At 73.7% G+C, this 57,513-nt stretch carries 50 protein-coding genes and 1 riboswitch (2 of these 51 running past the window's edge); of the genes, 22 read left to right on the top strand and 28 right to left on the bottom strand.

Annotation, left to right across the window (positions count from 1 at the left end):
* The 4 genes in view from ACGFZ2_RS11540 to ACGFZ2_RS11525 are tightly spaced (at most 8 nt apart) and all read right to left on the bottom strand, a layout consistent with a single transcriptional unit that may run on beyond the window.
* Positions 1-557 carry the start of a glycosyltransferase gene (locus ACGFZ2_RS11540; protein ID WP_393452479.1) on the bottom strand. 646 nt of this gene lie to the left of the window's left edge, so the window shows 557 of its 1,203 coding nt (coding positions 1-557); the start codon lies at positions 555-557; its stop codon lies beyond the left edge, outside the window.
* A complete protein-coding gene (locus ACGFZ2_RS11535) occupies positions 550-1,902 on the bottom strand; it encodes a glycosyltransferase (protein ID WP_393267510.1) in 1,353 nt (450 codons plus the stop codon). The genes ACGFZ2_RS11540 and ACGFZ2_RS11535 overlap by 8 nt, the downstream gene beginning before the upstream one ends.
* The gene (locus ACGFZ2_RS11530; protein WP_393267513.1) at positions 1,889-3,313 is read right to left on the bottom strand and encodes a lipopolysaccharide biosynthesis protein; all 1,425 of its coding nucleotides are present in this window, start codon (positions 3,311-3,313) and stop codon (positions 1,889-1,891) included. Before ACGFZ2_RS11530 ends, ACGFZ2_RS11535 begins: the two co-directional genes overlap by 14 nt.
* An 8-nt stretch (positions 3,314-3,321) precedes the next feature.
* Entirely contained in the window at positions 3,322-4,266 is a 945-nt protein-coding gene (locus ACGFZ2_RS11525) for an NAD-dependent epimerase/dehydratase family protein (RefSeq protein WP_393267516.1), read from the bottom strand.
* Positions 4,267-4,448: 182 nt separating this feature from the next.
* Here ACGFZ2_RS11525 and ACGFZ2_RS11520 point away from each other — a divergent pair, with 182 nt between their 5' ends.
* Positions 4,449-5,378: an NAD(+)/NADH kinase gene (locus ACGFZ2_RS11520; RefSeq protein ID WP_393452476.1), complete on the top strand. Its 930-nt coding sequence runs from the start codon at positions 4,449-4,451 to the stop codon at positions 5,376-5,378.
* A 17-nt stretch (positions 5,379-5,395) separates the two neighbouring features.
* Here ACGFZ2_RS11520 and ACGFZ2_RS11515 read toward each other — a convergent pair whose 3' ends face one another.
* From ACGFZ2_RS11515 to glgC, 3 genes are all read right to left on the bottom strand, one after another.
* Complete coding sequence (locus ACGFZ2_RS11515) at positions 5,396-5,905, bottom strand: DapH/DapD/GlmU-related protein (RefSeq protein ID WP_393452473.1); 510 nt, start codon at positions 5,903-5,905, stop codon at positions 5,396-5,398.
* A gap of 109 nt (positions 5,906-6,014) precedes the next feature.
* Positions 6,015-7,661: a phosphoglucomutase (alpha-D-glucose-1,6-bisphosphate-dependent) gene (gene pgm / locus ACGFZ2_RS11510; RefSeq protein ID WP_393452470.1), complete on the bottom strand. Its 1,647-nt coding sequence runs from the start codon at positions 7,659-7,661 to the stop codon at positions 6,015-6,017.
* Complete coding sequence (gene glgC / locus ACGFZ2_RS11505; RefSeq protein ID WP_350706479.1) at positions 7,658-8,890, bottom strand: glucose-1-phosphate adenylyltransferase; 1,233 nt, start codon at positions 8,888-8,890, stop codon at positions 7,658-7,660. Before glgC ends, pgm begins: the two co-directional genes overlap by 4 nt.
* Positions 8,891-8,961: 71 nt before the next feature.
* Here glgC and glgA point away from each other — a divergent pair, with 71 nt between their 5' ends.
* From glgA to glgB, 3 genes are read left to right on the top strand one after another with little or no spacing between them, the layout of a single operon-like run.
* Complete coding sequence (glgA, locus tag ACGFZ2_RS11500) at positions 8,962-10,170, top strand: glycogen synthase (RefSeq protein ID WP_393267525.1); 1,209 nt, start codon at positions 8,962-8,964, stop codon at positions 10,168-10,170.
* 39 nt (positions 10,171-10,209) lie between these two features.
* Positions 10,210-12,291 (top strand): maltotransferase domain-containing protein, encoded by a 2,082-nt coding sequence (locus ACGFZ2_RS11495; RefSeq protein ID WP_393452467.1) that lies wholly within the window; start codon positions 10,210-10,212, stop codon positions 12,289-12,291.
* The gene (glgB, locus tag ACGFZ2_RS11490) at positions 12,279-14,381 is read left to right on the top strand and encodes a 1,4-alpha-glucan branching protein GlgB (RefSeq protein ID WP_393452464.1); all 2,103 of its coding nucleotides are present in this window, start codon (positions 12,279-12,281) and stop codon (positions 14,379-14,381) included. The genes ACGFZ2_RS11495 and glgB overlap by 13 nt, the downstream gene beginning before the upstream one ends.
* A 33-nt stretch (positions 14,382-14,414) precedes the next feature.
* On the opposite strand, the gene ACGFZ2_RS11485 is transcribed toward glgB, so the two are convergent.
* Entirely contained in the window at positions 14,415-15,455 is a 1,041-nt protein-coding gene (locus ACGFZ2_RS11485) for an App1 family protein (RefSeq protein ID WP_393452461.1), read from the bottom strand.
* 136 nt (positions 15,456-15,591) lie between these two features.
* Here ACGFZ2_RS11485 and ACGFZ2_RS11480 point away from each other — a divergent pair, with 136 nt between their 5' ends.
* From ACGFZ2_RS11480 to ACGFZ2_RS11465, 4 genes are all read left to right on the top strand, one after another.
* A complete protein-coding gene (locus ACGFZ2_RS11480; protein ID WP_393452458.1) occupies positions 15,592-17,211 on the top strand; it encodes a hypothetical protein in 1,620 nt (539 codons plus the stop codon).
* A gap of 61 nt (positions 17,212-17,272) precedes the next feature.
* Positions 17,273-18,070, top strand: a complete 798-nt coding sequence (gene yaaA, locus ACGFZ2_RS11475) for a peroxide stress protein YaaA (RefSeq protein WP_393452455.1) — start codon at positions 17,273-17,275, stop codon at positions 18,068-18,070.
* Positions 18,071-18,171: 101 nt separating this feature from the next.
* The gene (locus tag ACGFZ2_RS11470) at positions 18,172-18,846 is read left to right on the top strand and encodes a hypothetical protein (RefSeq protein ID WP_393452452.1); all 675 of its coding nucleotides are present in this window, start codon (positions 18,172-18,174) and stop codon (positions 18,844-18,846) included.
* A gap of 191 nt (positions 18,847-19,037) precedes the next feature.
* Entirely contained in the window at positions 19,038-20,039 is a 1,002-nt protein-coding gene (locus ACGFZ2_RS11465) for a TAXI family TRAP transporter solute-binding subunit (RefSeq protein ID WP_393452449.1), read from the top strand.
* Positions 20,040-20,126: 87 nt separating this feature from the next.
* On the opposite strand, the gene ACGFZ2_RS11460 is transcribed toward ACGFZ2_RS11465, so the two are convergent.
* Positions 20,127-21,641, bottom strand: coding sequence for an ATP-binding protein (locus ACGFZ2_RS11460; protein ID WP_393452446.1), 1,515 nt, complete (start codon positions 21,639-21,641; stop codon positions 20,127-20,129).
* Between the two features lie 9 nt (positions 21,642-21,650).
* Positions 21,651-22,307, bottom strand: coding sequence for a response regulator transcription factor (locus ACGFZ2_RS11455; RefSeq protein ID WP_393267546.1), 657 nt, complete (start codon positions 22,305-22,307; stop codon positions 21,651-21,653).
* A 224-nt stretch (positions 22,308-22,531) separates the two neighbouring features.
* On the opposite strand from ACGFZ2_RS11455, the gene ACGFZ2_RS11450 reads away from it, so the two are divergent.
* Both ACGFZ2_RS11450 and ACGFZ2_RS11445 read left to right on the top strand, forming a co-directional pair.
* Complete coding sequence (locus ACGFZ2_RS11450) at positions 22,532-22,870, top strand: DUF952 domain-containing protein (protein ID WP_393452443.1); 339 nt, start codon at positions 22,532-22,534, stop codon at positions 22,868-22,870.
* Positions 22,871-23,034: 164 nt separating this feature from the next.
* The gene (locus tag ACGFZ2_RS11445; protein WP_357694777.1) at positions 23,035-23,580 is read left to right on the top strand and encodes an acyltransferase; all 546 of its coding nucleotides are present in this window, start codon (positions 23,035-23,037) and stop codon (positions 23,578-23,580) included.
* Positions 23,581-23,646: 66 nt separating this feature from the next.
* Here ACGFZ2_RS11445 and ACGFZ2_RS11440 read toward each other — a convergent pair whose 3' ends face one another.
* Positions 23,647-25,404 carry a CDP-glycerol glycerophosphotransferase family protein gene (locus ACGFZ2_RS11440; protein ID WP_393452440.1) on the bottom strand — a complete coding sequence of 586 codons (1,758 nt, stop codon included), beginning with the start codon at positions 25,402-25,404 and terminating at the stop codon, positions 23,647-23,649.
* A 508-nt stretch (positions 25,405-25,912) separates the two neighbouring features.
* On the opposite strand from ACGFZ2_RS11440, the gene ACGFZ2_RS11435 reads away from it, so the two are divergent.
* On the top strand, positions 25,913-27,991 hold the full coding sequence (locus ACGFZ2_RS11435; protein ID WP_393452437.1) for a DUF6541 family protein: 2,079 nt from the start codon (positions 25,913-25,915) through the stop codon (positions 27,989-27,991).
* A 67-nt stretch (positions 27,992-28,058) separates the two neighbouring features.
* Here ACGFZ2_RS11435 and ACGFZ2_RS11430 read toward each other — a convergent pair whose 3' ends face one another.
* Together ACGFZ2_RS11430 and ACGFZ2_RS11425 are read right to left on the bottom strand one after the other, a co-directional pair.
* A complete protein-coding gene (locus ACGFZ2_RS11430) occupies positions 28,059-29,024 on the bottom strand; it encodes a Gfo/Idh/MocA family protein (protein WP_393267557.1) in 966 nt (321 codons plus the stop codon).
* The gene (locus ACGFZ2_RS11425; protein WP_393452435.1) at positions 29,021-30,121 is read right to left on the bottom strand and encodes a DegT/DnrJ/EryC1/StrS family aminotransferase; all 1,101 of its coding nucleotides are present in this window, start codon (positions 30,119-30,121) and stop codon (positions 29,021-29,023) included. The genes ACGFZ2_RS11430 and ACGFZ2_RS11425 overlap by 4 nt, the downstream gene beginning before the upstream one ends.
* Positions 30,122-30,337: 216 nt before the next feature.
* Between ACGFZ2_RS11425 and ACGFZ2_RS11420 the strand changes: the two genes are divergently transcribed.
* A complete protein-coding gene (locus ACGFZ2_RS11420) occupies positions 30,338-31,456 on the top strand; it encodes a lysylphosphatidylglycerol synthase domain-containing protein (RefSeq protein WP_393452432.1) in 1,119 nt (372 codons plus the stop codon).
* Between the two features lie 96 nt (positions 31,457-31,552).
* Here ACGFZ2_RS11420 and ACGFZ2_RS11415 read toward each other — a convergent pair whose 3' ends face one another.
* Genes ACGFZ2_RS11415 through ACGFZ2_RS11400 form a run of 4 tightly spaced genes read right to left on the bottom strand, consistent with a single transcriptional unit; the run spans position 31,553 to position 35,316 of the window.
* Positions 31,553-32,740, bottom strand: coding sequence for a glycosyltransferase family 4 protein (locus ACGFZ2_RS11415; RefSeq protein WP_350706511.1), 1,188 nt, complete (start codon positions 32,738-32,740; stop codon positions 31,553-31,555).
* A gap of 13 nt (positions 32,741-32,753) precedes the next feature.
* Entirely contained in the window at positions 32,754-33,221 is a 468-nt protein-coding gene (locus ACGFZ2_RS11410; protein ID WP_393267568.1) for an acyltransferase, read from the bottom strand.
* Positions 33,218-34,150: an NAD-dependent epimerase/dehydratase family protein gene (locus ACGFZ2_RS11405; protein WP_350677830.1), complete on the bottom strand. Its 933-nt coding sequence runs from the start codon at positions 34,148-34,150 to the stop codon at positions 33,218-33,220. The genes ACGFZ2_RS11410 and ACGFZ2_RS11405 overlap by 4 nt, the downstream gene beginning before the upstream one ends.
* Positions 34,151-34,176: 26 nt before the next feature.
* Complete coding sequence (locus tag ACGFZ2_RS11400) at positions 34,177-35,316, bottom strand: DegT/DnrJ/EryC1/StrS family aminotransferase (protein WP_393452429.1); 1,140 nt, start codon at positions 35,314-35,316, stop codon at positions 34,177-34,179.
* Between the two features lie 117 nt (positions 35,317-35,433).
* Here ACGFZ2_RS11400 and lhgO point away from each other — a divergent pair, with 117 nt between their 5' ends.
* Positions 35,434-36,630 (top strand): L-2-hydroxyglutarate oxidase, encoded by a 1,197-nt coding sequence (gene lhgO / locus ACGFZ2_RS11395; protein ID WP_393452426.1) that lies wholly within the window; start codon positions 35,434-35,436, stop codon positions 36,628-36,630.
* 145 nt (positions 36,631-36,775) lie between these two features.
* Here the strand turns inward: lhgO and ACGFZ2_RS11390 are convergent, their stop codons facing one another.
* Positions 36,776-37,384 carry a TetR/AcrR family transcriptional regulator gene (locus ACGFZ2_RS11390; protein ID WP_393452596.1) on the bottom strand — a complete coding sequence of 203 codons (609 nt, stop codon included), beginning with the start codon at positions 37,382-37,384 and terminating at the stop codon, positions 36,776-36,778.
* 205 nt (positions 37,385-37,589) lie between these two features.
* Here ACGFZ2_RS11390 and ACGFZ2_RS11385 point away from each other — a divergent pair, with 205 nt between their 5' ends.
* The 4 genes from ACGFZ2_RS11385 (at position 37,590) to ACGFZ2_RS11370 (ending at position 42,700) form a co-directional block, all read left to right on the top strand.
* The gene (locus ACGFZ2_RS11385; protein WP_393267575.1) at positions 37,590-38,486 is read left to right on the top strand and encodes an ABC transporter permease; all 897 of its coding nucleotides are present in this window, start codon (positions 37,590-37,592) and stop codon (positions 38,484-38,486) included.
* On the top strand, positions 38,479-39,297 hold the full coding sequence (locus tag ACGFZ2_RS11380) for an ABC transporter ATP-binding protein (RefSeq protein WP_393452423.1): 819 nt from the start codon (positions 38,479-38,481) through the stop codon (positions 39,295-39,297). The genes ACGFZ2_RS11385 and ACGFZ2_RS11380 overlap by 8 nt, the downstream gene beginning before the upstream one ends.
* A gap of 139 nt (positions 39,298-39,436) precedes the next feature.
* Complete coding sequence (locus ACGFZ2_RS11375; protein ID WP_393452420.1) at positions 39,437-40,939, top strand: D-ribitol-5-phosphate cytidylyltransferase; 1,503 nt, start codon at positions 39,437-39,439, stop codon at positions 40,937-40,939.
* A gap of 36 nt (positions 40,940-40,975) precedes the next feature.
* Positions 40,976-42,700, top strand: a complete 1,725-nt coding sequence (locus tag ACGFZ2_RS11370) for a CDP-glycerol glycerophosphotransferase family protein (protein WP_393452417.1) — start codon at positions 40,976-40,978, stop codon at positions 42,698-42,700.
* Between the two features lie 19 nt (positions 42,701-42,719).
* Here the strand turns inward: ACGFZ2_RS11370 and ACGFZ2_RS11365 are convergent, their stop codons facing one another.
* The 5 genes from ACGFZ2_RS11365 to ACGFZ2_RS11345 all read right to left on the bottom strand — a co-directional run bounded on the left by ACGFZ2_RS11365 (position 42,720) and on the right by ACGFZ2_RS11345 (position 47,992).
* Positions 42,720-43,463, bottom strand: a complete 744-nt coding sequence (locus ACGFZ2_RS11365) for an alpha/beta fold hydrolase (protein WP_393267583.1) — start codon at positions 43,461-43,463, stop codon at positions 42,720-42,722.
* Between the two features lie 108 nt (positions 43,464-43,571).
* The gene (locus tag ACGFZ2_RS11360; protein WP_393267586.1) at positions 43,572-44,417 is read right to left on the bottom strand and encodes a C39 family peptidase; all 846 of its coding nucleotides are present in this window, start codon (positions 44,415-44,417) and stop codon (positions 43,572-43,574) included.
* A gap of 220 nt (positions 44,418-44,637) precedes the next feature.
* A riboswitch (cyclic di-AMP (ydaO/yuaA leader) is annotated at positions 44,638-44,779 on the bottom strand.
* A gap of 288 nt (positions 44,780-45,067) precedes the next feature.
* Positions 45,068-45,826, bottom strand: a complete 759-nt coding sequence (locus tag ACGFZ2_RS11355) for a hypothetical protein (RefSeq protein WP_393452414.1) — start codon at positions 45,824-45,826, stop codon at positions 45,068-45,070.
* 216 nt (positions 45,827-46,042) lie between these two features.
* Positions 46,043-46,522, bottom strand: coding sequence for a hypothetical protein (locus ACGFZ2_RS11350; protein WP_393452411.1), 480 nt, complete (start codon positions 46,520-46,522; stop codon positions 46,043-46,045).
* A gap of 189 nt (positions 46,523-46,711) precedes the next feature.
* Complete coding sequence (locus ACGFZ2_RS11345; protein WP_393267594.1) at positions 46,712-47,992, bottom strand: acyltransferase family protein; 1,281 nt, start codon at positions 47,990-47,992, stop codon at positions 46,712-46,714.
* Positions 47,993-48,253: 261 nt separating this feature from the next.
* On the opposite strand from ACGFZ2_RS11345, the gene ACGFZ2_RS11340 reads away from it, so the two are divergent.
* The 4 genes from ACGFZ2_RS11340 to pseI all read left to right on the top strand — a co-directional run bounded on the left by ACGFZ2_RS11340 (position 48,254) and on the right by pseI (position 52,387).
* The gene (locus tag ACGFZ2_RS11340; RefSeq protein WP_393452408.1) at positions 48,254-49,579 is read left to right on the top strand and encodes a polysaccharide pyruvyl transferase family protein; all 1,326 of its coding nucleotides are present in this window, start codon (positions 48,254-48,256) and stop codon (positions 49,577-49,579) included.
* A gap of 89 nt (positions 49,580-49,668) precedes the next feature.
* Complete coding sequence (locus ACGFZ2_RS11335) at positions 49,669-50,808, top strand: glycosyltransferase family 2 protein (RefSeq protein WP_393452405.1); 1,140 nt, start codon at positions 49,669-49,671, stop codon at positions 50,806-50,808.
* A 26-nt stretch (positions 50,809-50,834) separates the two neighbouring features.
* Positions 50,835-51,338 carry a GNAT family N-acetyltransferase gene (locus ACGFZ2_RS11330; protein WP_393452593.1) on the top strand — a complete coding sequence of 168 codons (504 nt, stop codon included), beginning with the start codon at positions 50,835-50,837 and terminating at the stop codon, positions 51,336-51,338.
* Positions 51,335-52,387: a pseudaminic acid synthase gene (gene pseI / locus ACGFZ2_RS11325; protein ID WP_393452402.1), complete on the top strand. Its 1,053-nt coding sequence runs from the start codon at positions 51,335-51,337 to the stop codon at positions 52,385-52,387. Before ACGFZ2_RS11330 ends, pseI begins: the two co-directional genes overlap by 4 nt.
* Positions 52,388-52,495: 108 nt before the next feature.
* On the opposite strand, the gene ACGFZ2_RS11320 is transcribed toward pseI, so the two are convergent.
* The 5 genes from ACGFZ2_RS11320 to ACGFZ2_RS11300 are packed head-to-tail and all read right to left on the bottom strand — an operon-like array spanning position 52,496 to position 57,215.
* Complete coding sequence (locus tag ACGFZ2_RS11320) at positions 52,496-53,719, bottom strand: acyl-CoA reductase (protein ID WP_393452399.1); 1,224 nt, start codon at positions 53,717-53,719, stop codon at positions 52,496-52,498.
* Positions 53,716-54,768 (bottom strand): acyl-protein synthetase, encoded by a 1,053-nt coding sequence (locus tag ACGFZ2_RS11315; protein ID WP_393452396.1) that lies wholly within the window; start codon positions 54,766-54,768, stop codon positions 53,716-53,718. Before ACGFZ2_RS11315 ends, ACGFZ2_RS11320 begins: the two co-directional genes overlap by 4 nt.
* The gene (locus ACGFZ2_RS11310; protein ID WP_393452590.1) at positions 54,762-56,195 is read right to left on the bottom strand and encodes an AMP-binding protein; all 1,434 of its coding nucleotides are present in this window, start codon (positions 56,193-56,195) and stop codon (positions 54,762-54,764) included. Before ACGFZ2_RS11310 ends, ACGFZ2_RS11315 begins: the two co-directional genes overlap by 7 nt.
* Positions 56,196-56,200: 5 nt before the next feature.
* Positions 56,201-56,992, bottom strand: coding sequence for an SDR family NAD(P)-dependent oxidoreductase (locus tag ACGFZ2_RS11305; protein WP_393452393.1), 792 nt, complete (start codon positions 56,990-56,992; stop codon positions 56,201-56,203).
* Positions 56,973-57,215, bottom strand: a complete 243-nt coding sequence (locus ACGFZ2_RS11300; RefSeq protein WP_393452390.1) for an acyl carrier protein — start codon at positions 57,213-57,215, stop codon at positions 56,973-56,975. The genes ACGFZ2_RS11305 and ACGFZ2_RS11300 overlap by 20 nt, the downstream gene beginning before the upstream one ends.
* Before the next feature lie 246 nt (positions 57,216-57,461).
* On the opposite strand from ACGFZ2_RS11300, the gene pseB reads away from it, so the two are divergent.
* Positions 57,462-57,513, top strand: the beginning of a protein-coding gene (gene pseB / locus ACGFZ2_RS11295) for a UDP-N-acetylglucosamine 4,6-dehydratase (inverting) (RefSeq protein WP_350706545.1). 932 nt of this gene lie beyond the right edge of the window; the window shows 52 of its 984 coding nt (coding positions 1-52); its start codon is at positions 57,462-57,464; its stop codon lies beyond the right edge, outside the window.

Here is a 57,513-nt window from a genome sequence, read left to right as displayed (position 1 = left end):
TAGTAGTCCTCGAGATAGGAGCTGATCGCGATGATCCCGGCGCAGCGCGGGTAGAAGTACCGCATGGCCGTTTCTGAACTGAGGTGCAGCGGGCCGAGGAAGCCGCCCCGCAGGTGCCGGGGGTCGTACCACTCGACCACGTCGGCCAGCAGCGGGACCGCGTGCCGCCGGCACCAGCGGCGCAGGTGAAGCATGTACTGCGCCGCGCCGCCATAGACGACCACGTGCGAGGGAGGCGTCGGCTGGGTGTCCAGCCAGTCCACGGTACGCCGGCCGAGCCGCACGGCGAAGTGCACGGTCCGGGCCAGGAGCGAGCCGCCAGGCGAGGTCGTCTCCCCGAGCCCGAGGTACGAGACGGAGCCAGGCCCGTCAACGCCCTCCAGCGTGGTGACCACTCGAGGGCTCTCCTCACCGCTCGCGACCACCACGTGGTATCCCGCGCTGGCGAGGGAGCCGGCGATGCCGAAGACACGCCGGGATCCGGGCTGTCCCCAGGGAAACTGGAACGGGCCGACGTACGCCACCCAGTCCCGCCGGCGAACCGTGGACTCACCCATCGTGGCCCTCCCGGTCGGTCGGATCCTTGCCGGCGCCCGCGCCCGTACCGCTGGCCTCGCCCAGGAACTCGGCGAACCGTCTGCTCAGCGTCTCCCGGCGGTGGTGCCGGCGGGCGTGATCCAGGCCGTTACGTCCCCAGGTGTGGCGCAGGCCGGCGTCCCTGAGTTGGCGCAGGGCCCGCGACAACGGCTCCGGGTCGTCCTTCCCCACCACGACACCGGCCTGCGCGTCGGCGATGTGCCGCATGGAGGCGACCTCGGCGGGCCCGAAGCCGAGGATCGGCCGCCCCGCAGCCAGGTACTGCGGGATCTTCGTGGACAGCGAAAGCCGCGTGTACCGCCGGTGGGCGGGCGCGAAAGACTCGACGTGCACGAGCACGTCCGCCGTGTGCAGGACCTTGGGCACCTCGTCGCTGTGCAGCCATCGGTCGAGGCGCACCGACCGACGTCCGCCGAACGCCTCCCTGAACTGCGACAGGTCGTGCTCCGGCGCGTACACGGTAAGCCGGAGCACGGGCGGCTCCTCTTGGGCCGACCGGTCCAGCACCTCGGCGATCCGCGCCAGCGTCTGCCAGCGGCCCAGATGCAGTCCGCCGACGTAGACCAACTCCACCGGCCAGGACGACGGCCGCCCGGTGTCGTCCGGCGGGCCGTCCGCGAAAGCGGTGTCGTCGACGCAGTTGGCGAAGGCGCCAAAGGGAATGCCGTACTGGCGTTGGTATTCATCTGCCATCGGCTGGCTGATGCACATGCCGCGGGGCGCCATCCGCATCGCGGCGCGCAGCGTGCGCAGCAGCGACGCCCGGGCCAGCCCGAACAACTCACCGGAGCCGTAGTTGGTGCTCGGCCAGTCGTCCATGAAGTGTGGTACGAGGGGAACCCCGAGATCACGGGCGATCCGCACGGCCAGCCTGTTCACACGGACGCTGCCCAACAGCGAGTAGACCAGGTCGGGCCGATGCCGGCGCAGCCACGGTGCCAGGTCGTCGGGGAACCGGCTCGGGGTCAGGTCCGCCGCGGCCCGCAGCTGAGTCATGAGCCGAGAGGTGCTGCCTCGACGCGCGGCTGCCGTCCCGCCTGACGCCGCGACGGCGCCGGTCGGCCCGCCGACCGCGCCGAGCACCCTGCGCAACGCGTGGTCGACGGGGAAGTTCCGCAGCCCGAAGTGGTAGAACGACGCGCATACGTCCGCGGAGCGGACTCCCTCGACGGTGTGCACCTGAGCGAGCCGGTCGACGGGCCATCCCTGGAAGAGGTTCGACAGGGTGATCCCCTCGTTCGTCGATCGACTGAACGGTTTTGCTCCCACCACCAGCACTCGTGGGTAGTCGTCATCGAGCCGCACGCGCCACCTCCAGGTCTGCCATCGGCGAGCTGGACATTCTCAGTGCCTTTCGGTAGCCGTAGATGGCGGCGGGCAGCACCGTGACCAGATAGGTGGCCACGGCAACGTACGGCAGCGCCGTGATCCCCCACCGGGTCGCGGCCCACCACTTCCCGACCAGGGAGACGACCAGATACGCCACCCAGCCGAGCAGTTGCGGTCGGACCAGGCCCATCGCGTTCTGCACCATGAATCGGGGCGAAATGCCGGCAAGCAGCACCCACCACAGCGCCAGACCACCGAGGAGCCACCGGTCCCCGCCCAGAGGAACGGAGAGCCAGGCGGAGAAGAACGGGCCGCCGACGATCACCAGACCGACCGAGGGCACCAGCGTGACGGCCGTGGAGATCAACGTCATCCGACGTACGGTCCGGTAGACCCAGGCCAGGTCGCGCCGGGCGAGGGCTTCGCCGTTGGCCGGCCACAGCGGCACGTTCACCAGCCCGACCAGCATTCCGGCCTGCGCCAGAACCTTGGCGGGCACGGCGTACGCCGTGACCTGCTCCAGCCCCAGTGTCCGCGCGATGATCAGGGTGTCCGCGTTGTTGGCCGCCGACATCACGACAGTCAGCACGAAGAACATCCCACTGAGTCCGAGCAGGCCCCGGGCGAGACGCCGGTCCACGAGGCTGAACCGGGGGCGGATCTCCGGCATCCGGTATCCGTACACCCACACGGAGTTGGCGAGGTTCGTCAGGAGCGGACCGATGACTGCCGCCCCGACCACCACGACGGGCGGCTGCCCGGACCACACCGCGAGCAACACAAGCGGCAGGGCCAGCACGCTGCCCGCCGCCTGCCACATGTTGCTCGCCGACACCTGCTGAAAGGCGTACTGGACGCGGGTTATCAGCGACAAGGGGATGTTCAGCAGGATGGCGGTCAGGCCCACCAGGACCATGCCGCGAACCTCTCCAGGACTCATGTTCCCCGGCAGCCCGAGCAGGGACGACCACGGCAGGGCCGGAGCCGTCAGCCAGAGCAACGCACACAGCGCAGCCGCCACCGCCAGGATGAGGAGGTACGCGCTGGAGAGGTAGCGGCGCGCACCTTCGCTGTCGCCGGTGCCGTGGCACAGGGTCAGCTTCGTCATCAGGCCGTTGCCGAGGCCCAAGTCCGCGAAGGCGGCCATGCCAGCCAGCGCCAGCACGGCGGACCACAGGCCGTAACGCTCCGATCCCAGGTAGGAGAGGGTGACGGGGATCAGCAGCAACGGGACGACGACCCCGATGGCCCGGCCGAGAACGGCGGTGGCGATTCCGGAGGCGAGACGGCGACTCCGGGCCGCGCCGTCCCGGTCCGCAGAGGACGGGTTCGGTGGCTCGCCGGTCGGGACGTCGCGGTCGAGGGTCCTGGGGGGTGTGGGGAGCATGGCCAAGTTCAGTGACGGACCAGAACGCGGTCGGACATCCAGTCGACCGTCGCCTGGAGTCCTTCCCGCATGGTGTACCGACGGGGGGAAGGGAAGAGCTCACGCAGGCGGGTCGAGTCGGCCTGGGAGTCACGCACGTCTCCCGAACGCGGTGGCTCGTGCACCCGGTCGAGCGGGCGCCCCAGCACGGACTCCAGTTCCGCAACCAGGTCGAGTAGTGAGACCCGCTCCCCGAAGGCCAGGTTCACCACGTCGGGCGCCGAGACCCGCCGGACAATCGCATCCGCGATAACCGAGGTGACGCTGCCGACATAGGTGAAGTCGCGGGTCTGCCGGCCATCGCCGTGAATCCGCACCGGTTCGCCGACCAGCGCCGCCGACACGAATCTCGGCACCACTGCGGCATACGCATGGTACGCGGCCTGCCGGGGGCCGAAGACATTGAAGAAGCGGAACGCCAGTACCGCTTGGTCGTAGCAGGAGGCGTGGGCGAGGGCGTAGGCCTCTGTCGCCAGCTTCGACACGGCGTACGGGCTCACCGGCATCGGCCGGAGCGCTTCCTGCCGGGGCAGAACGGGGTTGGCGCCGTAGACGGACGACGACGAGGCGACGATGACGTGCGGAACATCGTGCCGCCGCACCGCCTCCAACACCATCAGGGTGCCGGTCGCGTTGGCATGGTGACTGGCCAGCGGATTGTCGATCGACCGCGGCACTGACCCCAACGCGCCCAGGTGCACGACGCAGTCCGCGCCGGCCAGCGCTGCGTCCAGCACCTTCGCGTCCAGAACGGTGCCACGCAGCAACCGGACCGGCAGGTCGGTGAGGTTGTCCAGCGACCCGGTCGAGAGGTCGTCGACGGCCACCAACTCGTCCATCAGCGGGTTGTCGACCAGCGTATGGAGCAGATTGGCGCCGATGAAGCCAGCGCCCCCCGTCACGACTACCTTCAACGATGTTCTCCTCGCCTACCCGCGTCGTGTCGACCCGGAGCGCCGGGTCCGTCTCCTGGAGACAACGAACAGGGTCTGCGCAGGTCACGGCGGGGACGCTGGGCAACCGGGCAGCTCCTGAAAGGCGCGGTCACCTCCCGGTACACCCACCGACCGGCGCACCGGTGTGATGAGCTGTACGCATGGACCGCACCCTGCTCGGGCTGGTGCTCCACCCCACGCGGGACGCCTCCGATATCGTCGAGATCATCGCCGACTGGGCGGCTCGGCACCGCACCGACGTCGCCGTGCGTCTCGAGGACCAGCACCGGGTGCCGCCGACGGTGCAGGCGGTTCCCGCCGCCGAACTGGCTGCGCGCGTGAGCGCGCTGATCAGCGTCGGCGGGGACGGCACCATGCTCGGCGCGCTCCGGTCGCTGGTTCGCGATCCGAAACCGGTGCTCGGGGTGCACCTGGGCCGGCTCGGGTTCTTGGTCGAGGTCGAGCCGCACGAGCTGCCGGAGGCGCTCGACCGGCTGGCCAACCGCGACTTCACGGTGGAGGCACACAGCTGCCTGGTCTGCGATGTCTGCGGGGACGACGCCGTGGCGTTCAACGACGTCGCGCTCGTCCGCCAACCCGGCTCCGGCTTCGTCACGGCCTCCCTCGCCGTGGACGGCCAGCAGTACGGCTACTACCGCTGCGACGCGCTCGTGGTCAGCACTCCGACCGGATCGACCGCATACAGCTACGCCGCTGGCGGCCCGCTGGTGTCCCCGGCCACCCAGGCCGTGGTGGTCACCCCGTCGGCGCCGATGGCCGGCATCTCCCGTTCGCTGGTGCTGTCCCCGGAGGAACGGATCCGGCTGGAGCTGACGCCCGACTCCGCTCCCGTGGCGGTGGAGATGGACGGCCTGGTGATCCGGGAGGCGGCCACTGAGGGTGCGATCGACGTCAGCTACCGCCGGGAGGCGGGGCTGGTGGTCCGCCTGGACCCGCGCCGGTACCAGGAGCGCAATCAGCTCAAGCTCAGTCTGCTGGACCTGCCGCTGCTGCCCGACCAGCTGCGCGAGCTGCTCCCCGAAGGGATGCGCGAGCAGCTCAACCGCCGGGAGCTTCCCCCGCCTCGCTGACCGCGCCGTCAGATCCGTCAGCCGGTCACGATGCCGTAGATCTTCTTGATCGCCTCGGCCTTCGCCTGCGCCGGCAGATGACCGACCCGCAGGGACTTCGCCTTGAGCCGATCGAGGTACTCGTCGGTGGTACGGATCGGCCGGGCTGGGACGCCCACCGCCACGGTGTTGTCGGGTATGTCGGTGGTGACGACGGAGCCCGCGCCAATCACACACCGGTCGCCGATACCGACCCCCGGGAGGATGAGCGACCGCATCCCGATGTAGACGTCGTCGCCAACGGTGATCGGGGCGGTCCACTCCAGGTCGGGATGTTCCTTACGAAGGATGAGCGTCCCGCCGTCATGGGTGACGAACTGCACGCCGGCCGTGATGTGGACGTTGTCGCCGAGCGTTATCAGCCAGGGTTCGGAGCCGAACATGCCCAGGCTCATGCCGTAGAACGTCACCCGGCCCTTGAGGTTGACGCCGATCATCCGGGCATAGGCCTGCGGATCTCGGGCGGCGACCCACCGGCGCCGGATCATCCGGGCAGCGGTGCGAAGAGGTATGGACACTGCTCTCCCTCGGCTCGGAGCCCGGTGTGAACACCAGAGCTAACGACCCGCGCGGAGTTGGGTGATGTGAGCCGCCCGGTCAGGCCTTCGCGAGGACCTCGGAGACCAGGTCCTTCGCCTCCTGCTGGATGCGTTCCAGGTGCTTCGGCCCCTGGAACGACTCGGCGTAGATCTTGTAGACGTCCTCGGTGCCCGACGGCCGGGCGGCGAACCAGCCGGAGTCGGTGGTGACCTTGAGCCCGCCGATCGGCGCGCCGTTGCCCGGTGCGGCGGTGAGGGTCGCGGTGATCGGCTCGCCGGCCAGCTCGGTGGCGGTCACCTGCTCCGGCGAGAGCTTGCCGAGCACGGCCTTCTGCTCCCGGGTCGCCGGCGCGTCGATCCGGGCGTACGCGGGCGCGCCGAAGCGCTCGGCCAGCTCCGCCCAGTGCTGGCTCGGCGTGCGGCCGGTGGTGGCGATGATCTCGGCGGCGAGGAGGCAGAGCAGGATGCCGTCCTTGTCGGTGGTCCAGGTGCCCCCGTCGCGGCGCAGGAATGACGCGCCGGCGCTCTCCTCGCCGCCGAAGCCGACCGCGCCGTCGAGCAGCCCGGGGACGAACCACTTGAAGCCGACCGGCACCTCCAGCAGCGGGCGGCCCAGGTCGGCGGCGACCCGGTCGATCATCGAGGAGGAGACCAGGGTCTTGCCGACCGCGGCGGCCGGGCCCCAGTTCGTCCGGGTGCGGAACAGGTGGGCGATCGCCACCGCGAGGTAGTGGTTGGGGTTCATCAGGCCGCCGTCGGGGGTGACGATGCCGTGCCGGTCGGCGTCGGCGTCGTTGCCGGTGGAGACCTGGTAGTCGGCGCGGGCCGCGATCAGCGAGGCCATCGCGTTCGGCGACGAGCAGTCCATCCGGATCTTGCCGTCGCCGTCGAGGGTCATGAACCGCCAGGTGGGGTCGACGGTCGGGTTGACCACGGTCAGATCCAGCCGGTGCCGCTCGGCGATCTCGCCCCAGTAGGCGACGCTCGCCCCGCCGAGCGGGTCCGCGCCGATGCGCACCCCGGCGTCGCGGATCGCGTCGACGTCGATCGCCGCCGGCAGGTCGTCGACGTAGCCGGCGAGGAAGTCGTACGACCCGGTGGTGTCGGCGGCGCGGGCCCGCGCGTAGGGGATCCGGCGGACCTCCTTCAGCCCGTCGGCCAGGATGGCGTTGGCCCGGTCCTGGATCCACTTCGTGACGTCGGTGTCCGCCGGCCCGCCGTGGGTGGGGTTGTACTTGAAGCCGCCGTCGTCGGGCGGGTTGTGCGACGGGGTGATCACGATGCCGTCGGCCAGCCCGCTGGTGCGCCCCCGGTTGTGGGTGAGGATGGCGTGCGACACCGCCGGGGTGGGCGTGTAGCCGTCCCGGCTGTCCAGCAGCACGGTGACCTCGTTGGCGGCGAGCACCTCCAGCGCGTCCACCGCGGCCGGGGCGGAGAGGGCGTGGGTGTCGCGGCCGACGAACAGCGGGCCGTCCAGGCCCCGCTCCCGCCGGTAGTCGCAGAGCGCCTGGGTGACCGCGAGGATGTGGTCGGAGTTGAACGCGTTGCGCAGGCTCGACCCGCGGTGCCCGGACGTGCCGAAGGAGACCTGCTGCGCCGGGTCCTGCGAGTCGGGGTGCTCGGCGTAGTAGGCGGTCACCAGCCGCGGCACGTCGACCAGGTCGGCGGGCTGGGCGGGCTTGCCGGCCCGGGGATGACTGCTCACGGTTCCACCTTCTGTCCCTTGCCGATCACCACGATGCCGTTGTCGGAGACGGTATAGCGCTGCCGGTCCTTCTCCAGGTCGACGCCGATCTCGGCCCCCTCGGGCACGACCACGTTCTTGTCGAGGATGGCCCGGCGGACCACCGCGTGCCGGCCGATGTCCACCCCCTCCATCAGCACCGCGCCGTCCACGTGGGCCCAGGAGTGCACCTTCACCTTCGGCGACACGACCGAGTTCTCCACGAGCGAGCCGGAGATCACCGCGCCGGGCGAGACCATCGAGCCGACCGCCCGGCCGACCCGCTCGCCCCACTGGTGCACGAACTTCGCCGGCGGGTACGGCGGCTGCTCGGTGTAGATCGGCCACTCGAAGTTGTAGAGGTTGAACACCGGGTGCACGTTGATCAGATCCATGTGGGCGTCGTAGAAGGAGTCGAGCGTCCCCACGTCGCGCCAGTAGCCGCGGTCCCGGTCGGTGCTGCCCGGCACCTCGTTGTCGCGGAAGTCGTAGACGTTGGCCTCGCCCCGCTCGACCAGCATCGGGATGATGCTGCCGCCCATGTCGTGCTTGCTGGTCTTGTCCTCCGCGTCGCGCTCGACCGCCTCGCACAGCGCCTTCGTGCTGAACACGTAGTTGCCCATCGAGGCGTAGATCTGGTCGGGGGCGTCGGGCAGGCCGACCGCGTCGGTGGGCTTCTCGCGGAACGCCCGGATCCGCCGGCCGTCCTCGCCGACCTCGATCACGCCGAACTGGTCGGCCGTCGACAGCGGCTGCCGGATGCCGGCCACGGTGACCCCGGCGCCGGAGGCGATGTGGTCCTCCACCATCTGCCGCGGGTCCATCCGGTAGATGTGGTCGGCGCCGAAGACGATCACGTGGTCCGGCTGCTCGTCGTTGATCAGGTTGAAGCTCTGGTAGATCGCGTCGGCGGAGCCGGCGAACCACCACGGGCCGCGCCGCTGCTGCGCCGGCACGGGGGTGACGTAGTTGCCGAGCAGCGTCGACATCCGCCACGTCTTGGTGATGTGCCGGTCCAGCGAGTGCGACTTGTACTGGGTCAGCACGACGATCTTCAGATAGCCGGCGTTCGCCAGGTTGGAGAGGACGAAGTCGACCATGCGGTACATCCCGCCGAACGGGACGGCCGGCTTGGCCCGGTCCGTGGTGAGCGGCATCAGGCGCTTGCCCTCTCCGCCGGCCAGGACGATCGCGAGCACCTTGGCAGCCATGTTCCGACGCTAACCATCCGCCGGGGACTTCACCACTCGTACGGGCACACTTCTGCACTAGGGTGCCGGGAATGACGGACTCCGCACAGCTTCGCGTCGACCTGTTGACCCGGGAGTACCCGCCCGAGGTGTATGGCGGCGCCGGGGTGCACGTGGAGTACCTGGCCCGTGAGCTGCGCCGGCTCGCCGACGTGCGGGTGCACTGCTTCGGCGCGCCGCGCACCGAGCCGGGCGTCACCGCGTACGCCGAACCGGCGGGCCTGGGCGGCGCGAACGCCGCGCTGCGGACGATGGGCGTGGATCTGGAGATGGCGGCGGCGTGCGCCGGCACCGACGTGGTGCACAGCCACACCTGGTACGCCAACCTGGCCGGGCACACCGCGAAGCTGCTGCACGGCGTGCCGCACGTGGTGACCGCGCACAGCCTGGAGCCGCTGCGGCCGTGGAAGGCCGAGCAGCTCGGCGGCGGCTACGCGCTCTCGTCCTGGTGCGAGCGCACGGCCTTCGAAGCCGCCGACGCGGTCATCGCGGTCAGCGAGGGGATGCGGCGCGACGTGCTGACCGCCTACCCGGCGGTGGACCCGGACCGGGTCCGGGTGGTCTACAACGGCATCGACACCGACGAGTACTCCCCGGACCACGGCACCGACGTGGTGGACCGGCTCGGCATCGACCCGGCCCGCCCGAGCGTGGTGTACGTCGGGCGGATCACCCGGCAGAAGGGGCTGCCCTACCTGCTGCGCGCGGCGCGCGACCTGCCCGCCGACGCCCAGCTGGTGCTGCTGGCCGGAGCGCCGGACACCCCGGAGATCGCCGCCGAGGTGGAGGGCCTGGTGGCCGAGCTGCGGGCGGGCCGCTCAGGCGTCGTCTGGGTGGCCGAGATGCTGCCCAAGCACGAGGTGATCCAGGTGCTCACGCACGCCACGGTCTTCGTCTGCCCGTCGGTCTACGAGCCGATGGGCATCGTGAACCTGGAGGCGATGGCCTGCGAGACGGCGGTGGTGGCCACCGCGACCGGCGGTATCCCGGAGGTGGTCGTCGACGGCGGGACCGGGCTGCTGGTGCCGATCGAGCAGGCCGCCGACGGCTCCGGCCGGCCGCTGGACCCGGACCGGTTCGTCGCCGACCTCGCGGCCAGGGTCAACGAGGCGCTGGCCGACCCGGGGCGCGCCACGGAGTTCGGGCTCGCCGGCCGGCGCCGGGCCGTCGAGCAGTTCTCCTGGGACGCCGTGGCGCGGCGGACGCTGGAGGTGTACCGGTCGGTGGGCGCCGCCGGCTGACGCCGCGCGGGAATCGATCTCGCGCAGTAGGTTGGCGGGGTGACTGGACGGTTTCCGATCGAAGACGTCTCCCCCGTCGTCTCCTGCGGTCGCTACCCGGCCAAGGCGGTGGTGGGCGAGCCCGTGCCGGTGTCGGCCCGCGCCTACCGCGAGGGGCACGACGCGCTCGGCTGCAACGTGGTGTGGCTGGGCCCCGACGGACGGGCCCGGCCCTTCACCCGGATGCGCCCCGGCGAGCCCGGCCAGGACCGCTGGCACGCGGTCATCCGCCCGGACGCGGTCGGCGAGTGGGTGTTCACCGTCGAGGCGTTCCAGGATCCCTACCTGACCTGGCAGAACGCGGTCACCAAGAAGCTCGCCGCCGGCCAGGGGCCGGCGGAACTGGCCAACGACCTCGCCGAGGGCGCCCGGGTGCTGACGGCCGCCGCCGCGCTGGTGCCGGCGGGCGACGTCGACCGGGTGTCGGCTGCGGTGGCGGCGCTGCGCGACGACCGGCTGCCGTTGCCCCGGCGGGTCGCCCCGGCGCTGGAGCTGGCCGGCCTGCTCTGGGCACACCCGGTCCGGGAGCTGGTCACCACCGGCGCGGAGCACCGGCTCTGGGTGGACCGCCCCCGCGCGCTCTTCTCGGCCTGGTACGAGTTCTTCCCCCGCTCGGAGGGGGCCGTTCCGGCCACCGTCGACGCGCCGGCCCGCTCCGGCACGTTCGCCACCGCCACCGAGCGCCTGCCGGGCGTCGCCGCGATGGGCTTCGACGTGCTCTACCTGCCGCCGATCCACCCGATCGGCCGGGTCAACCGCAAGGGCCGCAACAACTCGCTCACCGCGGGGCCGGACGACGTCGGCTCGCCGTGGGCGATCGGCGCCGCCGAGGGCGGCCACGACGCCATCCACCCCGACCTGGGTACGCCGGAGGACTTCCGGGACTTCGTCGCCGCCGCCGCCGAGCAGGGCCTGGAGGTGGCGATGGACCTGGCGTTGCAGTGCGCGCCGGACCACCCGTGGGTGACGGAGCACCCGGAGTGGTTCACCACCCGGGCCGACGGCAGCATCGCGTACGCGGAGAACCCGCCGAAGAAGTACCAGGACATCTACCCGCTGAACTTCGACAACGACCCGGAGGGCATCCGGGCGGAGATCCTGCGGGTGGTGCTGCACTGGGTGGGCGAGGGCATCCGGATCTTCCGGGTGGACAACCCGCACACGAAGCCGTTCGACTTCTGGAACTGGCTGATCGGCGAGGTGAAGAAGGTCGAGCCGGACGTGCTCTTCCTCGCCGAGGCGTTCACCCGACCGGCGATCATGCACGGCCTGGGCAAGATCGGCTTCACCCAGTCGTACACGTACTTCACGTGGCGCACCTCGGCGGCCGAGATGCGGGCGTACTGCGAGGAGCTGGTCGCGGCGGCCGACCACATGCGACCCAACTTCTGGCCGAACACGCCGGACATCCTGCACTCCTCGTTGCAGCACGGCGGCCCGCCCATGTTCAAGATCCGGGCCGTGCTGGCCGCGCTACTCTCCCCCTCCTGGGGCATGTACGCCGGCTACGAACTGTTCGAGCACGTGGCCCGCCCCGGCGCCGAGGAGTACCTCGACAACGAGAAGTACGAGCTGCGCCCGAGGGACTGGGCGGGCGCGCAGGCGCAGGGCCGCTCCCTGGCGCCGTTCATCGCCACCCTCAACCGGGTACGCCGGGAGAACCCGGCCCTGCACCAGCTCCGCAACCTCGTCTTCCACGAGATCGACAACCCGGCGCTGCTCTGCTGGTCCAAACACGACCCGGACACCGGCAACACGGTCGTCGTGGTCTGCTCGTTCGACGCGCAGGGCGTGCAGTGGGGCAACACCACGCTGGACATGCCGGCGCTCGGCTTCGACTGGCACGACCGGTTCACGGTGCACGACGAGCTGACCGGCGCCAGTTACGACTGGGGGCAGCACAACGCGGTGCGTCTCGACCCGTACCTGCAACCCGCGCACGTGCTGACCGTGCGGCGGCCCGCTCCCCCGGCCGGGCCGGCGGCGCAGGGCCTGACCGTCGAGAACGTTCCCGACGACCTCTCGGGCGGCACCGCCCCCACCGCTTTCGCGCAGGAGGACGACCCCCGATGGACGAGTTGATCGCCGGCGCGACGCACGACCCGCACGCCGTCCTCGGCGCCCACCCGGCCGGCGGGCGGACGGTCGTCCGCACGCTGCGCCGGGGCGCCGCCGACGTCGCCGTCCTCGTCGACGGCCGGCGGCACCCGATGCGTCGGGTGCACGACGTCGGCGTGTTCGAGACCACGGTGCCGGGCGAGGTGCTCGACTACCGGATCGAGGTCGACGGCCGGGTGCACGACGACCCGTACCGCCACCCGCCCACCGTCGGCGAGCTGGACCTGCACCTGATCGGCGAGGGCCGGCACGAGCGGCTCTGGGAGGCCCTCGGCGCCCGGGTCCTCGACGGGGGCGTCGCGTTCGCCGTCTGGGCGCCGAACGCGCGCGGCGTCCGGGTCGTCGGCGACTTCACCGGCTGGGCCCCGGACGACGGCTGGCCGATGCGCTCGCTCGGCGCCAGCGGGGTGTGGGAGGTCTTCGTCCCGGGTGCCTCGGCCGGCGCCCGCTACAAGTACCGGATCCTCGGCGCCGACGGGCACTGGCGGGACAAGGCCGACCCCCTGGCGGCGTACGCCGAGGTGCCGCCGGCCACCGCGTCGGTGGCGCACCGGTCCACGTACGAGTGGGGCGACGCCGCCTGGCTGGAGCGGCGGGCCCGACGGCAGCCGCACCAGGAGCCGATGAGCGTCTACGAGGTGCACCTGGGCTCCTGGCGGCCCGGGCTGGGCTACCGGGAGCTGGCCGAGGAGCTGACCGCGTACGTCACCGGGCTGGGCTTCACGCACGTGGAGTTCCTGCCCGTGATGGAGCACCCGTTCGGCGGCTCCTGGGGCTACCAGGTCACCGGCTACTTCGCGCCGACGTCCCGGTTCGGCGACCCGGACGACTTCCGCCACCTGGTCGACACCCTGCACCGGGCCGGGATCGGCGTGCTCCTGGACTGGGTGCCGGCGCACTTCCCCAAGGACGAGTGGGCCCTCGCCCGCTTCGACGGCACCCCCCTCTACGAGCACCCCGACCCGCGCCGGGGCGAGCACCCCGACTGGGGCACGTACGTCTTCGACTTCGGCCGCCGCGAGGTGCGCAACTTCCTGGTCGCCAACGCGCTCTACTGGTGCGAGCAGTTCCACGTCGACGGGCTGCGGGTGGATGCCGTGGCCTCGATGCTCTACCTGGACTACTCCCGCCCCGAGGGGCAGTGGGTCCCGAACCGGTACGGCGGGCGGGAGAACCTGGAGGCGATCGCGTTCATGCAGGAGGTGAACGCGACGGTCTACAAGCACCACGCCGGGGTGGTGATGATCGCCGAGGAGTCCACCGCCTGGCCGGGGGTCACCCGCTCCACCGACGCCGGCGGGCTCGGCTTCGGTTTCAAGTGGAACATGGGCTGGATGCACGACACCCTGCTCTACACCTCGAAGGACCCGATCTACCGGCAGCACCACCACCACCAGCTCACGTTCTCCCTGGCGTACGCCTGGAGCGAGAACTACGTGCTGCCGATCAGCCACGACGAGGTGGTGCACGGCAAGGGTTCCCTCGCGGGCAAGATGCCCGGCGACACCTGGCAGCGGCTGGCCACCGTCCGCGCCCTGCTGGCGTACATGTGGGCGCACCCGGGCAAGCAGCTGCTCTTCATGGGCTGCGAGCTGGCCGACGACCGGGAGTGGAGCGAGGAGCGGGGGCTCGACTGGCACCTGCTGCACGACCCGGCCCGCGCCGGCGTGCAGCGCCTCGTCGGCGACCTGAACGCGGTCTACCGGGACACCCCCGCGCTGTGGGCGCAGGACACGGAGCCGGCCGGCTTCCGCTGGATCGCGGGCGACGACGTCGCCAACAACACCGTCTCGTTCGTGCGGATCGCCCCCGACGGCGCGACCCTGGTCTGCGTGGCGAACTTCTCCGCCCGGCCGCTGACGGACTACCGCGTCGGGCTGCCCGCCGGCGGCACCTGGGCGGAGGTGCTCAACACCGACTCCCTCCACTACGGCGGGTCGGGGGTGGGCAACCTGGGCGAGGTGCACGCCGAGGACGTGCCGTGGCACGGCCTGCCGGCGTCCGCCGCGCTCCAGGTGCCGCCGCTCGGCGTGCTCTGGCTCCGCCACGACTGAGCGCCCGGCCCGGCCCGGGTCGCCGTCAGGGAATCAGACCAGGCCGGCGTCGCGCAGCAGCTTCCACAGGCCGGCGCCGTCGGGCGCGGAGAGCCACTTCTGCCCCACCGGCCCCGCGGAGGAGCTGCCGGCCGGGGCGGGCAGGCTACCGGCCAGCACCGCCTGGGTGGGCGAGAGCCGGCGGATCGCCACCCCCGCCACGTTCTGCGGGTGGGCGGCCGCGAACTCGCGGTAGATCTCCGGGTCGTGCTGCCCGTCGTCGCCGACCAGCAGCCACTTCACGTCGGGGAACTCCTTGGCCAGCCGGGCCAGGGTGGCCCGCTTGTGCTCCCGGCCGCTGCGGAACCAGCGGTCCGCGGTCGGCCCCCAGTCGGTCAGCAGCAGCGGCCCGGCCGGGTAGAGGTGCCGGGACAGGAACCGGGTCAGCGTCGGCGCGACGTTCCAGGCGCCGGTCGACAGGTAGAAGACCGGCGCGCCGGGGTGCGCGGTGGCCAGCCGCTCGTAGAGCACCGCCATGCCGGGCACCGCCGTCCGGGCGTGCTCGTCGAGGACGAAGGTGTTCCAGGCCGCGAGCAGCGGGCGGGGCAGCGCGGTCACCATGACCGTGTCGTCGATGTCGGAGACGATGCCGAAACGCACCTCCGGGTCGAGGATGCGCACCGGCGCCTCGACCGGCTCGGCGTCCGGCAGGCTGATCCGCACCGCGCCCCACCCCGGCGACAGCTCCGCCTCGACCACGGTGTCGACGAAGCCGCTGCGGTCGGCCTGCGCCTCGTGGCACACCCCGCCGGCCTCGACGGTCACCGTCACGTGCTTGGCCGGCAGCGTGGTGAAGCTGCGCCAGCCGCGGACCTTCTCCAGCCGGCCCCGCTGGCGGATGTCCGGCCGCCCCAGCAGCACCCGGCACATCACCCGCACCCAACCGGGCGCGCCGTAACCGGCGTACGCGATGATGTTGGTCCGCCAGCCGGTGCGCCGCAGCCGACGCTCGACCAACGCGTGCACGGCGTCCTCGATCCGCGCGGCCCGGTGCAGGTTCGGTACGGCCAACTGGCCAGCGGGAGTGGGTGGCACGTCAGCAACCCTGCCACAACCCGGCGGCCTCGGCCACGCGCGGCGATCTTCGCCGGCCGCCGGCTGCGCCGATCCGCCCCGCCCGGCCCCGGCGGCGTGTAACACTCCGGTCGGGACGACGACGGGGGCGTTGGTCGTGTCGCAACCAGTACGCAAGCGTGGGCGGTGGCGCCCGCAGCTCGACCGGCCGGCGCTCGTCGCGCTGCTGTTGGGGCTCGCCGGGGTCGGCTACCGGCTGGTGCTGACCCTGCACACGGTGCCCGTCTCCAACAGCGACGAGGCCACCTTCGGGCTGGCCGCGATGCACATCGCGCAGGGCCGCGAGCTGCCCGTCTTCCTCTACGGCCAGCGCTACATGGGCGTGTTGGAGTCCTATCTGGCGGCGCCGCTGATCGCGGTCGCCGGGCCGAGCTGGCCGCTGCTGCGCCTGCCGCTGCTGGTGCTCTACGCCGTCTTCCTCTGGCTGATTCACCGGCTGACCCGGCGGATCTGCTCGCCCTGGTTCGCCACCTTCGTCGTCGGGCTGCTCGCCCTCGGCGGGGAGCGGGTGGTCCGGGACCAGTTGACGGTGGTCGGCGGCCGGCCGGAGGTCAAGGTCGCCGTGCTGCTGATGCTGCTGGTCGTGGTGGGACTCGCCCGGGGCACCGTGCGGCACCGCCGGCTGGCCGTCGGGCTCTTCGGCCTGCTCGCCGGGGTGGCCGCCTGGTCGGACTGGCTGATCCTGCCCTACCTGGGGGCGGTCGCGCTGGCGCTGCTCTGGGTGGCCCGCCGGGAGCTGCTCGGCTGGGCCGGGGTGCTGCTGCTGGCCGGGTTCGCCGTCGGGATCGCGCCGATGGTCCGGGACAACCTGGTCGCCCCGCCCGGCGAGGACTCGCTGTCGGTGTTGCGCGAGGTCAGCACCCGGGCCGGGCCGACGCCGCCGTGGAGCCGGCGGCTCGACGGCGGGCTGCTGGAGGGGGTGCCGCTCGCCGGCGGCCTCTGCCCGGTGGACGGCTGTTCCCGCTGGCAGGGGTGGTTCGGTCTGCTCTACCCGCTGCTGCTGGTGGTCGCCGCCGCGCTCGCCGTGGTCGCGTATCGCCGGGCCGCGGGCACCTCACCCGGCCGCCGGGTCGGCCCGGTGGTGCACCTCGCGCTGGTCGTGGGCGCGGCGCTGACCCTGCTGTCGTACGTGCGTAGCCCGCTGGCCGCCACCAGCCCGCTGGACAACGCCCGGTACCTGTCGGTCCTCCAGCTCTCCCTGCCGGCGGTGCTGTGGCCGCTCTGGCTGGCGGCGGTCGCCTGCTGGCGGGGCACGGTCGGGGCGCTCGGCCGGCTGGCCGGGGCACTCGCCACCGCCGTGCTCGCCGCGCTGACCGCGACCGTGCTGGTGGTCACCGTGCAGTTCGCCGCCACCGGCACCGAGGCGTCCCGGGTCGAGGAGCGGCAGGCCCGCGAGTTGGCCGACCGGCTCCGCGCGGGCGGCCCGCACGAGGTGTACGGGGACTACTGGACCTGCAACCGGCTGATCTTCAACACCGACGAGTCGGTGGTGTGCGCGGTGCTCGACGGCGAACTCACCCCCGGGCAGAACCGCTATTCCGCGTACTGGCGGCAGGTGGGGCGGGCCGACCGGCCCGGGTACGTGCTGGCGGCCGACTCGGCGGCGGAGAGGCGGCTGCGCCGGCTGCTCGGCGACCGGGCCGACGCGGCGCTGCTCGCCGAGGTGGGCGGGTATCGCGTGTACCACCCGGAGACGCCGGTGCGGCCGTGGCGGTAGGGACGGGCCGTACGCTGGCCGGGCCGGCGCGCGGGCGCCGCGTCGAGGCGAGGAGTCACCGATGCTCATCCTGCTGCCGCCCTCCGAGGGGAAGGCCGACGCCGGCACCGGCCGGCGGCTGGACCTCGCCCGGCTCTCCCTGCCGGAGCTGACCGGCGCCCGGGAGGAGGTGCTGGCCGCGCTGGTGGCGCTCAGCGACGGCGGCGACGAGGAGGCGGCCCGGGCGGCGCTGGGGCTCAGCGAGGGCCAGCGCGGCGAGCTGCGGCGCAACGCCCGGCTGCGGGTGGCGGCCACCGCCCCCGCCGAGCGGCTCTACACCGGCGTGCTCTACGAGGCGCTCGACCTCGCCTCGCTCCCGCCGGCCGCGCAGCGGGCGGCTCGCCGGTCGGTGCTGATCAGCTCGGGCCTCTGGGGCGCGGTACGCCTCACCGACCGGATCCCGCCCTACCGCTGCCCGGTCGGGGCGCGGCTGCCGGGAGTGGGCGCGCTGTCGGCGTACTGGCGGCGGGCCCTCGCGTCGGCGATGGACGCCGCGGCCAACGCCGGGCCGGTGCTCGACCTGCGCTCCGGCGCGTACGCGGCCACCTGGGCGCCCCGCGGCGAGGTGGCCGCCCGCACCGTGACGGTGCGGGTGCTGCACGAGCGGGAGGTCGACGGAGTGCCCGTCCGGTCGGTGGTGAGCCACTTCAACAAGGCGACCAAGGGTCGGCTGGTGCGGGACCTGCTGACCGCGGGCGCCCGGCCGCGCTCGGCCGACGGGCTGGTGGCCGCGCTGCGCGACCTGAAGTACACGGTGCTGGAGCAGCCCGTGCCGTCCCACCGGCCACGCCAGGTCGACCTGGTCGTCACCGAGCTGTAGGGCTGCCGCAAGATTTCCTCAAGGCTGGGGCGGATCGGTTTCCCCGTCGGCGTCTTCGGGCCACCGTAGGGGGACCCCGACGCCGACAAGGAGTGCCTGAGTTGGCTCCCGAACCGATCCTGCTCGACCGGCCGCGCCTCCCGTCGACCCCGCCGCCGCTGGACTGGCTGACCCTGGCCGACGCGTTCGAGGCCGCCTGCCTGCTGCGCTGCATGCCCCCGCCGGCCGTCGCCGGCGCCCGCCGCCCGGTGCCGCACCACCGCCCGGCGACCGTCGAGTTCAACCGGGAGGAGGCCGCCCTGCGGTTCCGGCAACTGCTCGGCCGGTTGGACGTCCCGATCGAGCACGAGGTGACCGTCGGCGGGCTGCGCCGCCGGTACGAGCTGCACCGGCTCTCGGTGCCCCCGGCGGACCGGCCGGCGTACGCGCGGACGCTGGAGGCCGGCTGGCGGCAGGGCCGGCGCGAGCTGCTGGGCGGCCCGGTCCCCGGCGCGTCGACGGCGCGGCGGGTGTGGCGGCCCCGGCTGGCCGCGGCGGCCTGGCGGGCCGCCCTGCTCGCCGGGGGGCGGCACGTGCGCCGGCACATCCTCGGCGTCCGGCTCACCGACCGGGAACTGGCCGCCGTCCTGGTGCGCGGGGCCGCTCTGCTGGACGTGCCGGCGCTGCTGCGCCCCGGCACCGGGTGCTTCCTGGTCTGCGTCGCCGACGGCCCGGACCGCGAGCGGATCCTGCACAGCGCCGCGCTGGAACCCGCCCGGGCGGCCGTGCCGGCATGACGGCCGGATGACCGCGACCACCGCGCGGTCCGCGTCTGGCGGGGCACCGGCGGGCCGCCCGGGGCCACCGTTCCGACCTCGGTCGCGGACCGCAGCGAACTGATCCCCACCGTCGACCCGGCGCCGGGGCCGTAGTCCGACCGGTGGGCCCCGGGTTGCGGTGACGGCCCGCGCGGCGCAGAGTGCAGCCCGTGAGTCGAACCCGGTCCTGCCGCGCCCGCGCCGCGCGCCCGTCGTCCTGGTTCCGACCTGGCCGCCCGCGCGCCGGCCGCCCGGCGGCGCTGCTGTCGCTGCTGCTGGTGGTGACGCTGCCCGGCCTCGCCGGCTGCCAGGACTCCCCCGAGCCGCCGGTGCGGATCCGGATCGCGACCGGCAGCCCGACGGCGGTCTACCACGCCTTCGGCCGGTCGCTGGCCGACATCCTCAACCGGGAGATGCCGAACGTCGAGGCCAGCGTGGTGGTCACCGCCGCCTCGGCGGAGAACGTCCGGCTGGTCGGCTCGGGCGAGGCCGAGCTGGGATTCACCCAGGCCGACGTGCTGCCGGCCGCGCCGGCGACGCACCCGTCGGTCGTCGCGGTCGCCCGGGTCTACGACGACCTGCTGCACCTGGTCACCACCGCCGGCGGGCCGGTCCGCACGCTGGCCGACCTGCGTGGGCGGCGGGTCTCCGTGGGCGCCCCCGGCTCCGGCACCGAGATCACCGCCTCCCGGCTGCTGGAGGTGGCACGCCTGGGCGGCGACCGGGTGCACCGGGAGCGGCTCGGCCTCGACGACTCGGTGGCGGCGCTGCGGGCCGGCACGATCGACGCGTTCTTCTTCTCAGGTGGGCTGCCGGTCAGCGCGGTGAAGCAGCTCGCCGACGACAGCGCGACCCGGATCGTCGACCTCGGCGAGTGGACCGAGCTGCTGCGCGGCAGCAACCCCCAGGTCTACGTCTCCCGGGACGTCCCCCGCTCGGTGTACGGCACGGACCCGGTCACCACCGTGGCCAACCCGAACTTCCTGATCGTCCGGGCCGACCTGCCGGAAGCGCTGGTCCGGGAGGTGACCCGGTTGCTGATGGAACGCCGGCAGGAGCTGGCCGCGGCGCATCCGGCCGCCGGCCGGATGAGCCCGCGCTCGGCCATCGCCACCTCCCCGCTGCCGCTGCACCCCGGCGCCGCCGGCTGGTACCGCGCCGCCAAGCCCTGACCCTGGCGGCCGACCGCCGGCCGGCGGCGGTCACGGGCGATCAGGAGGACCTCGGTCGGACGGCGGCGACGTCACCCGGGCGGGGCGTCACCCGGTCGCGGCGTGCCCCGGTGCGGCGGGGACCGGTGCGGCGGGGACCGGTGCGGCGGGCGCGTCGACGGGCGGTGCGGGAGCGCCGGCGGGGACCGGCTCGGCCGGATCCGTCGGGTCCCTCGGGTCTGCCGGATCCGCCGGGGTCGAGGCCGGGAACCAGAGGCCGGCGACCAGGCCGCGCGGCTCGCCCCGGCGCATGGTGAGCCGCCCGTCCGAGGCGTCGACCAGCACGGCGACGATGGTGAGGCCCAGCCCGGCGCCGTCGACGTTCTGCACCTCCGGCGCCCGCCAGAACCGCTCGGTCGCCTGGCCGAGCTGGCTCTCCGTCATGCCCGGGCCGGTGTCCCGGACCTCCAGCGCCGTCCCGCCCTCGTGGTGCCGCACGGTCACCGTCACCGCCCCGCCGGCGCCGCTGAACTTCACGGCGTTGTCGATCAGTGCGTCCAGGGCCTGGTCGATGGCAGTCGGCACGGTCCGCGCGTACGCCGGGGAGTCCTCCGCCGCGAGCCGGAGGGTGACCGACCGGTGCCGGGCGAGCGGCTCCCACGCGGCGACCCGGGACGCGGCCACGGCCGCCGCGTCGACGGTGACCCGCTGGTTCTCCCGCCGCTCGGCGCGGGCCAGGGTCAGCAGCGCGTCCAGCACCAGGGCCAGCCGGTCGGTCTCCTCCAGGGCCAGCCGGTGCTCGGCCTGGCCGTCCGGGTCGGTCAGGCCCAGCCCCAGCTCCTCCACCCGCAGGCGCAGCGCGGTCAGCGGGTTGCGCAGCTGGTGGCTGGCGTGCGCCACGAAGGCGCGCTGCCGGTCCATCACGTCGGAGACGACGTCGGCCATGTGGTTGAAGCTGGTCGCCAGCCGGCGCAGCTCCGGCGGGCCGAGCCGGTGCTGCACCCGGGCGCCGCGGTCCCCCTCGGCGATCTCGTGGGTGACCGCGTCCAGCTCGGTGACCGGGCGCAGCACCCAGCCGGCCAGCCCGAACGCCGTGAGCACGCAGGCCAGGACGGCGAGCAGCCCCGTCCCGGCCAGCACCAGCCACCAGACGGTGACCGCGCGCCGGACCGAGTCGGTCGGGGTGGCGGTGACCACCGCCCCGAGCACCTCACCGCCGTCGTTGATGGGCACCGCCACCACGATCGGCCGGTCGACCCACGGCCAGACCGACTCCGGCCCACTGGCCTGCTGGCCCGAGAGCGCGGTGTCCAGCGCCTCGCGGGTCCCCGCGGCCGGCCGCCAACTGTCGGAGGCCGCCACCGTCCGGCGGTCCCGATCGACCACCGCCGCGCCGATCCCGTACAGGTCGTCGTAGCTGCGCAGCTCGTTGTCGAGCGGGCCGGGGGTCCCGCCGCGCAGCGCCGGACCGGCCAGCGAGGCGAACCGGGTGGCGTCGGCGAGCCGGTCGGCGCGTACCCGGTCGGTCTCCCGGGTCGCCAGGGTTATCGCCAGCGGGGTCTCCAGCGCGATCAGCACCAGCACCATCAGCAGCAGGTAGCTGATCACCAGTCGACGTCGCACGGCGTCACCTCACTCGCCGCGCAGCCGGTAGCCGACCCCGCGTACGGTCTCCACCAGGCCGGGGTCGCCCAGCTTGCCGCGCAGCGACCCGACGTGCACCTCGACGGTGTGCCCGTCGCCCCAGGTGGTGCCCCAGGCGTCGAGCAGGATCCGGTCCCGGGCGACCGCGACCCCGGGCTGCCGGGCCAGGGAGAGCAGGACGTCGAACTCCTTGCGGGTCAGCGCTACCGGCCGGCCGGCCACGGCGACCGTCCGCGCGGCCACGTCGATGCGGACGGGCCCGGCCTCGATCAGGTTGCGCTCGGGCACCGTGTGCGCCGCGCGGCGCAGCACCGCCTCGATGCGGGCCTGGAGCTCGGTCATGGAGAAGGGCTTGACCACGTAGTCGTCCGCGCCAAGCCGCAGGCCGAGCACCCGGTCCCGCTCCTCGCCCCGGGCGGTCACCGCGATGATGCCGAGCTGGCTGCTGCGCCGGCGCAGCTCGCGGCACAGGTCGGTGCCGTCCCCGTCCGGCAGGGTCAGGTCGAGCAGCACCAGGTCGCAGGGGGCGGCGGAGAGGGCGGCGGCGACGGTCGCCGCGTGCTCCACCTCGTACCCCCGGCGGGTGAGGGCGGAGGAGAGCGCGGCGGCCACCCGACGGTCGTCCTCGACCAGCAGGATGCGCACCCGGGGCCCCCATTCGTCGGCGTGTCGACCCCGAATGGTGACAGAAGCCGGCCGGGAGCGGGAGGGTAGGCCCCGCGTCGACCGCCGTGCGGACGGCGGCCCGGACCCCTCCGGCCCCCGCCGGAAGCGGGCGGCAGGCCGCGGGCCGGAGCCCGGAGACCCCCGTCGAGAGCGGCGGCGGGCGTACCGCGGAGAACCGGGCCGGTTCTGCGTAGGCTGCCGGGGTGATCTACAAGCTGCTGACCACCGTCGAGTGGGACGACGCCCTGGCCGCGGGGCACTTCGTCGGCACCGCCACGGACGCGCAGTCCGGGTTCATCCACCTCTCCGGGCCCGACCAGGTGGTCGAGACGGCCCGCCGGCACTTCACCGGCGCCACCGGGCTGACCCTGCTCACCGTGGACCCGGCCCGGCTGGGCGACGCGCTGCGTTGGGAACCGTCGCGCGGCGGTGCCCTCTTCCCCCACCTCTACGGGCCGCTGCCGGTGCCGGCGGTGGTGGCCGCCGACGCCCTGCCGGCGGACATGCCGGTCGCCGAAGCCGTGGCGGCGTTGCTGGGCTGAGGGGTCGATATGCTACGCCGAGTCCGCGCGCCCCGGCCTCACTCTCCGTGCCCGGGGCCGGCGCGGCAGCCCGGACCCGCGCGGGCGGCCGCCCCTCCCGGCGTACGCCGAACGCGGGTCACCGACGGCGCCCGGCGCGCCCTGCGACCCATGCGAGTTGAAGGATGACTGACAGCAGTTCCCCGTCCCCCTCGGTCTTCGTCCACCCGACGGCCGACGTCGAGGAGGGTGCCCGGGTCGGCGACGGCACCAAGGTCTGGCACCTGGCCCACATCCGGTCCTCCGCCCAGGTGGGCGCCGGCTGCGTCATCGGCCGCAACGTGTACGTCGACGCTGGTGTGACGGTCGGCGACCTGGTCAAGATCCAGAACAACGTCTCCGTCTACCAGGGGGTGACCCTGGAGGACGAGGTGTTCGTCGGGCCGTGCGCCGTCTTCACCAACGACTTCCGGCCCCGCGCGCAGAACCCGGACTGGAAGATCACCCCGACGGTGGTCCGCCGGGGCGCCTCGATCGGCGCGAACGCGACCCTCGTCTGCGGCATCGAGGTCGGCGAGTACGCGATGATCGCGGCGGGTTCCGTGGTGACCAAGGACGTGGCGCCGTACCAGCTCGTGGCGGGCAACCCGGCGCGGCCGAAGGGCTGGGTCGACGAGCGGGGCGAGGTCGTCTCCCGGGACGTGGACACCCCGCCGCAGCGGCAGGGCTGACCCTCCGACGAGAAACGGCGGTGGACGGGCGCTCCCGTCCACCGCCGTCGTCGTACGCGCCGGTGCTCAGCGGCAGAGCCGCGCGATCTCCTCCCGGAACCGCTCCATGGGGTTCGCCTCGGCCGGGCCGAGCAGGTAGGTCTTCAGTTCCCGCCGGGCGTCGGTCATCGGGTCGTCGCCGGCCCGGGTGACGGACACGATCTTCTCCAGCTCGCCGCAGTCCCGGGAGAGCAGGTACGCCGCCCGCGACGTCGGGTATTCCCGACGGAACTCGTCCTCCGGCAGGCCGCCCGGGTTCGCCACCACGTACGGCCGCTGGCTCTGGACGAAGTCCGAGACCACACTGGACACGTCGCTGATCAGCAGGTCGGTCTGGTTGAAGCAGTCGAACAGCGCCGGCGTCCGGCCGGTGACCACGAGGTGCCGCGTGCCGTCCAGGGAGGTCGCGTCCGGGTTGCCGCCCGCCGCGCGGATCCGCTCCACGATCCGCTCGTGCACCGTCTTCGCCTCCTTGGCGCGGGAGCCGGTCAGCGGGTGCGGCTTGTAGATGAGCCGGACCGCCGGCGCGGTGGCGAGCAGCCCCTTGACGATCCGCTCCCCCATCAGCACCAGCGAGGTGTGGTACGGGTCGTCGTCCAGCCACCCCTCCCAGGTCGGGGCGTAGAGCACCGTGAACGGCCGGTCGACGGACTCCGCGCCGAACGTGTGCACCCCGGCGAGCTGCGGCCGTCCGATCTCGACGATGTCGGAGTCGAGCACGCCCACCCCGGCCCGGGCGTACCGCTCGCGCCCGGCGAGGCCGGCGACCCACACCTCGTCGTACACCTTGCTGTACGGGTTGACGCTGGCCTGCTTGTCGCTGTCGCCGTGCCCGACGAAGACGTGCTTCATGCCGGGCTCGCGGAGCATGTGAATGTTCGCGCCGACGTTCGCGGCGTAGAGCGCGGCGCGCACGCTGCCCAGTTCGAGGTTCATGAAGTCCACGCCGGCCGGCACGCAGATCACCGGCAGCCGGGTGTCGGCCAGCTCGAGGAACGCCTCCTTGTTGCGCAGCAGCACCACGCCGCGCTGGTCGAGCGCCTCGGTCGGGGCGAGCCACATGTTGGCCTGGTAGACGTCCTTCGCCGGCCCCGCGAAGTAGAGGGCCACCTCCGGCCGGTAGCTGTCCAGCCAGCGCTGGACGGCGGGCAGCAGCGGGCTCTGGCCCGTCCCGCGCCCGCGCAGCCAGGTCAGCGCGACGATCCCGCCCACCAGCGCGGCGGCGAACACGGCCACCACTCCCGCGCCGATCACCGGGGCGGCGTTGTCGAGCACCGCCGCGAACACGGCGGCCGGCGCCAGCACCACGTTGACCAGGGCCAGCCGGTCGCCGGCGAGCCAGGCCGCCCAGTCCGGCGGGCGGGGCGCGGCCCGCATCGGGCCGAGGTCGATGTTGCGCACCAACGCCGACAGGGGGTTGCGCCGGTCGATCATCGTGGCGAGCGCGCCGGCGAAGACCGAGATCAGCCAGACGGTCGACGGCAGCACCAGGACCAGGCTGAGTTCCCACGCGCTCGGCCGGACCTCGGCGACCACCAGCAGGACGACCGAGAGGTCGCGGGCGAGCTGCCGGTAGTCGCCCCGCAGGCCGACCTTCTCGAGCAGTGTGAGTGTGGCGGGCGACCAGCGGGCGAGCGCGTACTCGCCGGCGAGCGCGGCCAGCCCGGCGACGGCGAAGACGCCGATCCAACCGAGCGCGCCGGCGGCGAGCATCACCAGGTAGGCCAGCAGCAGCAGCGCGCCGCGGGCGGCGACTCCCGCCGGTCCCATCAACTTGCCGAACAAGGACTAGCTCCCTACGAGATCGACGACTGGCTCACCGACCGTCACTGGCGCCGTGACGGCAGCGTTCCCCGCTTCGGCGACCGTCGGCGCCCGGACGCCACCGGCGCCCCGACGGAACGCGACGGGACGGGACAACGGTCGCGGCGACCCGCCTGTCCGTCCATCGTCGCTGACCAGCGACGGCACCGGCGCCCGCGGCCACCCCGCCACCACGCCGGTGTGACCTTAACGCGAAGGAACGCGCCGGTATCGCTCGGGTACCGCCACACCGGGACGATTTGGTCCCTCCGGGCCACAGTCGCCACCTCGGGGGGATGATCCACCGCAAAAACGACGCCGGTGACGACGCGTCGCCGATGGCCGGTTCGCCGGGTCAGCGCGGCCGGCTCCCGTTCCTATACTGGTCCGGCCGCTCGCCGACCGGGTGGCCGCACGGGCGGCCGCACCTCGGCTCCGCGCACCAGCCGCCGCGGGGCAACCGCGAGTTCCGTTGGAAAGGATCCACGGTTTGACCAGCCTCATCGCGCTCGCCGTCGCCATCGTGCCCGGCGCGCTGCTCGGATTCGCGCTGCCCCCGGGCCGCTACCGGTGGGCCACCTGGGCCGCCGCCCCGGCGTTGACCCTGGGCCTGGTCACCCTCGCCATGACATGGCTGCCGAAACTCGGGCTGCCGAACGGTCCGCTGGCGGTGCTCGCCGCCGAGGTGCTGCTCGCCGGCCTCGCGGTGCTCGCGTCCCGGCTGGTGACCCGCGGCCTGGTCGACCCGGACGCGACCGACCGCACCGCCACCGCCGACGGCGACGCCGCCAGGCGGCCGACCGACGCCGGGTGGCGGGGGCGGATCACCCGGCTGCGGCTGCCGGCGGTACGCCCCGGCCGCGCCGACGTCCTCGGGATCGCCGTGCCCGCCGTGGTCAGCGTCGCCTTCGGCTGGCTGATGCTGGGTCGGCTCGTCGCCCCGCCCGGGTGGGACGCCATGAACCACGGCTTCCTCACCCGGCGGATCATGGAAACCGACAGCGTGCTGATCTCCTCGGCCTGCACCAGCGGTTCCACCGATCCGGCGCTGTCCTGCTCCTTCTACCCGCTCGCGGCCAACGTGGCCTGGGCCCAGGCGGCGGAGATCTCCGGCGGGCGGATCAGCACGGTGCTGAGCGCCTGGTCGATCCTCGTCGGGCCGCTCGCGCTGGTGGCGGCCGTCTACGCCTGCGTCCGGGCCCTCGGCGGCAGGCCGGTGGTGGCCGCCAGCGCCGCCGCCGCGCCGGCCGTGCTCGGCCCGATGTGGATGTCGGTGATCACGGGTCGGATCACCGAGCAGACCGCCCCCTGCATGGCCGGGGCGATCGCGCTGCTGATCGCGCTCGCCGCGCGCGGCGCCCACCCGGTCCGGCTGGGCCTGCTCGCCGGCCTGTGCGGCGCCGGGATCGTCATGACGCACACGTACGACGTGCTGTTCATCGCCGTCCTGGCGATCGGCATGCTGCTGGCCGTACGCGGCCGGTGGGTGCTGCGCCGGGTCGCCGCGGCGGCCGGCGCGATGGTGGTGGCCGGGCTGGTGCCGCTGCTGCCCCTGCTCGGGGTGCTGGCCGGCGCCAACGGCGAGCGGCTGTCGAACCCGCCCGCCCTGCTCGGCAGGTACGGCGAATCGTTCGAGTACTGGGTCACCGACCCGCAGCGGTACGTCCTGTTCGCCTACCCGGGCGTCGGCGGTCAGGACTTCCAGCTCAGCGAGCCGACGATCCAGGTCGGCCTCTGGCTGGTCATCCCGTGCCTGCTGCTCTCCCCGCTCTGCCTGGTGCTGCCGCGGCTGCGGTGGGCCCGGCCGTGGTTCGCCGCCGGCGTGGTCTGGACGGCGATCGGGGTGTGGACCACCGCGTCCGACTCGACGGCCGCGATGACGCTCTCCAGCCTGTGGTACGGCGTCCGGGAGCGGGTCCGCTCGATGATCTTCCCGGTGTACGGGCTGCTGGCGGTCGCCGGCGCGGTGGTGCTGGGGCTGGCCGTGCAGTGGCTGCTGACCCGCGTCGCCGCGAAGGCCGGGGCGCTGCGCGGGTCGGAGGCGCCGACGGCGGTCGCCGCCGGGGTACTGGTGGCGGTGCTGCTCGGCCTCGCCGCGGTACCGGCGAGCTGGCAGCCGCTGCGCGGCGCGCTCAAGGGCCGGGCGCCGGTCGGCGCCTCCTTCGAGAAGACGTTCGAGTGGCTGGCGGAGAACAACCCGCCCGGCGCCACCGTCGCCTACGACCGGCACCACGAGTTCATCACCTGGGCCTACGCCGACTACGAGGTGCCGCTGCTGTTCGGCATCCCGCCGCTGCCCGGCCTGCCGGCGGAGAACTACGAGCGGCGGTGGGACGCGTGGAACTGGCTGGTGAACAACGCCGACGCCCGGCCCGCCGGGTGCGAGGTGCGCCAGTTCAACATCTCGTACGTGGTGGTCGGAAAGCGGAACATGCCCGGCGCCTGGGACAAGCACTACGAGCGCGAGCGGCTGGAGACCAGCGACCGGCTGGAGCTGGCCCACACGATCGGCCGGATCAACATCTACCGGGTCACCGAGGCCGGCCGGAGCTGCGCCACCGGGGGCTGAGCGCGACGGCCGGGAGACGACGAAGGGGCGGGGCGACCACGGTCGCCCCGCCCCTTTTGTCGGTCCGTCAGCGCCCGTTGTCGGCGAAGAGCCGGCCGACCACCCGGTGCGCGGGCAGGATGCGCTGCCGCTCCACGTCGGCGTCGGCCGTGCCGGCGACGATGTCCAGGAAGTGGTCGAGCTGGGCGGCGAGCGGCTCCCGGTTGGTGAGCAGCTCCGGGACCTCTATGATGCTCTGCTGCCGGTAGCCGCGCCCGTCCGGCGTGGCCGCGTCCGACGAGACGTGCCGATAGATGGTCACGTCCTTGCGGATCAGGTCCGCCTCGATCAGCCGGTCGACCTCGCTGATCACCAACGTCCGGACCTTGCGCTGCCCGATCCGGCTGGCCGAGACGTTGGCCAGGGCACCGCTGCCGAAGTTCAGCACCGTCTCCGCCACGTCTTCCGCCTCGGCGAGCGAGTCCGGGTGGAAGTGGCCGAAGGTGCCCCGGACCCCCACCGGCTCCTCGCCGCCGAACGCCTGGATCGCCAGGTCGACGTCGTGGATGAGCAGGTCCCAGGCGACCCCGGTGCGGATCCGCGGCGCGTACGGCGAGTGCCGGGTGGCGGTCAGGTGCACCGGGCGGTCGACCAGGGCGAGGGCCGTCAGCACCGCCGGGTTGAACCGCTCCAGCAGGCCGCACAGCAGCGGCACGCCGCGCTTGCCGGCGGTGGCCACGATCTCCTCGGTCTCGGCGAGGCTGCCGCAGACCGGCTTCTCGATCAGCAGCGGCTTGTCGGCGGCGAGCACCTGGTCGGCGAGGCCGTGGTGGAACTCGGTCGGCGCGGCGATCACCACGGCGTCGACGTCGGAGAGGTCGTCGGCGTTCGGGGCCCAGCCGGCCCCGTACCGCTCGGCGATCTGCTGGCCGACGGAGCGCCGGGGCTCGATCACCCGGGCCAGCTCCGCCCGGTCGGACTGGGCGATCACCCGGGCGTGCAGCGAGCCCATCATCCCGGTGCCGACCAGGGCGAAACGCACCTTGGCGGTCATGCGCCCACCGCCGCGCGGACGGCCTCGACCACCTGGTCGACGTCGCTGTCGGAGAGGTGGTGGTGCACCGGCAGCGAGACGCACTGGCGGACGACCCGGTCGGCCACCGGCGCCGGGTCGGCGACCACGCGGGGGTGGTCCCGGTAGCAGTCGTAGTCGTAGACGGTCTTCGGGTAGTAGATGCCGCAGCCGACGCCGCGCTCGGTCAGCCGGGTGATCACCTCGTCGCGGCTCACCGGGGCCTCGTCGGTGACCAGCACCGTGTACTGGTGCCAGACGTGCGAGCGGCCGGGCAGCTCGGTCGGCAGGCGCAGCCCGGGGACGTCGGCCAGGCCGGCGGAGAGCCGGGCGGCGTTGTCCTTGCGGCGCTTGACGTTCTCGCCGTACGTGGCGATCTGCGGGATGCCCAGCGCGGCCTGCAGGTCGGTGAGGCGGTAGTTGTGCCCGGCCACCTCGTACTGGTAGCGCTGCCGCATGCCCTGGTTGCGCAGCACCCGCAGCCGGTCGGCGAGGCCGGCGTCGTCGGTGGTGATCATGCCGCCCTCACCCGTGGTGAGGTTCTTGGTGGCGTACAGCGAGAAGGTGCCGAGCCCGAAGCTGCCGGCGCCGCGCCCGGAGATCGTGGCACCGAGCGACTGGGCGGTGTCCTCGACGAGCCCGAGGCCGTGCTGCCGCGCCAGCGGGGCGATCGCGTCCATGTCGGCGGGCTGGCCGTACAGGTGGACCGGCATGAGCACCTTGGTGCGCGGGCCGACGGCGGCGGCGAGGGCCTCCGGGTCGACGCAGAAGTCGTCCTCGCGGATGTCGGCGAACCGGGCGGTGGCGCCCGCCTCGAGGATCGCGTTGAGGGTCGCGACGAAGGTGAAGGGGCTGGTGACGACCTCGTCGCCAGGCTGGAGGTCGAGCACCTGGAGCGCGGCCACGAGCGCGGTGGTGCCGTTGTTGACGGCCACCGCGTGCTCGACGCCGACCAGGTCGGCGAACTCGCGCTCCAGACGGGCCACCATCGGTCCCTGCGCGATGACGCCCGAACGGATCACCTCGACCGCCAACCGTTCGGCCGCCTCGTCCAGCTTGACGACGGAAATCGGGATCACAAGCGCTCTCCTTGGGGTGTGGGGCAGCGTGCAGACGGTAGCAGCGCGGGAGGACCCCGGCACATCTGGACCGCCCCGGCGAGAATCCGCGCACGCCCGGGGGAGGGCCCGACTCGCCGACCGGGCTGGGTTCGTGGTACGCCCCGCGCTGCGCTAGTCTCGGCGAATTGTGCAGGCGACCCCAACGGGTCAGGGCGACGCGGAGGCAGGACGGCCGTGGCAGAGACCGCGACGCAGGTCGAAACGGTGACCGCACCGGCCGAGGGGGCCGGCGCGGCGAAGGGCCCGTCCCGCTGGCTCTCGTTGGGCGTACGGGTCGTGGTGATCGCGGCGATCGCGGCGGGCATGACCTGGAGCGTCGTCAGCCAGTGGCCGGACGTCCGGCAGACCTGGCTCGACCTGGCGTGGCCCTCGGTGGTGCTCGCCGTGCTGGCGGTGCTCGCCGGGATGTTCGCCAACTCGATGGCGTGGCGGGCCGCGGCGGAGGACCTGGAGCACCGGGTGTCCGTTCCCGCCGCCCTGCGGATCTGCATGGTCGGGCAGCTCGGCAAGTACATCCCGGGCAGCGTGTGGGCGTACGTCCTGCAGATGGAGTTGGGCCGGCGGGCCGGGCTGCCGCGCGCGCGGGCCTTCCTGGCCACGCTGGTCGCGCTGGGGCTCGGCGTGGTCGCCGCGCTCGGCGTCGGCCTGCTGAGCCTGCCCTCGCTGCTGGACGCGACCGCCGAGACCGGGGCCGAGTACGCCGAGCCGGTCCGGGTGGCGCTCTACATCGTCGCCGTGCTGTTCCCGATCGCCCTGATCTGCGCGATTCCGGCGGTGCTCACCCGGCTGATCCAGATCGTCCTCAAGGTGCTGCGCCGACCGCCGCTACAGCACCGGCTGACGCTGCCCGGTGTGCTGCGGGTGGTCGGCTGGAGCGCCCTGGGCTACACGCTGTTCGGCGTGCACCTGTGGCTGCTGGCCAACGCCCAGGCCGCTCCCGGCGTCGGCGGCCTGCTGCGCAGCATCGGCTCGTTCGCCATCGCGATGACCGTCGGGATGTTCGCCTTCCTCTCCCCCTCCGGGCTCGGCGTCCGGGAGGCCGTGCTGGTCGCCACCATGGCGCCCTTCCTCGCCGGCGCCGGGGGCATCGGGGCGGCGACGGGCATCGCCCTCGCCTCCCGGCTGATCTTCACGGTGGCGGACCTCCTCGCCGCCGGCATCGCCGCCCTGTCCGGGGTGCGGCAGCTCCGTCGGGGGACGCCCGACGAGGCCGACGAGGCGGTCGCCGTCGAGCAGGTTCCGACGCCCCGCTCCGCCGCCGACCAGGCCGCCGCGCCGGTCACCACCCGCTGACGCCACCCCGCCGGCCCGTGCCCGGCGGAGACCGTCCCGCGAAACGCCGGTGCCCCCGACCACGCTCGTGGCCGGGGGCACCGTCTCGTCGTACGGTCAGCGGCGGCGGGCGGCCGCCATCTCGCCGAGCACCTCCAGGTGCCGGTGCAGCACCCGGTCGAGGCTGAAGCGCTCCCGGATGAGCGACTGGCCGTTGACGCCGATCTGCTTGGCCAGGGCCGGGTCGGTCAGCGCGGCGATCAGCCGCTCGGCCAGGCCCGACACGTCGCCGGGCCGGCAGAGCAGGACGTTCTCGCCGTCGCGCAGCGAGATGCCGGGGAAGTTGTCCGCCCGTGCGGGCGCCACCACGGGCACGCCCGCAGCCATCGCCTCCAGGGTCGCCGTGCCGAGGCCGAGCCCCTGCTCGTGCGACTCCACCGTCGCGGCGGCCAGGTAGTCGGGGATCTCGCTCTTGGCCACCTTGCCGGCCGCGATGACGGCGTGCTCGACGCCGAGCGCCCGGGCCCGCTCCGCGAACACCCCGTAGTAGACCTGGCCGCAGATGAGCAGTTTCGCGTCCGGCACCTTGGCCAGCACCTCGGGCAGCGCCTCGACCAGCGCGATGCGGTCGCGCAGCGGGATCACGTGCCCCACCGACAGGATCACCGGCGAGGTGCCCAGGTCGTGCCGCTCGCGGACCCGCTGGGCGTTGCCGCCGACCACCCAGTCCGGGTCCACCCCGACCGGGATCGGCACCAGGCCGGAGTGCGCGCCCCGGTAGCGGGCCTCGATGTACTCCTGCATGAGCACGTCCATCACCACGAGCCGCGGCTTGGACCGCCACATGAACGGCTTGACCATGGTCGCGTCCAGCCCGCGGAACACCTTCGCGTAGCGGGCCTGCGGGTTCTCCAGCCGGGTGTGGATGGACAGCAGCGCCGGCACCCCGCGCTTGCGCGCGTAGAGCGCGGTCGCCCAGGTCAGGTCGAAGAACTGGCCGTGCTGGTGGATGACGTCCGGCCGGAACTCGTCGAGCAGCTTGCGGACCCGGCGCAGCAGGCTGGGCCGGGTGGTGAACGAGATGTCGAAGCTCACCGCCAGCCGGGTCTGCGGCAGCATCCACGCCGGCAGCCGGACGATCCGCAGCCCGTCGCGCTCCTCGACCGCCGGGGCGTCCTGGTAGGCGGCCGTGAGCACCAGCACGTCGTGCCCCTCGGCGGCGTAGCCCTTGGCGAGCGACTCGGACAGGTGCGAGCTTCCGCCCGCGCGCGGCGGGAAGAAGTTGTTGACCACTGCGATACGCACGGGAGGGGTGCTCCTAGCTCTCCGCTACAGGGACGAACCGGACATCGCCGCCGTCCAACTCGACTGTGGAGACCACCCGGGCGGGGACCCCCGTCACGACCGCCCCCGGTGGCACGTCTCTGGTGACCACGGCCCCCGCGCCGACGACCGCACCGTCACCGATGGTGACGCCCATCATCACGGTCGCGTTCGCCCCGATGAACACCCGGTCGCCGATCGCCACCGGCGCCCGGTCCACGGAAGCATGGGCACGCCCCGACACGCAACGCCGGGCGGTGGAGTGGGTGTAGATCTGCGCGCCGCAGCTGATGTCGCAGCCGGCTCCGATGGTCAGCCCACCGGAGCCGTCGATGACGGTGAACGCGCCGATCCACGTGCCCGCGCCGATCACCGGCTCGCCGATCACCCACGCGTGCGGGTTGTACGGGTTCGCCGGGAGCCCGTGCGACGACGGACCCCCGGCGGACGGCGACTGGGTCACGCGACCTCGGTCTTGATGAGGTCGGTCATCCCGTCCTCGACGGCGATGGTGGGCTCCCAGCCGAGCACCTCGCGGGCCCGGGTGATGTCGGCGGCGCGCCGGCTGACCAGCACCTCGCGCGGGTTGAACTGCGGCTGCACGTCGACGCCGACAGCCTTGATCAGGATCTCGGCGAGGGTCGCGATCGAGGTGTCGATGCCGGTGCCGATGTTGACCGGCACGTTGCCCTGCTCGGCCTCCATCGCCGCGACCACCGAGCGGGCGATGTCGTGGACGTGGATGAAGTCCATCGACTGCTCGCCCTTGCCGTCGATGACCGGCGGCTCGCCGTTCTTGAGCCGCTTCACGAAGTGGTTGATCACCGAGGTGTAGTAGGCGGTCGGCTTCTGACCCGGGCCGTAGACGTTGAAGAACCGCAGGGCGATCCAGTTCAGGCCCTTGCTGCGCTGGTAGAAGCCGAGCAGGTCCTCGCCGGCCCGCTTGGAGATGCAGTACGGGGTGAGCGGGTCGAGCCGGTCGTCCTCGTGCATCGGCAGCTTCTTCGGGTCGCCGTAGACCGACGCCGACGACGCGAAGACCAGCCGCTTGACACCGTGGTCGGCGGCGGCGGCGAACACGTTGTGGTTGCCGACCATGTTGATGTCGATCGACTCGTACGGGTCGGCCTGGCTCTTGTTGATCGAGACCGCGGCCAGGTGGATCACGTAGTCGCAGCCCTTCATGGCCGCGTGCACGGCGCCGCCGTAGCGGACGTCCTGGTCGATCAGCTCGACGTCGCCGGTGGCCACCAGCTCCGCGACCCGGTCCCGGTCACCGCGGAACATGTTGTCGAAGATGCGGACCTTGTAGCCCTTCTCCAACAGCATCGGCACCACGTGCAGGCCGATGAAACCCGCGCCTCCGGTGATGAAGACGGTCTGCTTCGACATGGCGGAGCGTGTCCTTCCTTGGGGAGTCAGCGGCTGGTGGCCGCGGTGTTGACGACGTCCACCAGCGTGGCCGCGACGGTCTCGACCTGGGCGTCGGTGAGGTTGGCGTGCATCGGGATGGCCAGGTGCCGGGCGAACAGGTCCGCCGAGACCGGGCAGGGCGTGGTCTGGCCGTAGAGCGGCTGGACGTGCGAGGCGTACGTGCCGAAGGTGCACTGCACGCCGCGCTGCCGCAGCGCCAGCGCCACCGCGCCCCGGTCGACGGAGGGCGCCAGCGTGACGACGTACGACTGCCAGGGGTGCTCGCGGTCGGGCGCCTCGTACGGGGTGGTGATCAGCTCGTGGTCCTTGAGCAGCTCGCCGTAGCGGGCCGCGGTGCGGCGCTTCGCGGCCAGCAGGTCCGGCAGCCGGTCGAGCTGGGCGAGCATGATCGCCGCGGAGATGTCCGAGAGCCGGTAGTTGTAGCCCAGCTCGGTGAAGGTCGGGATCGGCAGGTGCGACAGCTCGGCGCGGGTGAGCGCCCCCTCCACCCCGTACGTGTGCAACTTGCGGGCGTGGGCGGCGAGGTCCTCCCGGTCGGTGACGTAGGCCCCGCCCTCGCCGGCGGTGATGCCCTTGCGGCCGTGGAAGCTGAAGGTGGCGACGTCGGCCAGGCTGCCGGCCGGCCGGCCCTTGTAGGTGGCGCCGGCGGAGCAGGCGGCGTCCTCGACCAGGAACAGGCCGTGCTTGTCGGCGATGGCGCGCAGCTCGTCGTAGTCGGCGGGCTGCCCGAACGCGTCGACGGCGATGATGCCGACGGTGCGCGGGGTGATCGCGGCCTCGACGGCGGCCGGGTCGACCGTCCAGGTGTCCGGCCGCACGTCGGCGAAGACCGGCGTGGCGCCGGCCCACATCACCGAGTGCCCGGTGGCCGGGAAGGTGTAGTCGCCGACGATCACCTCGTCGCCCGGCTTGACACCGAGAGTGAGCAGCGCCAGGTGCAGCGCCGAGCCGCAGTTGCTGGTGGCGAGGGCGTGCCGGGTGCCGGCGGTGGCGGCGAAGCGCTCCTCGAAGCGGCGGCAGGTGGGCCCGGAGCCGGCGAGCCAGCCGGAGGCGAAGACCTCGGCGATGGCCGCGAGCTCCGCCTCGCCGACCGTGGGCTGGCCGAGCGCGATGACCTCAGACATGTGACCCCCAGAGTGATGGACCCGGAGCAGTCTAGGCCAACCGGGCGGGTCGTCCGCGAGTCGGGCACGCGGGACGGCTTGGTTACCATCGGTCGCGGCGTCGGCAGGGGAGATGAGATGACCAGGTTCGTGGTGGTGGGTGGCGGCATCGTCGGGCTCGCCGTGGCACACCGGCTGATGACCGACCGGCCCGGGGACCAGGTCACCGTGCTGGAGAAGGAGGCCGGCTGGGCGGCCCACCAGACGGGGCACAACTCGGGCGTCATCCACGCCGGCGTCTACTACAAGCCGGGCAGCCTGAAGGCCACCCTGTGCAAGGCCGGCAGCGCGTCGATGGTCGAGTTCTGCGAGCGGCACGGGCTCGCGTACGACATCTGCGGGAAGCTGATCGTCGCCACCGACCCGGAGGAGCTGCCCCGGCTGCACGCCCTGCACGAGCGGGCCACGGCCAACGGCCTGCCGGCGCGGCTGATCGAGGCCGCCGAGGCGGCCGAGTACGAGCCGCACGTCGCGGCCGTCGCCGCGCTGCACGTCGCCTCGACCGGCATCGTCGACTTCGGGGCGGTCTGCCGCAAGCTCGCCGAGCTGCTCGCGGCGGGCGGGGCGGAGCTGCGCACCGAGACCGAGGTCACGGGCGTGGCCACCCGGCCCGAGGGCGTGGTGGTCAGCACCACCAGAGGCGAGGTCGTCGCGGACGTCCTGGTCAACTGCGCCGGTCTGCACGCCGACCGCATCTCCCGGCTGGCCGGGGTGCCCACGCCGGTGCGGATCGTGCCGTTCCGCGGCGAGTACTACGAGTTGGTGCCGCAGCGGCAGGGCCTGGTGCGGGGGCTGATCTACCCGGTGCCGGACCCGCAGTTCCCGTTCCTCGGGGTGCACCTGACCAAGATGATCGACGGCAGCGTGCACGCCGGCCCGAACGCCGTGCTGGCGACCGCCCGGGAGGGCTACTCCTGGGGCCGGATCAGCCCGCGCGACATCTGGGACGAGCTGACCTACCGGGGCCTGTGGGCGCTGGGCCGCCGGCACTACCGCTACGGGCTGACCGAGGTGGCCCGGTCGCTGTCGAAGAAGCGGTTCGCGGCGAGCCTGGCCCGGCTGGTGCCGGAGCTGACCCCGGCGGACATCGTCCGGGCCGGCGCCGGCGTCCGCGCCCAGGCGATCCTGCCCGACGGCGGGCTGGTGGACGACTTCCTCATCGTCGAGGCGGACCGGCAGGTGCACGTGCTCAACGCGCCCTCCCCCGCCGCGACCAGCTCGTTGGAGATCGCCCGGCACATCGTCTCCCGGCTGCCGGTCGACGCGCCGCGCTGACCCGACGGGCCCGGGGCGGGCGGCCCCGGCCCCGGGCCCGTCGGGCGGGCGGCGAGTTCCGGGACCGCACGGGTTCGGGGCGGCGAGTTCCCGGGGCCCGCACGGGGCGGGCGGCGCCGGTCCGGGACGGGCGCTGGGCGGCCGGTCAGGCGGGCGTGGCGTCGGTGGCCGCCGCGCGGGGCCGGGGCACGGCGGTGCCGGCGCCGAGCCCGGTGGCCACCGCCTCGACCAGCGTGTCCAGGTACGCGTCGGTGAGCGGGGTCCGCGCGATCGCCAGCCGCCAGTAGAGCGGGCCGACGATCAGGTCGACGGCCGCCTCGGGGTCGGTGTCGGGCGGCAGCTCGCCGCGCTGCACGGCGCGGCCGATCAGCCGGCCGCCGATCTCCTGCTGCCGCGCCCGCAGCAGCTGCTGGAGGGTCTGGTCGATGGTCGGGTTGCGGGCCGCCTCGGCGAGCAGGTCGGGGATGATCTGCGAGGCCAGCGGGTGCCGCAGCGCGTGCGCCACGACCTGGAAGAGCAGTTGGAGGTCGCCGCGCAGGGTGCCGGTGTCCAGCGCCGGCAGCTTGCCGGTGGCCGCCGCGGCGACGATCTCCAGCACCAGTTCGAGCTTCGAGCTCCAGCGCCGGTAGATCGCGGTCTTGCTCACCCCGGCCCGCCGGGCCACCGCCTCGATGGAGAGCCGGCCGTAGCCGACCGCGGCGAGCTCCTGCATCAGCGCGCGGCGGATCGCCGTGGTGATGTCGTCCCGCAGCACCGCCGCGCCGGCCGGCACCCGCCTCTTCCCGGTCGTCACCTGGAGCTCGTCTCGGCTGTCACGAGGAACAATGTAGCGCAACGACGGTACGGTTGCGTCCCGACGTGTTTCGGACTACTGTCCACGCAGCGGCGAGGCGGCGCTCCCCGCTTGGTTCCATCGTCGCGCCTCATCCGTCGTCACGAAAGATCGGAGCGCCCATCCCATGGCCAACACCGCGCTGGCCGACCCCGACTCCGGCCTCACCCAGGCGCAGCTGGCCGCCCGCCACGGGCTCCGGGTCGCCGGCGAGCGGCCACCCCTGGCCGAGTACGCCCGGCGGCTCTGGCGCTACCGGCACTTCATCGCCGCGTACGCCAACGCGAAGCTCGTCGCGTCGTTCAGCAACGCCCGGCTCGGGCAGCTGTGGCAGGTGCTCACCCCGCTGACCAACGCGGCGGTCTACTACCTGATCTTCGGCGTGGTGCTGAAGCAGGACAGCATCCCGAACTTCATCGCCTACCTCTGCACCGGTCTGTTCATCTTCAACTTCACCCAGACCGCCGTGCAGAGCGGCACCCAGTCGATCACCGGCAACCTGGGCCTGATCCGGGCGCTGCACTTCCCCCGGGCCTGCCTGCCGCTGGCCGTCACGGTCACCCAGTTCCAGCAGCTCCTCGGCTCGATGGTGGTGCTCATCGCCATCGTGCTGGTGACCGGCGAGCCGATCACCTTCGCCTGGCTGCTGCTGGTCCCGGCGATCATCCTCCAGGCGGTCTTCAACGCCGGGCTCACCATGACCGTGGCCCGGATGGGCGCGAAGCTGGCCGACCTCAAGCAGGTCATGCCCTTCGTCCTGCGCACCTGGATGTACGGCTCCGGCGTGCTCTACAGCGTGGCGCTCTTCGAGGAGCAGCTGCCCGGCTGGGCCTCCCGGCTGGTCGAGTTCAACCCGGCGCTGGTCTACATCGAGCTGGCCCGCGTCGCGCTGCTGGAGCAGGCGCCGCTGCTCAGCTCCTCCGTGCTCCAGCTCTGGCTGGCCGCGGTGGGCTGGGCGATCGTGATGGGCGTCGGGGGTTTCATCTACTTCTGGCGGGGCGAACAGGAGTACGGCCGTGGTTGAGCAGTTCGAGTCGTCCAACGACGTGACGGTGACGCTGCCCCGGGTCCAGGACCGGGTGCCGACCGTGGTGGTCGACGACGCGCACGTGATCTACCGGGTACACAAGGGCGGCGGCGGGGGCGGCGGCCCGGTCGGCGCGCTCAAGCGGATGGTCAGCCGCACCTCGGCGCCGAACATCCGGGAGGTGCACGCGGTCAAGGGGGTCAGCTTCACCGCGTACCGGGGCGAGGCGATCGGGCTGATCGGCAGCAACGGCTCGGGCAAGTCGACCATGCTGCGGGCGATCGCCGGCCTGCTGCCGGTCAACCGCGGCGCGGTCTACACCCAGGGACAGCCCTCGCTGCTCGGCGTGAACGCGGCCCTGCTCAACGACCTCTCCGGCGAGCGCAACGTGGTGCTGGGCTGCCTGGCCATGGGGATGCCGCCGGCGGAGGTGCAGCGGCAGACCCCGGAGATCATCGAGTTCTCCGGGATCAACCAACGGGGCGACTTCGCCTCGCTGCCGATGCGCACCTACTCCTCCGGCATGGCGGCCCGGCTGCGCTTCTCCATCGCCGCGGCCAAGAAGCACGACGTGCTGCTCATCGACGAGGCGCTCGCCACCGGCGACAAGGGCTTCCGCAAGCGCAGCGAGCAGCGGGTGCGGGAGCTGCGGGAGAGCGCGGGCACGGTGTTCCTCGTCAGCCACCAGCTCTCCTCGATCAGGGAGACCTGCGAGCGGACGATCTGGCTGGAATCGGGCGTCCTGCGCATGGACGGCCCGACCGACGAGGTCCTGCGGGCGTACGAGGCGTTCGCCAACGGCAAGTAGCGCGCCGGACGGCATCGACGGAGATGCCGGCGGACCGCGTCGTCCCGTTGGGGCGGCGCGGTCGGCGCGTTAAGGTTCATCCGGTCGCCGCGCGGGCGGAACCGTCTGTTCACGCACCCCTGAGAGTGAGGATTCGGCAATGACGCAGGACCACACCACTGGCCCGGACGCCACACCGGAGACCCCGGCGCCGTGGCGGCCCTCGCGGACGGTGGCGGTGGTGCTGGCCGGCGGCACCGGGACCCGGCTGGGTCTCGGCATCCCGAAGCAGCTGCTGAAGATCGCCGGCAAGCCGATCATCGAGCACACCCTGGCGGTCTTCGAGGCCGCCCCCGAGATCGACGAGATCATCGTGCTGATGGCCACCGGCCACGTCGCCGAGGCCCAGCAGATCGTCGACAAGGCCGGCTTTCGCAAGGTCACCAAGGTCATCGAGGGCGGTGACACCCGTAACGCCACCACCCGGATCGCGCTGGACGCGGTCGGCGAGGGCGACTGCAACATCCTCTTCCACGACGCGGTGCGGCCCCTGGTCAGCGGCCGGATCGTCCGGGAGTGCGTGAACGCGCTCTGGACGTACTCCGCGGTCGACGTGGCCATCCCGTCGGCCGACACGATCATCCAGGTCGACGAGGACGACTGCATCACCGACATCCCGGTGCGCTCGTCGCTGCGCCGCGGCCAGACCCCGCAGGCGTTCCGCTCGGGCACGATCCGCGAGGCGTACCGGATCGCCGAGGGCGACCCCCACTTCGCCGCCACCGACGACTGCGGCGTCGTGCTGCGCTACCTGCCGGGCACGCCGATCAAGGTCATCGACGGCTCCGACGAGAACATCAAGGTCACCCACCCGGTCGACGTGCACCTCGCGGACAAGCTGTTCCAGCTCGCCGCCGCGCAGGCCCCCCGGGTCACCGACCACCGCAGCTACACCGAGGAGCTGACCGGCCGGACCATCGTCATCTTCGGCGGCAGCTACGGCATCGGCCACGACCTGGCCGAGCTGGCCCGCCGCTACGGCGCGCAGGTCTTCCCGTTCAGCCGCTCCAGCACCGGCACCCACGTGGAGCGCGCCGCGGACGTCGAGGCGGCACTGAAGACCGCCTTCGAGGCCACCGGCCGGATCGACCACGTGGTGGTCACCGCCGGCATCCTGGAGAAGGGCGCCCTCGTCGAGATGGACGAGGAGACCATGGACCGGGTGCTCCAGGTCAACTTCGTCGGGCCGGTCATCGCCGCCCGCCAGTCGCTGCCGTACCTCCAGCAGACCAAGGGCCAGCTGCTGCTCTACACGTCCAGCTCCTACACCCGGGGTCGCGCCCAGTACGCCCTCTACTCCTCCACCAAGGCGGCCCTGGTCAACCTCACCCAGGCGCTCTCCGACGAGTGGGCCGAGTTCGGCGTACGGGTCAACTGCATCAACCCCGAGCGCACCGCGACCCCCATGCGCACGAAGGCGTTCGGCGAGGAGCCGGAGCACACCCTGCTCGCCGCCGAGACCGTCGCCCAGGCCTCGCTGGACGTGCTGATCTCGGACCTGACCGGTCAGGTCATCGACGTGCGCCGCGCGCCGGGCGAGGTGCCGGCCCAGCCGGTGCCGGGGCAGGCCGAGCGGGCCGCCAGCCCGGCCAGCGCCGGCTGACGCGGGTCTCGGGCCACGGCGGGGAACGGAGCCGACATGCGTGGTGACCTGGTCCGGAAGCTGATCGCCCGCGCCCTGGCCACCGGCCTGGCGGTGCTGGCGTTCCTCGTCGTCGCGCTGACCGGCGCGACCGGCTGGGGGCTGGGGCTGGCGGTGGCCGCCCTCGCGGCGGCCGCCTGGGAACGGCGGGTCCGCCCGGGCGCCGACAGCGTCGCCGAGACCGCGCTGGTCGCGGCGGCGGTCCTGGTCGGGTACGCCCGGCGCCTCGACGCCGGTTTCGACCCCGCGCTGGCCGCGACGGCGCTGGTCCTGCTGGGGCTGGTGCTGCTCGTCGGGCCGCTGCGGGACGCCGGCGGCCTGGAGGTGCGCGCCGCGAACCTGCCGGTGCGCACCTGGACGCCCCTGGTCGCCGCGCGCCTCGGCGACGCCCTGCTGGGGCTGCTCGCCCTGGTGGCGGCGGCCGCCGCGGCGACCCTGCCGGCCGGGGTGGCGCTGGGCGCCGTCGCGCTGGTCGCCGCCGGCGCCGGGGCCGTCGGGCTGGACCTCGCCCGGCGGCGGTTCCGGCCGGGGGCCGGCGGGTCGGCGGTCTCCCGCGCGCTGCGCCGCCACCAGCCCGAGTTCCTGCTCCACTTCTCCGCCCCGCCCGGCTCGGAATACCAGGTCACCATGTGGCTGCCGTACCTGGAGCGGATCGGCCGGCCGTTCCTGGTCATGGTGCGGGAGCCGGAGTTCCTGCCCACCGTCGCCGCGGCCACCACGGCACCGGTGGTCTACTGCCCGACGACGAAGGCGATGGACGAGGCGCTGGTGCCGAGCCTGCGGGTGGCGTTCTACGTCAACCACGGCGCGAAGAACAGCCACTGCATCCGCTTCACCCAGCTCACCCACGTCCAGCTGCACCACGGCGACAGCGACAAGGCGCCCAGCGCCAACCCGGTCTCCGCCATCTTCGACCGGATCTTCGTCGCCGGTCAGGCCGCCGTCGACCGGTACGCCCGCGCGGGCGTGGACATCCCGGCGGAGAAGTTCGTGGTGGTCGGCCGGCCGCAGGTCGAGTCGATCGAGGTCCGCCCGGAGCCGGTGCGCGGCCTGCCGCACCCCACGGTGCTCTACACGCCGACCTGGACGGGCCACCACGCGGACGCCAACTACTGCTCGCTGCCGGTGGCCGAGGCGCTGCTGCGCGGGCTGCTGGCGCGGGGCGCGACGGTGATCCTGCGGGCCCACCCGTACACCTCGCAGAACCCGGCCTCGGCGCGGCAGCTGGGCCGGCTCACGGAGCTGCTGGCCGCGGACCGGGCCCGGAGTGGCCGGCAGCACGTCTTCGGCGCCGCCGCCCGCGAGCTGACCCTGACGGAGTGCGTGAACCGCTCGGACGCGCTGGTCTCCGACGTGTCCGGGGTGATCTCCGACTACCTCTACTCCGGCAAGCCGTACGCGGTCACCGACATGGGCGACGAGGGCGACCGGTTCGCCGAGCGGTTCCCGCTGGCCGGCTCGGGCTACGTGCTGCGTCGCGACATGTCCAACGTGGACGAGGTGCTGGCCGCGCTGCTCGACACCGACCCGCTCGCCGCCGCCCGCTGGGCCACCCGGAGCCGCTACCTGGGCGACTTCCCGGCCGAGTCGTACGCCGAGGCGTTCCTGGGCGCCGCGCGGCGGCTGCTCGACGCGGACTGGAACCCGCCGACGCCGCGCGCCGTCGGCGGGACCGGCCTGCCGGTCGAGCCGGACGAGGCGACCCTCTCCCCCACCACCTGACCGGCCGGCACCTCGCGGGTCAGCGGTACGGGTCGACCAGCTCCAGGACGGCCTCGGGGGCCTCGACGTGGGCGTTGTGGCCCAGGCCGGGCAGGGTGGCGACCGGCACGCCCAGCTCCTTGAGCTGGGCGTCGGTGACCATGGGGTCGTGCTCGCCGCGGGCCAGCAGCACCGGCACGTCCGTCGCCGCCAGCAGGGCCCGCAGGTCCGGCTCCCCCACCCCGAACGCGGCGGGGTCCATCGCCAGCCGCCAGCGGCCGTCGACCTGCCGCAGCCCGGCCTCGACCACCGGGTGGTCCGGCGCGAAGAGCCCGGTCAGGCCGGCCACCCGCAGGTACCGGCGGGCCGCCTCGTCCCGGCTGGCGAACCAGGTCACCGGTCGGGCGGCCAGCTCCCCGGCCTTCGCCAGCTCGGCCGGGGACCAGACGGCCTTGATGCCGAGCCCGACCACGGCGTCGACCGGCAGCCCGGCGCGGCGGGCGGCCAGCGCCAGCCCGACCACGCCGCCGAGGGAGTGCCCCAGCACGACGAGCCGGTCCCCCGCCGCGAGCCCCGCGGCGACCCGGTCGGCCAGCCCGGCGAACGAGTACGCCGACAGCGGCGGCGACCAGCCGTGGCCGGCGAGGTCCGGCGCCAGCCACCGCCCCGCCCACCGGCGCTCCAGCAGCGGCGCCCAGGGCAGCCACACGTCCCCGGTCGCGCCCATGCCGTGCAGCAGCAGCAGGACGCGCCGGCCGTCCCGGTCACCCGATTCGTCGGCCATAGGCCGCAGTGTGCCACCCGCCGTACGCCCCGGCGAGGGCCGTGACCCGGAGACGACATCGGGCGCCGGCTCCCGGGGTGGGGAGCCGACGCCCGACGGGTGTCTTTCTCAGGCGGAGTAGCCGCGGGTGGCGGCCCAGTTCGCCAGGGCGATGGTGGACATCCAGTACGACGCGGTCGCCGGGTTCGCCGAGTCGGCGATCTTCACCTGCCGGCCCTCGTCCTGGTAGCCCACGACGGCGATGTAGTGGCCGCCGGGGAACGAGTGCCAGCCGCCGTCGGTGTCGGTGGCGCTGCCGGCGACGTTCACCACGACACCCCGCCCGTCCGTGATGGCGGCGACCACGTCGGCCTGGAGCTGGTCCATCTGCGCCGGGGTCGCGGCACCGCCCGGGATCATCCGGGTCCGGTACGGGTCACCCTTCACCGTCGCGTTCAGCACCCGGGTGGTGTCCTCGGCCGAGTCGGTGCCCATCTCGTCGGTGCCCAGCTGGGCGCCGAGGGCGTCCTGGCTGCGCGCGATGCCGGCGGCGCTGAGGGCGTGCCGGACGGCCGCCGGACCGCAGTTGTAGAAGGTGGTCTGGGCCTGGTAGTCGTAGTCCAGGGACTTCGCCTTCGGCGGCTTCGGCGGCTCCGGCTTGCGGGTCAGGTCCGGGTTCGGGGCGGCGCTGGTGGCGCTGGCCGACGGAGCGGCGCTGGACGCGGCCGGGGCGCCGGTCGACGGGGCGGTCGCGACGCGGGCGTCGCCGCGCGAGGCGACGCTGCCGTCCCGCAGCTCGCTCACGGCCACCGGGGCCTGTGCGGCGGCGGGTGCCTCGTCGGTGCCGGCCAGCAACGCGCCGGTGCCCGACGCGAGCACGAGCGCCGCGGCCGACGCGGCGGCCACCTGGTACGGACGCTCGGACGTGAGGCGACGGAGCTGACGCTTGAGGTGGTGCTTCACGGTTTCCTCCACGGGCTCGGGGGGTGAGCGGCCGCCGGTCCGCGCAGGGGGGACCGACCGCGCGGACGGCGTCCGGCGGTGGTGGACCACTCAGGGGATGCGCCCGGGATGCCGGGCGACGGGCGGTGACCGGTGGGTCAGCTCGCGGCGTGCGGACGGGCGAGCGCGGGCACCGCGGCGCCGTGGAGGCGCCGGAACGACCGGGGGGCGGGTGGGTGCTGCACGGGGATGGAACTCCTTCCGACGCCGCCGACCGGGTTAGCTGACGGATTCGGGCGGGAAGAACGCCCTACCGCGGGCCGTGGCCCGCGGATTCACCCCGATGTTGCACTGGGTCCCCGGCTCGCCTGTTCACGATTAGGCGGGTCGGCGCGGCGTCGCCTCTTGCGATCGGTTACCGCACCGGACGGGCCGACACTACTGGCCGGCCCGCGCCCTGCCAACCCGCTCCCACCTGCCTAAACCTTGATCTCCGGACTTTTTTTGCGGTCAGTTCGGCACTGACGCGACTCAATGGGACGACCGTTTCCCGACGCACCTTGCGTCGACAACCGGACGAGCGGCGGACATCGGCGCGGAATCGTCGGCGGGAATCGGCCGGGCCGCGCCGGATGACCGGTTCGGCGCCGCTATGACCGGCGTCACGAAATTGCCCGGCGGTGTCAGCCCACCCGCGCGGGCCGCCAGCGCGCGGCGAGCGCGGGCCGACGCCCGGCGGACACCGGCCGGGCCGCCGGGAGCCGGCCCGGCCGGAGCCGGACCGCTGCGGCGTACGCCTCCCCGGCCAGGGCCCGCGCCGCCTCGGCGGCCAGGTCGGCGTCCCGCCACGCCGCCCGTTCCCGCTCGGCGGCGGCCCGGTGGGCGGCCCGCTTCGCGTCGCGTACCGCCCGGGCCAGCGCGATCTCCTGCTCGACCGGGTGCCGGCGGGGATCCCAGCCGGCCCGGCGGCCGAACACCTCGCGGAGTTGGCGGGTGGAGAGGTCGCCGCGCCAGTGGGCCGCCACCGCCGCATGGTGCAGCCAGCGCTCGCGGGCGGCGTACTCGGCGGGCGTGCGCGGGGTGCGCGGGGCGGGCAGGGCGGCGGCCCCGGTGAGGCGGCGGGCGGCGGTCTCCGCCTCGTCGTACGCCCGCCAGGCCCGGTCGGCCTCCTCCCGGGCGGCGAGCCAGTCGGCCCGCCACCGCCGGGCGGTGCGGGCGGCCCGGCCCGCCGCGACGGCCACCTCCTCGGCGTAGCGGCGCAGGTCGGCCGCCTCCGCCACGGGGTCGACCGCGGGCGGGGCGACCGGCTCGTCGGCCGGACGGAGCCGCTCGGGGCGGGCGACCAGCACGGCGAGCACGGTCAGGGCCAGCAGGAGCAGGGCGGACCAGATGGCGGCGGCCCGCGGCACCTCGATCAGGAACTGGTAGACGACGGTCTCCATGGTCGGCACCTCACGGGGAGCGAGTGCGTCAGCGGGTCGCACGCGGCGCCCGGGTGGCGGGGCGTGGCGGTGCCACGTCCCGCCGCCGGGACGGGCGCGGGTGGTGGAGAGCGGAGGACGGGCACCTGTCAACGCCTGCGATAGCGGAAGGAGCCCTTCCTACGCCGTGCGGCGGGCGTGGTCGCGGGGCGCGCGTGCCCCGCGGGATGGTGCGGATCAAACGTGCGGCGGGCCCCGGGGGCCGGCCGCGCCGGGGGTGTGCCCGCCCGGCGCGGGGGCCGGGCCGGGGGTGACGGCCCCGGCGGCCTCACCCGGGTCGGCCGGAGCGGCGGGGTGGCCGGGGCCGGCGGCGGCCCGGTCGACGGCGGCCCGGTCGACGGCGGCCCGGTCGACGGCGGCCCGGTCGACGGCGGCACCGTCGACGGCGGCACCGTCGGAGAGGACGCGGTGGTCGGCGACCGCCACGGGCGGGTCGGCGGGTGCCAGCGTGACGGGGAGCGCCGGGACCGGGGGCGCCCAGGCGTCAGCCGGGGGCGCCCAGGTGTCGGTCGCGGAAACTCCGGCCTGGGCCGAGGCGGCGGCGGGAAGGGCCCCGGCGCCGACGGCGAACGCGACCGCGACGGCGAGGCCGGTCAGCAGCCGTACGGCCCACCGCGCCACCCACCACAGGGGACAGGTGAGCGCGACGGGAAGCACGCGACCACGCTACCGCCGATGCCACCGGTCCGCATCGCCGCCCGGCGTGTCCCGTCTGCGGCGGTCTCGGCGGCCCTCCGGACCGGTGCTCTGCGCGCCCGGCCGTCCACCGGAGGACCGCACGGACCAGGGTGGACGGGTGGTCCGGCCGCCCCAGTGGGTCGACCTGTGTCAGTGGACGCGATCGTCCTACGCCCGGGGACGCGGCCGGCCGGCCGTCGCACGGGACTCGACGTACGCCGGTCGGCGGTCCGCCTCCGGCTCGGCGTGCCGGGGGCGCGGCACGACGCGTCCCCGCTCCCCCGGCACGGCCGGCGCTCGCTCCCCTGGTCGCTGCCGCGGGGCGGCCACACCTTCGACCGGCGGCGTCGCCCGGGCCGGGCGGCGCGGGCCGAGCAGCCGCATCATCGGCGTCTCGACGAAGCGGTGCAACGCTCCGGCGAGGGCCAGGTTGGCCAGCAGGAAGCCGAGCACCGCGGCCAGCCCCCACCAGCCGCGGTACCCGACGCCCCAGTCGCCGGTGAGCCGGAGCACGGTCACCATCACCAGCACGTGCACCAGGTAGAAGGCGAAGGAGACCTCGCCGAGCCAGACCATCGGCCGGGACCGCCACGGCGACCGCCGCCCGCGCACGTCCGCGTCCGCCGCCGCGGTGATGACCAGGATGTACGCCACCGCGAGCAGGGCCGCCCACAGCTCGGCGCGCACCCACTGCGCGGCGACCACCCAGGTGGCCACGAAGACCAGGCTCGCCACCGGCAGGCCCGGCCCCCGCCACCGGCCGCGCCGCATCAGCTCGGCGGCGGCCACGCCCATCCAGAACTCCAGGGACCGGACGGGCGGGAAGATCTGGGTGAACCACCAACGGCTCTCCTCGGGCACCAGGGCCTGGGCCGGCCAGAGCGCCAGGATCAGCAGCGGCACCGCGACGACCACGGTCCACAGTGCCCACGGCCGGGCCCGGCGGAGCAGCGGCAGCGCCAGCGGCAGGCAGAGGTAGAAGAAGAACTCGCAGGACAGCGACCAACTGACCGTGTTGATGCTGTAGAACGCGCCCGGCCGAGGGTCCCACGCCTGGAGCAGGAAGAGGTTCTCCACCGCGACGCCGCGGTCCACCGGGTCGGCGAACCAGGCCGCGACCAGCAGGGCGAGCGCCCACAGCGCCACGTGGCTGGGCCAGATCTTGGCGATCCGGCGACGCCAGAACGCCCGGCGGGAGTCGGTCGGCCGGGCCGACCACACCAGCACGAAACCGCTGAGGATGAAGAAGAACTGCACGCCGGACAGGCCCAGGGTGAAGACCCAGTTCACCACTGCCCGGTGGTCCGGCTCGGCGATGATCCCCATCGTGCCGGCGTGGAAGCCGAAGACGAGCAGGGCCGCCACCCAGCGCAGCCCGGTCAGCGAGGGCAGCCGACCGGCCGGGGGCGCGGGCCGGGCCTCCGGCGCGACGGTCGCGGCCCCCGTCATGCCGGCGGCCCGGCGGTCCGCAGGGTCACCAGCACGTACGTCTCCTCCTCGGCCGTCGGCGGGCGGCGCAGGACGGCCCGCGGCGGCCTCCGGTAGGCGCCGCCGCCGGGCACCCTACCCGCCGCCCCGGATGTCCCCCTGCGTCCCCGTCCACCGCGTGACGGTTCCGTCCCTCCGCGTGGCGGAGTGACGCGCATCTGTGCCGGGGTCGGCCGGTGGCCTAATATTCCGTGACCCGAAGGTGACGAGAGGCGGGGACGGATGCACCAGCGGATCCTGATGCGGGCGAAGAAGGGCCCGTTCGACGTCTACTCCCCCGAGGAAGCCTTCGAGGGGAACTGGATCGGCGAGAACAACGGCAACCTCGTCTTCAGCCACGCCGCGCACAAGCTGCTGCAGACCAGCACCACCGAGATCACCCCGACCGAGTTCAAGGTCAACCCGCGCGACGCCGACATGATCAACGAGCGGTACGACGTCTACGTCGTCCCGCTCGCCAACGCCTTCCGGCGCAGCTACGCCCACCGCATCGAACTCATGACGAAGCTCGTCGAACGGCTGAAGATCCCGGTGGTGGTGCTCGGGGTGGGCGTGCAGACCGACGTCAAGGGCGACCGGGAGTACCTGCGCCCGATCGACGACGCCGTCACCCGCTTCGTCCGGGCCGTGCTCGACCGGTCGCACAGCATCGGCGTACGGGGTGAGATCACCGAGGGCTACCTGCGCACGCTGGGCTTCTCCGCCGTCGACGTGATCGGGTGCCCGTCGATGTTCCTGCACGGCGACAGCCTGCGGGTGGAGAAGCGGAAGGCGGCGCTGGCGCCCGACGACCGGCTCGCGCTGACCATCTCGCCGTACGTGAAGTCGATGGCGAAGATCATCGCCCGGCACCACGAGCGGTACCCGAACCTGCGTTACCTGCCGCAGGACCTCAAGACGCTCGGCACCCTGCTCTACGGCGACGCCCCCGACGACCGGGGCAAGTCCAGCGCGATCCCCATCCACACCTCGCACCCGCTGTTCACCGAGGACAAGGTGCGGATGTTCGTCGACCCCTGGACCTGGATGGACTACCTCTCCGGGTTCGAGTTCGCCTTCGGCACCCGGATCCACGGCACCATCACCGCGCTGGTCGCCGGCACGCCCGGCTACCTCTTCGCGCACGACTCGCGCACCCTGGAGCTGGCCCGGTACTTCGACATCCCGCACCGGGTGATGAAGGAGGTGCCGGCCGACGTCGACGCCGCCCAGCTCTACGACGAGGCGGACTACACGGCGCTCAACGACGGCCACAAGGCACGCTACGAGACCATGCTCGCCTTCCTCGCCAAGCACGACCTGGGCAACGCCTTCGCCGACGGCGACAGCGCCGCCCGGTTCGACGCGCGGGTGCGGGCCACCACCTACCCGCCCGCCGTGCGCCCGGCCACCGCGACCGCGCCGGACGTGCTGCTCGAGCGGATCCAGTGGCTGCGGGACCGCAACGCGGCGCTGCACCAGGACGCGGAGACGCTGCGGGAGCAGCGCCTGCGCACCCGGGTCAAGCGGGTGGTGGGCGGCCCGGTGAAGCGCATCCTGAACCGTTAACCCGGCGCTGGGCGGCTGTTCAGGGACTCCACCTTCGCCGGCAACGTGAGGTTCCGGGGCCGTCCATCCGCGCGGTCGATGGTGTCGGCGTGGTCATTGAGCCGACGCAAGCACCGCTGCTGAGCATCGTCGTGCCCGTGTACGGCGTCGAGCCGTACCTGTACCAGTGCCTCGAGTCGATCCGCGCCGACATCCCGGCCGGCGAGGCGGGCGCGGTGGAGCTGATCGCGGTGGACGACGCCTCCCCGGACCGCTGCGGGGAGATGCTGCGGTCGTACGCGGCCGGGCGGGTCGGCATCCGCACCGTCCACCTGACCGACAACGTCGGCCTCGGCCTGGCCCGCAACGCCGGTCTCGACGAGGCCACCGGCGCGTACGTCTGGTTCGTCGACAGCGACGACTGGCTGCCGCCGGGCACGATCCCGGCGGTGCTGGACCGGTTGCGCAGGGACCGGCCCGACGTGCTGATGCTGGACCACCTGCGGGTGCACGAGGGCGGCCGGCGGGAGGTCGACGCGAGCAGCCACCTGCTGCGCGGGGTGCCGGGCGTGGTCCGCCTCGCCGACCGGCCGCAACTGCTGAAGGTGCAGCACACCGCCTGGAACAAGGTGGTCCGCCGCGGATTCATGGCCGAGCTGGAGCTGCGCTTCTTCCCCGGCTGGTACGAGGACATCCCGTTCAGCCACCCGCTGCTGATCGGCGCGGAGCGGATCTCCGTACTGGACCGGGTCTGCTACCTCTACCGGCAGGGCCGGCTCGGCGCGATCACCTCCACCCGCAGCCGCCGGCACTTCGACGCCTTCGACCAGTACGAGCGGCTCTTCGACTGGCTGGACCGGCACGCCCCGGACGAGCGGCTGCGGGCCGAGCTGTTCACCCTGATGATCAGCCACTACCTGGTGGTGGCGGGCAACGACGGCCGGCTGCACCCGCGGCTGCGCCGCGCGTTCTTCCGCCGGGTCGCCGAGCACTACCGCCGCTACCTGCCCGACGTGGGCTACTCCCGGCCCGCCGGAGTCGCGGGGCTCAAGCACCGCCTGGTCGGGCGGAACAGCTACCTCGCGTACGCGGCGCTGCGCCGGGCCCACCGGGCGGCGGGCCGGGTGCGGGGCGGCCGACCCGTCCCGCCGGCCCTCCCCTCGCCGGAGGCCGGCCAGGCGGAGGCCGGGCAGGCCCCGGAGGCCGGGACGGCGGCGGACCAGACCACCGCGATGGCGAGCCGCCGATGACCGGGCTTCCGACGACCGAGCCGCTGGTGGCCGGGCCGCTGCGGCCGGCAGACGACGGCGACCTGCACCGGATGCTGCTCTGGCGCAACCACCCGCAGGTGCGGGCGGTGAGCCTGACCAGCCACGAGATCGGCCTGGTCGAGCACACCGCCTGGTGGGCGAGGGCCCGGGTCGACCCGGACCGGCGGGTGCTGGTGCACCTGCACGACGAGGTGCCGTCCGGCATCGTCACGTTCTCCGGGGTCACCGCCCCGGACCGGGCCCTGACCTGGGGCTTCTACCTGGACATCGACGGCCTGGACGCCCGGGGGCAACTGCTGCCGGCGTGGCTGTCGCTGGAGCGGGCCGCCATCGCGTACGCCTTCGACACCCTCGGGGCGGAGACGCTGGGCGGCGAGACGCTCGCCGCCAACAAGCCGGTGCTGGCCCTGCACCGGCGCTTCGGATTTCGCGAGGTCCGGCGCTACGAGCGGGACATCGACGGCACGCCGCACCAGGTGGTGTGGACGGAGAAGAGCAGAGGAAGATGACGGCGACAGTCAAGATCGGCCCGCACGCGGTCGGCCCCGGCGAGCGGCCCCTCGTGGTCGCGGAAATGTCCGGCAACCACAACGGCAGCCTGGACCGGGCACTCGCCATCGTCGACGCGGTGGCGGCCAGCGGGGCGCACGCGCTCAAGCTCCAGACGTACCGGCCGGACACCATCACCATCGACGTGGACGCCCCCGCGTTCCGCCTCTCCGACGGGCACGACCTGTGGGGCGGCGAGCGCCTCTGGCAGCTCTTCGAGCGCGCCCACACCCCGTACGAGTGGCACGCGCCGATCTTCGAGCGGGCCCGCCGGCACGGTCTGACGGTGTTCTCCTCGCCGTTCGACGCGACGGCGGTGGAGCTACTGGAGGAGCTGGACGCGCCCGCGTACAAGATCGCGTCGTCGGAGCTGGTGGACCTGCCGCTGATCCGGCTCGTCGCGGCCACCGGCAAGCCGCTGGTCATCTCCACCGGGATGGCCACCGTCGGCGAGATCGACGCGGCCGTCCGCGCCGCCCGGGAGGGCGGCGCCGGCGGCATCGTGCTGCTCGCCTGCACGGCGTCCTACCCGGCGCCCCCGCAGGACAGCAACCTGCGCCGGCTGCCCGTGCTGGCCGACACGTTCGGCCTGCCGGTGGGCCTGTCCGACCACACGCCGGGCATCGGCGTCCCGGTCGCCTCGGTGGCGTTCGGCGCCTGCCTGATCGAGAAACACGTGACGCTGCGCCGCGCCGACGGGGGCGTCGACTCGGACTTCTCGCTGGAGCCGGCGGAGCTGACCGCCCTCACCGTCGAGTCGGAGCGGGCGTGGGCGGCGCTGGGCGGCACCGCGATCGGGCCCACCCCGACCGAGCGGGAGGGGCTGCGGTTCCGCCGGTCCCTCTGGGTGGTCGAGGACGTCCGGGCCGGCGACCCGGTCACCGCGGCGGTCGTGCGCTCGATCCGGCCGGCCGGCGGACTCCCCCCGGCCGACCTCGACCGGGTGCTCGGCCGCGCCTTCACCCGGGACGTGCCGAAGGGGACGCCGCTGAGCTGGGACCTCGTCTGAGGCCACCCGCACCGCGAAAGGGGGCCCGGTCCGCGCGGACCGGGCCCCCTTCCTCGTGCGACCGCCCGGGACGGGCGCCCCCCTTCTCGTGCGACCGCCGGGGTGGAGTCAGTCGGCGACCGTGACCAGCCGGACGAACTCGCGGAGCAGGTCGTGGCCGTCCCAGACCGGCGCGAAGGTCAGCGCCGCGCCGAACGGCACGATCCGGTCGATGCCCCGGCCGCCGAGCCGCCGGGCGAAGTCGACCAGCTCGGACCGGGTGAACCCGAAGTGGGTCAGCGTCTGGTCCCGCCGGCGCACGAACGGCGCCAGCTCCGCCAGCTCTCCCAGGGTGACGAAGCCGAACGTCCCCGCGCCGAGCCACTCCCGGGGCGCCGCCGCCGGCCCGTCCAGCTCCAGCGTGGTGACGAGGTTGTCGTGGAACACCATCCGGGCCACTCCCCCGTCGGCGGCCAGCCCGTACGCGCCGACCCGCTTCTCGACGGCCATCGCCGCGTCCACGTCCCAGCCCCGCTCCCGCACGGCCACGCCGAGCAGGGCCACGAACTCGGCCCGGACGGCGTCGGCGCGCCGGGCGTCGCCGACCAGGAACACCGCCCGGGGCGACGCGCAGGCCGCCTGGTCGAACCAGTAGGCGTCGTTGGCGAACCGCGCCACGGCGTCCCGCCGGGCGGCAAGCGGGGCGGCCGCCCAGCCGGCCACCGAGAGCACCGCGAACGACGAGCGGTCGGGGAAGGTGAGGTCCCGCGCCGCGGGAGCCAGCGGGTGCCGACGCACGGCGGTCACCGCCCGGTCGCCGCCCCAGATGACCCGGACGTCGCAGCCGGCGCTGAGCCGGCCGGTCACCGCGTCGTCGTGGCCGTACGTGACCATGCGTTGGGTACGGCCCACGACCGGGTCGGCGGCGTCCAGGCTGTCGTTGAGCACGTCCAGGATCGCGTCGGCCGCCGCCGCCGAGCGGGGCGACACCCGGACGACGTTGGTGTTGCCGGCCAGCGCGGACAGCGCCCAGGAGTAGACGAAGATGGTGTCCACGTTGGCGGGTGGGATGTGGAACACCACGCCCCGGGGGAAGGCGAGCACCCCGTCGTCGAGCCCGGCGTGCAGCCGCTCCACGCCGCGCAGCAACTCCCGGCGGCGCAGGAAGAACCCGAGCGAGCCCAGCTCCGGATGGCGGCGGGCCAGCGCCGGGGCCAGCAGCCGCCGGGAGACCGAGGTCAGGAAGTCCACGATCCGCTCGTCGCCGACGGTCAGCGGCGGGTCGGCGGCCGGGGGCAGCAGGTCGTCCACCGGCACCTCCGGCCCGGCGGGGAAGCGCATCCGTACCGTCATGCCTGACCTCCGACGTAGGTGTCGCTGCAACCCCGGGCCTCGGCGCGCGGCAGCCGGCCCAGCACGCTGAACCGCTTGCCCGGCCAGTGCCCGTCGTCGACGCCGTGCACCACCCCGAGGTCCTCGGTGAGCAGCACGTTGCCCGGGTAGGAGGTGGGCAGGGTGCTGAGCACCTCGATCACGCCGGGCGTGCCGATCGGCGCCTCCCGCCAGGTGACCGGGTCGCGGACGATGACGTCGGCGAAGTCCGGGCAGTAGAGGGAGCCGCCGTCGGGCCCCTCCAGGAAGACCGTGCCGATCTGCTCGACCATCCCGTAGAAGTTGTGGATCCGCTCCAGGCCGGTGTCCGCGCCGAGCCGGCGGCGGAACTCGGCGTTGTCCACCGCCTGGTCGGCGAGCTTCTTCCAGCCGCCGGAGTGCACGAGGATCCCGTTCGACAGGTCGAGTCCGTGGTCGCGGGCCACCTCGTAGAGGTAGCGCCAGACCATGAAGGTGAAGCCGAAGACCAGGAACGGCGCGTCGCCGTGCCGGGCCAGGAAGTCCTTGAGCGCCGCGACGTCCGGCCGGTCGTCGGCGTCGAGCAGCCACAGGTGGTCGCGGCCGAAGTTGACCATGCCGAGCGCCCCGGCGCCGCGCGCCGAGTAGGAGCGCCGGTCGCCGACCACGCCGGCCCGGTCCACCACCACCATCGGCAGCCGGCGCGGGCCGAGCACGGCGCCCAGCGTGCGGGCCAGCATCCGGGACTGGGTGGCCGCCGCCTCCCGGTCCAGGTGGATCCGGCTGACCTCGCCGGTGGTGCCGCTGGAGGTGAGCACCCGGATCACCTGCTCGTCCGGCACGCTGGCCAGCTTGCGGGTCTTGAACAGCCGCACCGGCAGCCAGGGCAGGTCGGCCAGCGTCGCGACGTCGCCGTCCGCGCCGCCCAGGGCGTCCAGGATCCGCGCGTACGGCGGGCAGTGGCGCCGGTGGTGGGCCAGCAGCCCGACCAGTTCGTCGCGGAGCCGGTGTTCCTTCTCGGGCTGGGTGAGCGTGAACACCTCGGTCAGCACTGTGCCTCCAGCGCGCGGTAGTCGGGCTTGCCCGTCGGGGTCAGCGGGAGGGCGTCCACGCCACGCACCTGGACGCCGGACGAGTGGGTGCCCAGCGCCTCCGCCACCTCGGCGCGGATCCGGGCGAGCCGGTCGGCGTCGGCGCCCTCGGCCACCACCACCAGCCGGTCCGCGCCCGCGATCGCGGCGACCGGCCCGTGGTGGCCGAGGGACCGTTCCACGTCGTCGAGGTTGACCCGGACCCCGAACACCTTGGCGATCCGCTTGATCCGGCCGGTGACGTGCAGGAACCCGTCGGCGTCGAGCCGGCCCAGGTCGCCGGTGGCGAGCACGCCGCCCAGTTCGTCGGGGCGGGCCAGGTCGGCCGCCGTCTCGGCGTAGCCCATCATCACGTTGGGCCCCCGGTAGACGATCTCGCCGGTCCGGTCGGGCGCGGTCGTCTCCGTGCCGTCGTCGGCGCGCACCGACAGCGCCCCGCCGGGCACCGGCAGTCCCACCGAGCCGAGCTTCTCCGGCAGCCGGTCGGGCGGCAGCACCGTCATCCGGGCGGTCGCCTCGGTCTGCCCGTACATGACGAAGAGGCGGCCGGCCACCTCGGCCATCCGGCCGTGGAAGTCCGCCACCAGCTCCGGGTGCAGCCGGCCGCCGGCCTGGGTGAGCGTCCGCAGCCGTTCGTGCCGGGCGGGCGCGAAGCGCAGCCGGCGCAGCATCTCGTACTGGTAGGGCACGGCGGCCAGGGAGGTGACCCGGTGCCGGTCGACGGCGGTCCAGAACTCGCGGGAGGTGAGGCCGGAGCGCTCCAGCAGCACGGTGGCGCCGGCGTGCAGGTGGCTGGTGAGCACCGACAGCCCGTACGTGTAGTGCAGCGGCAGGGTGGTGGGGGCCACCTCGTCGCCGTCGATGCCGAGCGCGGTGGCGATGGCCGCCGCGTTGGCCCGCACCGCCGCGCCGGAGAGCCGCACGAGCTTCGGGTTGCCGGTCGAGCCGGAGGTGGTCAGCAGCAGCGCCAGGTCGGGGTGGGGCGCGGGTCCGGCGGGCCCGGTGCGCCGCCAGGCCGGGCCGAGGCCGACCGGGCCCGGCTCGTAGCCGTCGACCGGCTCGGGGCCGGTGAGCAGTACGGCGGGGCGGAACCGGTCGACCAGCTCGCGCAACGCGCCCGGCGTGACCTGCGGGTCGAGCAGCGCGACCGCGCGGCCGGCCTGCCAGGCCGCGAGGATCCGCAGCACCGCGTCGATCTCGGCGGGGGCGGCGGCGAACACCACGCCCGGTGGTTCCCGGTCGAGCAGCGCGGCGAGGTCGGCGACCCGGGCGGCGAGTTCGGCGCCCCCGACCTGCCGGCCGGTCGCCGCGTCCACCAGCCGGGCGTCGGGGTGCGGCAGACCGGCCGCGTCGGGGTGCGGCAGAGCGGCCGCGTCGGGGTACGGCAGACCGGTCACAGGGTCAGCCCGCCGTCCACGCCGAGCACCTGGCCGGTGACGAAGGCGGCGGCCGGGGAGAGCAGGAACGCGACCACCTCGGCCACCTCCTCCGGCTCGCCGAGCCGGCGCAGCGGCGTGGCGTCCACGCGGGCCCGCCGGCCCGGCTCGTCGAGGTCGGCCAGCAGGTCGGTGCGGATGAAGCCCGGCGCGACCGCGTTCACCCGGATCCCGGCCGGACCGAGCTCCTTCGCGGCGGCCCGGGTGAGCCCCTCGACGGCGGCCTTGCTGGCCGCGTAGACGGCCTGGCCGGCCGCTCCGGCCGAACCGACCAGCGAGGCGGTGAGCACCACCGCCGGCCGGTCGCCCCGGCGCAGCAGGCGCGATCCCTGTTGCAGCGTGTGCGCGGCACCGGCCGCGTTGACCGCGAACAGCCGGGTCACCGTCTCGTCCGGCACCGAGCCCAGCAGCCCCGCCTCGTGCACCCCGGCGTTGACGACCAGCGCGTCCAGCCCCCGCCACCGCGCGAAGACGGTACGCATCGCCGCCCGGACCTGGTCGGGCTCCGCCACGTCGCCGTGCACCGCGAGGTGCGGTCCGCCGGGCAGTTCGGCGGCCACCTCGTCGGCGGAGCCGGGCAGCCGGCCGTGCACCGCGACCGCGCAGCCCTGCGCGGCGAGCCGCCGGGCGACGGCGCGGCCGATGCCCCGGGTCGACCCGGTGACCAGGACCCGACGGGCGGGCGCGTCCCGGCCGGCGCCCGGCCCGGACGCGGCGGCCGTGCCGGTGTCAGTCGGTGAGGACGACACCGTGCTTCTCCAGGATCAGCCGCGCGCGGTCGAAGGAACTGAGGTCGATCACTTCGTCGGTGTCCAGCATGACGCCGAACTCGTCCTCGATGGCGGCCACCAACGACATGTGCGCGAGCGAATCCCATTTCTCGATTCCGCGATATTCGAGACTGTCCACGACGGCGTCGTCGGAAAGCTCCAACGCCGCGCGGAAGACGACCCTCAGTCGCTGAAGTTCCACCGCGATTTCCTCCGTAACTGGTCCGCACGCCTCGACGTGCGGGCCGAGTGTAGCCGAGGCCGAAGGCCCCTCAACCTGGCCCTGAACTGGCGAAAAGTGTTTGCCTGCAAGGTGTTCCGCATTCACTTCAGGCGCGGCGACCGTTCACCGAGGGGCGTCGAGGTGTTAACCCGCCGGGTCTAGCGTCTCGATCCGGTCGACCGGGCAAGGTCGCCGCGGAAACAACCACGACCACGGGAGCACCAATTGAGCGAGTTGAATGGGTCTTCCATTCTGATCACCGGCGGAACCGGTTCCT

The sequence above is a fragment of the Micromonospora sp. NPDC048063 genome (assembly GCF_043202855.1).
Lineage (GTDB): Bacteria > Actinomycetota > Actinomycetes > Mycobacteriales > Micromonosporaceae > Micromonospora.
This window is presented reverse-complemented; position numbering and strand designations above follow the sequence as displayed.

Bases quoted from the DNA above. Each gene is read 5' to 3' on its own strand.
- ACGFZ2_RS11365 (WP_393267583.1), bottom strand. From the start codon at position 43,463: ATGGCCGACGAATCGGGTGACCGGGACGGCCGGCGCGTCCTGCTGCTG.
- lhgO (WP_393452426.1), top strand. From the start codon at position 35,434: ATGACCAGGTTCGTGGTGGTGGGTGGCGGCATCGTCGGGCTCGCCGTG.
- ACGFZ2_RS11405 (WP_350677830.1), bottom strand. From the start codon at position 34,150: ATGTCGAAGCAGACCGTCTTCATCACCGGAGGCGCGGGTTTCATCGGC.
- ACGFZ2_RS11370 (WP_393452417.1), top strand. From the start codon at position 40,976: ATGCGTGGTGACCTGGTCCGGAAGCTGATCGCCCGCGCCCTGGCCACC.
- pseI (WP_393452402.1), top strand. From the start codon at position 51,335: ATGACGGCGACAGTCAAGATCGGCCCGCACGCGGTCGGCCCCGGCGAG.
- glgC (WP_350706479.1), bottom strand. From the start codon at position 8,890: ATGGCTGCCAAGGTGCTCGCGATCGTCCTGGCCGGCGGAGAGGGCAAG.
- ACGFZ2_RS11445 (WP_357694777.1), top strand. From the start codon at position 23,035: ATGACTGACAGCAGTTCCCCGTCCCCCTCGGTCTTCGTCCACCCGACG.
- ACGFZ2_RS11385 (WP_393267575.1), top strand. From the start codon at position 37,590: ATGGCCAACACCGCGCTGGCCGACCCCGACTCCGGCCTCACCCAGGCG.
- ACGFZ2_RS11355 (WP_393452414.1), bottom strand. From the start codon at position 45,826: ATGGAGACCGTCGTCTACCAGTTCCTGATCGAGGTGCCGCGGGCCGCC.
- ACGFZ2_RS11345 (WP_393267594.1), bottom strand. From the start codon at position 47,992: ATGACGGGGGCCGCGACCGTCGCGCCGGAGGCCCGGCCCGCGCCCCCG.
- ACGFZ2_RS11430 (WP_393267557.1), bottom strand. From the start codon at position 29,024: ATGACCGCCAAGGTGCGTTTCGCCCTGGTCGGCACCGGGATGATGGGC.
- ACGFZ2_RS11340 (WP_393452408.1), top strand. From the start codon at position 48,254: ATGCACCAGCGGATCCTGATGCGGGCGAAGAAGGGCCCGTTCGACGTC.
- ACGFZ2_RS11530 (WP_393267513.1), bottom strand. From the start codon at position 3,313: ATGCTCCCCACACCCCCCAGGACCCTCGACCGCGACGTCCCGACCGGC.
- ACGFZ2_RS11320 (WP_393452399.1), bottom strand. From the start codon at position 53,719: ATGACGGTACGGATGCGCTTCCCCGCCGGGCCGGAGGTGCCGGTGGAC.
- ACGFZ2_RS11400 (WP_393452429.1), bottom strand. From the start codon at position 35,316: ATGTCTGAGGTCATCGCGCTCGGCCAGCCCACGGTCGGCGAGGCGGAG.
- yaaA (WP_393452455.1), top strand. From the start codon at position 17,273: ATGCTCATCCTGCTGCCGCCCTCCGAGGGGAAGGCCGACGCCGGCACC.
- glgB (WP_393452464.1), top strand. From the start codon at position 12,279: ATGGACGAGTTGATCGCCGGCGCGACGCACGACCCGCACGCCGTCCTC.
- ACGFZ2_RS11515 (WP_393452473.1), bottom strand. From the start codon at position 5,905: ATGATCCGGCGCCGGTGGGTCGCCGCCCGAGATCCGCAGGCCTATGCC.
- ACGFZ2_RS11520 (WP_393452476.1), top strand. From the start codon at position 4,449: ATGGACCGCACCCTGCTCGGGCTGGTGCTCCACCCCACGCGGGACGCC.
- glgA (WP_393267525.1), top strand. From the start codon at position 8,962: ATGACGGACTCCGCACAGCTTCGCGTCGACCTGTTGACCCGGGAGTAC.
- ACGFZ2_RS11375 (WP_393452420.1), top strand. From the start codon at position 39,437: ATGACGCAGGACCACACCACTGGCCCGGACGCCACACCGGAGACCCCG.